General features: G+C 64.5%; 52 protein-coding genes, 1 other RNA gene, 1 pseudogene and 1 riboswitch (1 of these 55 running past the window's edge). Of the genes and pseudogenes, 18 read left to right on the top strand and 36 right to left on the bottom strand.

What is annotated here, in order from left to right; genetic code table 11:
- The 9 genes from mraY to rsmI form a co-directional block, all read right to left on the bottom strand.
- On the bottom strand, nt 1-258 hold the 5' end (the start) of the coding sequence (mraY, locus tag CAG29_RS03835) for a phospho-N-acetylmuramoyl-pentapeptide-transferase (RefSeq protein WP_085584845.1). 825 nt of this gene lie to the left of the window's left edge; 258 of the gene's 1,083 nt are visible here — the first part of the coding sequence; the start codon lies at nt 256-258; its stop codon lies off the left edge, out of view.
- On the bottom strand, nt 258-1,625 hold the full coding sequence (murF, locus tag CAG29_RS03830; protein ID WP_085584843.1) for a UDP-N-acetylmuramoyl-tripeptide--D-alanyl-D-alanine ligase: 1,368 nt from the start codon (nt 1,623-1,625) through the stop codon (nt 258-260). Before murF ends, mraY begins: the two co-directional genes overlap by 1 nt.
- Complete coding sequence (locus tag CAG29_RS03825; protein WP_085584841.1) at nt 1,618-3,081, bottom strand: UDP-N-acetylmuramoyl-L-alanyl-D-glutamate--2,6-diaminopimelate ligase; 1,464 nt, start codon at nt 3,079-3,081, stop codon at nt 1,618-1,620. Before CAG29_RS03825 ends, murF begins: the two co-directional genes overlap by 8 nt.
- On the bottom strand, nt 3,081-4,820 hold the full coding sequence (locus CAG29_RS03820; RefSeq protein ID WP_170929944.1) for a penicillin-binding protein 2: 1,740 nt from the start codon (nt 4,818-4,820) through the stop codon (nt 3,081-3,083). The genes CAG29_RS03825 and CAG29_RS03820 overlap by 1 nt, the downstream gene beginning before the upstream one ends.
- Nucleotides 4,820-5,113 (bottom strand): cell division protein FtsL, encoded by a 294-nt coding sequence (gene ftsL / locus CAG29_RS03815; protein WP_007956777.1) that lies wholly within the window; start codon nt 5,111-5,113, stop codon nt 4,820-4,822. Before ftsL ends, CAG29_RS03820 begins: the two co-directional genes overlap by 1 nt.
- Nucleotides 5,110-6,057 carry a 16S rRNA (cytosine(1402)-N(4))-methyltransferase RsmH gene (rsmH, locus tag CAG29_RS03810; RefSeq protein WP_085693875.1) on the bottom strand — a complete coding sequence of 316 codons (948 nt, stop codon included), beginning with the start codon at nt 6,055-6,057 and terminating at the stop codon, nt 5,110-5,112. Before rsmH ends, ftsL begins: the two co-directional genes overlap by 4 nt.
- A complete protein-coding gene (gene mraZ, locus CAG29_RS03805) occupies nt 6,054-6,509 on the bottom strand; it encodes a division/cell wall cluster transcriptional repressor MraZ (RefSeq protein ID WP_003205355.1) in 456 nt (151 codons plus the stop codon). Before mraZ ends, rsmH begins: the two co-directional genes overlap by 4 nt.
- Before the next feature lie 403 nt (nt 6,510-6,912).
- Nucleotides 6,913-7,266, bottom strand: an RNA gene (gene rnpB, locus CAG29_RS03800) — RNase P RNA component class A.
- Nucleotides 7,267-7,339: 73 nt separating this feature from the next.
- Nucleotides 7,340-8,245: a 16S rRNA (cytidine(1402)-2'-O)-methyltransferase gene (rsmI, locus tag CAG29_RS03795; protein ID WP_085584835.1), complete on the bottom strand. Its 906-nt coding sequence runs from the start codon at nt 8,243-8,245 to the stop codon at nt 7,340-7,342.
- 178 nt (nt 8,246-8,423) lie between these two features.
- Here rsmI and CAG29_RS03790 point away from each other — a divergent pair, with 178 nt between their 5' ends.
- From CAG29_RS03790 to CAG29_RS03775, 4 genes are all read left to right on the top strand, one after another.
- Nucleotides 8,424-10,235, top strand: coding sequence for a penicillin-binding protein activator (locus CAG29_RS03790; RefSeq protein WP_085629406.1), 1,812 nt, complete (start codon nt 8,424-8,426; stop codon nt 10,233-10,235).
- Nucleotides 10,235-10,597: a YraN family protein gene (locus CAG29_RS03785; protein WP_085629404.1), complete on the top strand. Its 363-nt coding sequence runs from the start codon at nt 10,235-10,237 to the stop codon at nt 10,595-10,597. Before CAG29_RS03790 ends, CAG29_RS03785 begins: the two co-directional genes overlap by 1 nt.
- 104 nt (nt 10,598-10,701) lie before the next feature.
- A complete protein-coding gene (locus CAG29_RS03780) occupies nt 10,702-11,295 on the top strand; it encodes a phosphoheptose isomerase (RefSeq protein WP_007928463.1) in 594 nt (197 codons plus the stop codon).
- Entirely contained in the window at nt 11,292-11,870 is a 579-nt protein-coding gene (locus CAG29_RS03775; protein WP_085584828.1) for a BON domain-containing protein, read from the top strand. Before CAG29_RS03780 ends, CAG29_RS03775 begins: the two co-directional genes overlap by 4 nt.
- Nucleotides 11,871-11,951: 81 nt before the next feature.
- On the opposite strand, the gene CAG29_RS03770 is transcribed toward CAG29_RS03775, so the two are convergent.
- From CAG29_RS03770 to rplM, 7 genes are all read right to left on the bottom strand, one after another.
- On the bottom strand, nt 11,952-12,365 hold the full coding sequence (locus CAG29_RS03770; RefSeq protein WP_085693874.1) for a ClpXP protease specificity-enhancing factor: 414 nt from the start codon (nt 12,363-12,365) through the stop codon (nt 11,952-11,954).
- A 16-nt stretch (nt 12,366-12,381) separates the two neighbouring features.
- A complete protein-coding gene (locus tag CAG29_RS03765) occupies nt 12,382-12,999 on the bottom strand; it encodes a glutathione S-transferase N-terminal domain-containing protein (protein ID WP_085584824.1) in 618 nt (205 codons plus the stop codon).
- A 148-nt stretch (nt 13,000-13,147) separates the two neighbouring features.
- Complete coding sequence (locus CAG29_RS03760; RefSeq protein WP_085584822.1) at nt 13,148-13,930, bottom strand: cytochrome c1; 783 nt, start codon at nt 13,928-13,930, stop codon at nt 13,148-13,150.
- Complete coding sequence (locus CAG29_RS03755) at nt 13,930-15,141, bottom strand: cytochrome bc complex cytochrome b subunit (RefSeq protein WP_085584820.1); 1,212 nt, start codon at nt 15,139-15,141, stop codon at nt 13,930-13,932. Before CAG29_RS03755 ends, CAG29_RS03760 begins: the two co-directional genes overlap by 1 nt.
- Nucleotides 15,141-15,734, bottom strand: coding sequence for a ubiquinol-cytochrome c reductase iron-sulfur subunit (gene petA / locus CAG29_RS03750; RefSeq protein WP_085584818.1), 594 nt, complete (start codon nt 15,732-15,734; stop codon nt 15,141-15,143). The genes CAG29_RS03755 and petA overlap by 1 nt, the downstream gene beginning before the upstream one ends.
- A gap of 267 nt (nt 15,735-16,001) precedes the next feature.
- Nucleotides 16,002-16,394: a 30S ribosomal protein S9 gene (rpsI, locus tag CAG29_RS03745; RefSeq protein ID WP_085584816.1), complete on the bottom strand. Its 393-nt coding sequence runs from the start codon at nt 16,392-16,394 to the stop codon at nt 16,002-16,004.
- A gap of 14 nt (nt 16,395-16,408) precedes the next feature.
- Entirely contained in the window at nt 16,409-16,837 is a 429-nt protein-coding gene (rplM, locus tag CAG29_RS03740; RefSeq protein WP_013789889.1) for a 50S ribosomal protein L13, read from the bottom strand.
- A gap of 244 nt (nt 16,838-17,081) precedes the next feature.
- Here rplM and CAG29_RS03735 point away from each other — a divergent pair, with 244 nt between their 5' ends.
- Complete coding sequence (locus CAG29_RS03735) at nt 17,082-18,122, top strand: NADP(H)-dependent aldo-keto reductase (protein WP_085693873.1); 1,041 nt, start codon at nt 17,082-17,084, stop codon at nt 18,120-18,122.
- A 186-nt stretch (nt 18,123-18,308) separates the two neighbouring features.
- Here the strand turns inward: CAG29_RS03735 and CAG29_RS03730 are convergent, their stop codons facing one another.
- Entirely contained in the window at nt 18,309-19,445 is a 1,137-nt protein-coding gene (locus tag CAG29_RS03730) for an acyl-CoA dehydrogenase family protein (protein WP_085584812.1), read from the bottom strand.
- A gap of 247 nt (nt 19,446-19,692) precedes the next feature.
- On the opposite strand from CAG29_RS03730, the gene CAG29_RS03725 reads away from it, so the two are divergent.
- Nucleotides 19,693-20,589, top strand: coding sequence for a GlxA family transcriptional regulator (locus CAG29_RS03725; protein WP_170929945.1), 897 nt, complete (start codon nt 19,693-19,695; stop codon nt 20,587-20,589).
- A gap of 178 nt (nt 20,590-20,767) precedes the next feature.
- Here the strand turns inward: CAG29_RS03725 and zapE are convergent, their stop codons facing one another.
- The 3 genes from zapE to CAG29_RS03710 all read right to left on the bottom strand — a co-directional run bounded on the left by zapE (nt 20,768) and on the right by CAG29_RS03710 (nt 23,962).
- Nucleotides 20,768-21,862: a cell division protein ZapE gene (gene zapE / locus CAG29_RS03720; protein ID WP_085584808.1), complete on the bottom strand. Its 1,095-nt coding sequence runs from the start codon at nt 21,860-21,862 to the stop codon at nt 20,768-20,770.
- 90 nt (nt 21,863-21,952) lie between these two features.
- Nucleotides 21,953-23,308, bottom strand: coding sequence for a tryptophan--tRNA ligase (locus CAG29_RS03715; RefSeq protein WP_085584806.1), 1,356 nt, complete (start codon nt 23,306-23,308; stop codon nt 21,953-21,955).
- A 24-nt stretch (nt 23,309-23,332) separates the two neighbouring features.
- Nucleotides 23,333-23,962 carry an alpha/beta hydrolase gene (locus CAG29_RS03710; RefSeq protein ID WP_085584938.1) on the bottom strand — a complete coding sequence of 210 codons (630 nt, stop codon included), beginning with the start codon at nt 23,960-23,962 and terminating at the stop codon, nt 23,333-23,335.
- Nucleotides 23,963-24,106: 144 nt separating this feature from the next.
- On the opposite strand from CAG29_RS03710, the gene CAG29_RS03705 reads away from it, so the two are divergent.
- Nucleotides 24,107-24,541: a YhcB family protein gene (locus tag CAG29_RS03705; protein WP_085584803.1), complete on the top strand. Its 435-nt coding sequence runs from the start codon at nt 24,107-24,109 to the stop codon at nt 24,539-24,541.
- Nucleotides 24,542-24,695: 154 nt separating this feature from the next.
- Here the strand turns inward: CAG29_RS03705 and CAG29_RS03700 are convergent, their stop codons facing one another.
- Nucleotides 24,696-25,427 (bottom strand): OmpA family protein, encoded by a 732-nt coding sequence (locus CAG29_RS03700; protein WP_085584801.1) that lies wholly within the window; start codon nt 25,425-25,427, stop codon nt 24,696-24,698.
- Nucleotides 25,428-25,540: 113 nt separating this feature from the next.
- Nucleotides 25,541-26,185, bottom strand: a complete 645-nt coding sequence (locus tag CAG29_RS03695) for an MBL fold metallo-hydrolase (protein WP_085584799.1) — start codon at nt 26,183-26,185, stop codon at nt 25,541-25,543.
- 224 nt (nt 26,186-26,409) lie between these two features.
- Between CAG29_RS03695 and CAG29_RS28890 the strand changes: the two genes are divergently transcribed.
- Complete coding sequence (locus CAG29_RS28890; RefSeq protein ID WP_085693872.1) at nt 26,410-30,027, top strand: M10 family metallopeptidase C-terminal domain-containing protein; 3,618 nt, start codon at nt 26,410-26,412, stop codon at nt 30,025-30,027.
- An 80-nt stretch (nt 30,028-30,107) separates the two neighbouring features.
- Here the strand turns inward: CAG29_RS28890 and CAG29_RS03685 are convergent, their stop codons facing one another.
- The 5 genes from CAG29_RS03685 to CAG29_RS03665 form a co-directional block, all read right to left on the bottom strand.
- The gene (locus CAG29_RS03685) at nt 30,108-32,834 is read right to left on the bottom strand and encodes a LuxR C-terminal-related transcriptional regulator (RefSeq protein WP_085693871.1); all 2,727 of its coding nucleotides are present in this window, start codon (nt 32,832-32,834) and stop codon (nt 30,108-30,110) included.
- A gap of 187 nt (nt 32,835-33,021) precedes the next feature.
- Entirely contained in the window at nt 33,022-34,386 is a 1,365-nt protein-coding gene (locus CAG29_RS03680) for a DUF1329 domain-containing protein (RefSeq protein WP_085584793.1), read from the bottom strand.
- 28 nt (nt 34,387-34,414) lie between these two features.
- A complete protein-coding gene (locus tag CAG29_RS03675; protein ID WP_085584791.1) occupies nt 34,415-36,301 on the bottom strand; it encodes a DUF1302 domain-containing protein in 1,887 nt (628 codons plus the stop codon).
- A 339-nt stretch (nt 36,302-36,640) separates the two neighbouring features.
- On the bottom strand, nt 36,641-38,323 hold the full coding sequence (locus CAG29_RS03670; protein ID WP_085584789.1) for a fatty acid--CoA ligase: 1,683 nt from the start codon (nt 38,321-38,323) through the stop codon (nt 36,641-36,643).
- A 145-nt stretch (nt 38,324-38,468) separates the two neighbouring features.
- Nucleotides 38,469-39,653 carry an MFS transporter gene (locus CAG29_RS03665; RefSeq protein WP_085640801.1) on the bottom strand — a complete coding sequence of 395 codons (1,185 nt, stop codon included), beginning with the start codon at nt 39,651-39,653 and terminating at the stop codon, nt 38,469-38,471.
- Nucleotides 39,654-39,737: 84 nt separating this feature from the next.
- Here CAG29_RS03665 and CAG29_RS03660 point away from each other — a divergent pair, with 84 nt between their 5' ends.
- Nucleotides 39,738-40,511 carry a helix-turn-helix domain-containing protein gene (locus tag CAG29_RS03660; RefSeq protein ID WP_085640799.1) on the top strand — a complete coding sequence of 258 codons (774 nt, stop codon included), beginning with the start codon at nt 39,738-39,740 and terminating at the stop codon, nt 40,509-40,511.
- On the opposite strand, the gene CAG29_RS03655 is transcribed toward CAG29_RS03660, so the two are convergent.
- Entirely contained in the window at nt 40,495-41,124 is a 630-nt protein-coding gene (locus CAG29_RS03655) for a LysE family translocator (protein ID WP_085629390.1), read from the bottom strand. The genes CAG29_RS03660 and CAG29_RS03655 overlap by 17 nt on opposite strands.
- A 142-nt stretch (nt 41,125-41,266) precedes the next feature.
- On the opposite strand from CAG29_RS03655, the gene CAG29_RS03650 reads away from it, so the two are divergent.
- The 3 genes from CAG29_RS03650 to CAG29_RS03640 all read left to right on the top strand — a co-directional run bounded on the left by CAG29_RS03650 (nt 41,267) and on the right by CAG29_RS03640 (nt 44,100).
- Nucleotides 41,267-42,232, top strand: a complete 966-nt coding sequence (locus CAG29_RS03650; RefSeq protein WP_085629388.1) for a 2-hydroxyacid dehydrogenase — start codon at nt 41,267-41,269, stop codon at nt 42,230-42,232.
- A gap of 33 nt (nt 42,233-42,265) precedes the next feature.
- The gene (locus CAG29_RS03645) at nt 42,266-43,264 is read left to right on the top strand and encodes a class I SAM-dependent methyltransferase (protein ID WP_085693870.1); all 999 of its coding nucleotides are present in this window, start codon (nt 42,266-42,268) and stop codon (nt 43,262-43,264) included.
- 40 nt (nt 43,265-43,304) lie between these two features.
- Nucleotides 43,305-43,427: riboswitch (yybP-ykoY riboswitch) on the top strand.
- A gap of 88 nt (nt 43,428-43,515) precedes the next feature.
- A complete protein-coding gene (locus CAG29_RS03640; protein WP_085584777.1) occupies nt 43,516-44,100 on the top strand; it encodes a TMEM165/GDT1 family protein in 585 nt (194 codons plus the stop codon).
- Between the two features lie 247 nt (nt 44,101-44,347).
- On the opposite strand, the gene CAG29_RS03635 is transcribed toward CAG29_RS03640, so the two are convergent.
- Nucleotides 44,348-45,166, bottom strand: coding sequence for a M48 family metallopeptidase (locus CAG29_RS03635; protein WP_085584775.1), 819 nt, complete (start codon nt 45,164-45,166; stop codon nt 44,348-44,350).
- A 201-nt stretch (nt 45,167-45,367) separates the two neighbouring features.
- Here CAG29_RS03635 and CAG29_RS28955 point away from each other — a divergent pair.
- Nucleotides 45,368-46,714 (top strand): annotated as a pseudogene (locus CAG29_RS28955) (HAMP domain-containing protein); the annotation flags it as partial.
- Nucleotides 46,715-46,726: 12 nt separating this feature from the next.
- A complete protein-coding gene (locus CAG29_RS28950) occupies nt 46,727-47,569 on the top strand; it encodes a methyl-accepting chemotaxis protein (protein ID WP_371856116.1) in 843 nt (280 codons plus the stop codon).
- 344 nt (nt 47,570-47,913) lie between these two features.
- On the opposite strand, the gene CAG29_RS03625 is transcribed toward CAG29_RS28950, so the two are convergent.
- The 3 genes from CAG29_RS03625 to CAG29_RS03615 are packed head-to-tail and all read right to left on the bottom strand — an operon-like array spanning nt 47,914 to nt 49,026.
- Nucleotides 47,914-48,537 carry an SOS response-associated peptidase gene (locus tag CAG29_RS03625; RefSeq protein WP_085584771.1) on the bottom strand — a complete coding sequence of 208 codons (624 nt, stop codon included), beginning with the start codon at nt 48,535-48,537 and terminating at the stop codon, nt 47,914-47,916.
- Between the two features lie 36 nt (nt 48,538-48,573).
- Nucleotides 48,574-48,834, bottom strand: coding sequence for a putative signal transducing protein (locus CAG29_RS03620; RefSeq protein WP_085584769.1), 261 nt, complete (start codon nt 48,832-48,834; stop codon nt 48,574-48,576).
- Between the two features lie 9 nt (nt 48,835-48,843).
- Nucleotides 48,844-49,026 carry a CPXCG motif-containing cysteine-rich protein gene (locus tag CAG29_RS03615; protein ID WP_085584767.1) on the bottom strand — a complete coding sequence of 61 codons (183 nt, stop codon included), beginning with the start codon at nt 49,024-49,026 and terminating at the stop codon, nt 48,844-48,846.
- 139 nt (nt 49,027-49,165) lie between these two features.
- On the opposite strand from CAG29_RS03615, the gene CAG29_RS03610 reads away from it, so the two are divergent.
- Nucleotides 49,166-50,332 carry a 1-acyl-sn-glycerol-3-phosphate acyltransferase gene (locus CAG29_RS03610; RefSeq protein ID WP_085584765.1) on the top strand — a complete coding sequence of 389 codons (1,167 nt, stop codon included), beginning with the start codon at nt 49,166-49,168 and terminating at the stop codon, nt 50,330-50,332.
- A gap of 76 nt (nt 50,333-50,408) precedes the next feature.
- Here CAG29_RS03610 and CAG29_RS03605 read toward each other — a convergent pair whose 3' ends face one another.
- Nucleotides 50,409-50,687: a hypothetical protein gene (locus CAG29_RS03605; RefSeq protein ID WP_085584763.1), complete on the bottom strand. Its 279-nt coding sequence runs from the start codon at nt 50,685-50,687 to the stop codon at nt 50,409-50,411.
- 194 nt (nt 50,688-50,881) lie between these two features.
- Here CAG29_RS03605 and CAG29_RS03600 point away from each other — a divergent pair, with 194 nt between their 5' ends.
- Nucleotides 50,882-51,088: a hypothetical protein gene (locus CAG29_RS03600; RefSeq protein ID WP_085584935.1), complete on the top strand. Its 207-nt coding sequence runs from the start codon at nt 50,882-50,884 to the stop codon at nt 51,086-51,088.
- Between the two features lie 252 nt (nt 51,089-51,340).
- Here CAG29_RS03600 and CAG29_RS03595 read toward each other — a convergent pair whose 3' ends face one another.
- On the bottom strand, nt 51,341-51,925 hold the full coding sequence (locus tag CAG29_RS03595; RefSeq protein WP_085584761.1) for a YajG family lipoprotein: 585 nt from the start codon (nt 51,923-51,925) through the stop codon (nt 51,341-51,343).
- Nucleotides 51,926-52,115: 190 nt separating this feature from the next.
- Between CAG29_RS03595 and CAG29_RS03590 the strand changes: the two genes are divergently transcribed.
- Together CAG29_RS03590 and mqo are read left to right on the top strand one after the other, a co-directional pair.
- On the top strand, nt 52,116-52,349 hold the full coding sequence (locus CAG29_RS03590; RefSeq protein ID WP_085584759.1) for a hypothetical protein: 234 nt from the start codon (nt 52,116-52,118) through the stop codon (nt 52,347-52,349).
- A gap of 738 nt (nt 52,350-53,087) precedes the next feature.
- Nucleotides 53,088-54,596, top strand: coding sequence for a malate dehydrogenase (quinone) (gene mqo / locus CAG29_RS03585; protein WP_085584757.1), 1,509 nt, complete (start codon nt 53,088-53,090; stop codon nt 54,594-54,596).
- A gap of 70 nt (nt 54,597-54,666) precedes the next feature.
- Here mqo and CAG29_RS03580 read toward each other — a convergent pair whose 3' ends face one another.
- Both CAG29_RS03580 and CAG29_RS03575 read right to left on the bottom strand, forming a co-directional pair.
- The gene (locus CAG29_RS03580; RefSeq protein ID WP_085656723.1) at nt 54,667-54,954 is read right to left on the bottom strand and encodes a PA4642 family protein; all 288 of its coding nucleotides are present in this window, start codon (nt 54,952-54,954) and stop codon (nt 54,667-54,669) included.
- Between the two features lie 63 nt (nt 54,955-55,017).
- Nucleotides 55,018-55,497, bottom strand: a complete 480-nt coding sequence (locus CAG29_RS03575; protein WP_085629380.1) for a hypothetical protein — start codon at nt 55,495-55,497, stop codon at nt 55,018-55,020.
- Nucleotides 55,498-55,670: the final 173 nt, after the last annotated feature.

The following is a 55,670-nucleotide window of genomic DNA, read 5'->3' as shown; positions in this document are numbered from 1 at the left end:
GCTGACGCCGATGGACGACAGGATCAGGGCGCCGCCCATGGTCGGCGTACCCGACTTGGACAGGTGCGATTGCGGGCCGTCGTTGCGCACGGCCTGGCCGATCTGGCGGTTCTGCAGGGTGCGGATCATCCATGGGCCGTAGCACAGCGACAGGACCAGCGCGGTCAGCACACCGAGGATCCCGCGCAGGGTCAGGTACTGGAAGACCGCGAAGCCTTTGTAGAACTGTTGCAGATACTCCGCTAGCAGCAGCAGCATTAATGTTTCTCCAGACTGGAACCGCACAGGGCCGCCACGATGTTTTCCATCGCCGCGCTGCGCGAGCCCTTGATCAAAATGGTGGTGTTTTTGTCCTGTTCGGCGGCCAGGGCCTGGATCAGTTCGGCCTGGGTGCCGAAGTGATGCGCCTGCGCACCGAAAGCGTTCACGGCATGGGCCATCAGCGGGCCGACGGCGTAAAGCGCGGAAACCTTGCCCCGGGCGTACTCGCCCACGTCGCGGTGCCCCTGCTCCGCCCAGTCGCCCAACTCGCCGATGTCCCCGAGCACCAGAACGGTGCGGCCGGAAAAGCCGGCGAGTATATCAACGGCCGCGCACATGGAGGTGGGGTTTGCGTTGTAGGTGTCGTCGATCACGCGTTGGCCGTTCTTGGCCAGTTGCGCGACGGTGCGGCCCTTGACCGGCTGCACTGCGCCGAGCCCGGTGGCGATGCCGAACGGCGACACGCCCAGGGCATGGGCGGCAGCGGCGGCGGCCAGGGCGTTGGCGACGTTGTGGGTGCCGAGCAGGTTCAGCTGCACCCGCTCGGAGCCTGCCGGCCCGTGCAGGGTGAACGCCGGGCAGCCGCGCGCGTCGGTGGCCAGGTCGCTGGCACGGAAATCCGCCTGCGGGTTGTTCAGGGCGAAGGTCAGCACCTTGCGCCCGCCCGCCCGGGCCTTCCAGATGCCGAAAGCCTTGTCGTCGAGGTTCAGCACTGCGGTGCCGTCGGCGGCCAGCCCTTCGATGATTTCGCCCTTGGCCTCGACGATCTTCTCCGGCCCGCCGAACTCGCCGACGTGGGCGGTGCCTGCGTTGTTGAGGATCGCCACATGGGGTTTGGTCAGGCCGACGGTGTAGGCGATCTCACCCAGGCGCGATGCCCCCAGCTCGATCACCGCCGCGCTGTGTTCCGGCGCGAGTTCGAGCAGGGTCAGCGGGACGCCGAGGTCGTTGTTCAGGTTGCCGCGGGTCGCGTGCACCGAGCCACGGGTGCGCAGGATGCCCGCAAGCATCTCCTTGACCGTGGTCTTGCCGCTGGAGCCGGTCACGGCCGCCACCGGATGGGTGAACGCGGCACGGTTGAGCGCACCCAACTGGCCCAGGGCCTGACGGGTGTCCTTGACCAGCAGTTGCGGCAGCGTGCTGTCGGCGATCTCGCGCTCGACCAGCGCCGCGACCGCGCCTTTGGCGGCGACGTCGTTGAGGTAGTCGTGACCGTCGAAACGCGGGCCGGTCAGGGCGATGAACAGCTGGCCGGGCTTGATCGCGCGGCTGTCGATGCTGACGCCGTCGAAGCTCGCGTCGCCGGCGATCAGCCGTGCGTCGAGGGCGTTGGTCAGTTCGCTGAGTTTCAGGGCCTTAAGCATGGGCCACCTCCCACGCGGTCAGGGCATGATCGGCTTCCACCAGATCGGAAAAGGCATGCCGCTGGCCGTTGATTTCCTGATAGTCCTCATGGCCCTTGCCGGCCAGGACGATCACGTCGTCGGCCGAAGCGCCGGCGATCAATTGAGCGATGGCCTGGCCGCGGCCGGCCACGAAGGTGACGTTATCCACAGCCGCGAAACCGGCGCGGATGTCGTCGAAGATCTGCGCCGGGTCTTCCGTGCGCGGGTTGTCGTCGGTGACCAGCACGCGGTCGGCCAGACGCTCCACCACTTCGGCCATCAGCGGACGCTTGCCGCGGTCACGGTCGCCGCCGCAGCCGAACAGGCACAGCAGTTGGCCTTTGACGTGCGGGCGCAACGCGGTCAGAACCTTTTCCAGCGCATCCGGCGTGTGGGCGTAGTCGACCACCACCAGGGGCTGGTTGCCGCCGCCCAGGCGCTGCATGCGTCCGGCCGGGCCTTCAAGCTTCGGCAGCACCTTGAGGATTTCGTCCAGCGGGTAGTCGAGGCCGAGCAACGCGCCGACCGCCGCCAGCACGTTGCTCAGGTTGAAGCGGCCCAGCAGCGTGCTGCGCAGGTGATGTTCGCCCTGGGGCGTGACTAGCGTGGCGCGCACGCCGTGGTCGTCGAACTGCGCTTCGCGGCAATAGAGGTAGGCGCCGCTGTCGAGCAGGCTGTAGGTGATCAGCCGCGACTCGCGCTGTTCGGCGGCCAGTTGCCGGCCGAAGTCGTCGTCGAGGTTGACCACCCGGCATTTCAGGTCGTTCCAGGCGAACAGCCTGGCCTTGGCCGCCGCGTAGGCTTCCATGGTGCCGTGATAGTCGAGATGGTCGCGGGACAGGTTGGTCATCACCGCCACATCGAAGGCCAGCGCCGTGACCCGGCCCTGATCCAGGCCGTGGGACGACACTTCCATGGCCACGGCCTTGGCGCCGGCCTTTTTCAGGTCGCCCAGGGTCGCCTGCATGGCGATCGGGTTCGGCGTGGTGTGCAGGCCGCTCTGCAGCGCGCCGTAGAAACCGGAACCGAGGGTGCCGACGATGCCGCAGTGCTGGCCGAGCAGGTCCAGGGCCTGGGCCACCAGTTGGGTCACGCTGGTCTTGCCGTTGGTGCCGGTCACGCCGATCAGGTTCAGGTGATGGCTGGGCTCGCCGTAGAAGCGCCCGGCGATGTCCGACAGCTGCGCCGCCAGGCCCTTGACCGGAATCAGCGGCACATCGGTGATCGGCAGCACGGTGGCGCCCTGCACTTCATAGGCCACGGCGGCCGCGCCGCGCTCCAGCGCGTCGGCGATGTGGGCACGGCCGTCGAACTTGCCGCCCGGCACCGCGAGGAACAGGTCGCCGGCGCGCACGTTGCGGCTGTCCAGCGCCAGTTCACGGATCAGCAGATCGTGGCCGGCGTGGGGGAATATCTTGTTCAGACTCAGAGACATCAGCCGCGCCCTCCATTGGCTTTCAGCGGAACGGCCGGGGTGGCGTTGGCCTGTTGTGTGGTCGGCAGGTTGTCCGGGGTGACGTTCATCAGGCGCAGGGTGCCGGACATCACGCGGCTGAACACCGGCGCCGACACCAGACCGCCGAAGTAGCCGGCCTTGGTCGGTTCATCGATCACCACGACGATGGCGTAACGCGGATCGCTCATCGGGCCGAAGCCGGCGAACAACGAACGGTAGGAGTTTTCGGCGTAGCCCTTGGTGCCCACCGACGTCTTGCGCGCCGTACCGGACTTGCCGCCCACGTGGTACGCCGGCACCTGAGCACGGAACACGCCGCGCGGGGCCTCGATCACCTGCTGCAGCATGCCTTGCATGGTTTTCGCCACGGCCTCCGGCAGCACCTGGGTGGTCTGCGGGGCCTTGTCGGTCTTGATCAGGGTCAGCGGCGCGAGGCGGCCGTTGTTGGCCAGCGCCGAGAACGCGTGCACCAACTGGATCGCGGTGACGGACACGCCGTAGCCGTAGGACAGCGTCGCCGTTTCGGCCTTGCGCCAGTCCCGGTAGTTCGGCAGGTTGCCGACGCGCTCGCCGGGGAAGCCCAGGCCGGTGTCCTGGCCGAGGCCCAGCTTCTGCGCGAGGCGGAAAATGGTCTCGCCGCCGATGTCGAACGCGACCTTGCTCATGCCGACGTTACTGGAGTTGATCAGGATGCCGGTCATGTCCAGCACCGGGCCTTCGGTCTTGGACACGTCCTTGATGGTGTACTTGCCGATCTGCAGGCTGCCCGGATACACCTCGACGGTGTCGCTCGGTTTCCAGCGCCCGCTCTCGATGGCGGCGCTCATGGAGATGGCCTTCATGGTCGAACCCGGCTCGAACACGTCGATCATCGCCCGGTTGCGCATCATGGCCGGCTGCAGGTAGCGGCGGTTGTTCGGGTTGTAGGTCGGCTGGTTGACCATGGCCAGGATCTCGCCGGTCTTCACGTCCATGATCACCAGGCTGCCGGCCTTGGCGCCGTTCTCGATGATCGCGTTGCGCAGTTCGCGGTTGGCCAGGTACTGCAGGCGCAGGTCAATCGACAACGCCAAGGGCTTGCCGGCCTTGGCGTTCTTGGTGACCTGGACATCCTTGATCAGCCGACCGCGCCGATCCTTGATGACCTGTCGTTTGCCCGGCACCCCGGCGAGCCATTCGTCGTAGGCGAGCTCGACGCCTTCGCGACCGTGGTCGTCGATGTCGGTGAAGCCGACCATGTGCGCGGTGACTTCGCCGGCCGGGTAGAACCGGCGGAACTCTTCGATGCCGTAGACGCCCGGCACTTTCAGGTCGAGCACGGCCTGGCCCTGCTCGGGGGTCAGCCCGCGCACCAGGTAGATGAATTCTTTGTTCGCCTGCGCCTCGAGGCGTTCGGCCAGGGCTTTGGGATCCTGCCCCAGCGCAGCCGCCAATGCCGGCCACTTCTCTTTGGCCAGTTGCATTTCCTTGGCGTTGGCCCACAGGGTGGTCACCGGCGTGCTCACGGCGAGCGGTTCGCCGTTGCGGTCGGTGATCAGGCCACGGTGCGCCGGAATCGGAATGTGACGCACGCTGCGCGCATCGCCCTGACCTTTGAGGAAGTCACGGTCCACCACCTGCAGGTCGATGATGCGCCAGCAGATCGCCGCGACCATGATGCCGAGCAGCCCCACCACCAGGCGGAACCGCCATGGGAAGAGTGCGCCTTCGAGCTTCATCATGGCGCCACCATCTTCACGTCAGCCGCGCCGGGGATGTGCATCTTCAGTTGTTCGGTGGCCAGCACTTCGATGCGGCTGTGGGCAGTCCAGGTGCTCTGCTCCAGGATCAGCCGGCCCCACTCGGCCTGCGCCTTGTCGCGCACGCTCAGCTCGTTGTACAGGGTGTTGAGCAGCTGCCGGTTCCAGTGGGCGCTGTAGGACACGCCGATGGCCGACACGAGCACGCCGATGAACAGCAGCAGCATGAAGAAGCTGCCGCCCGGCAGGGGCTTGGCGAATAGCTTGCTCACCGCAGCTTCTCCGCCACACGCATGACCGCGCTGCGCGAGCGCGGGTTGGCCTTGAGCTCGGCGTCGGAGGCCGTCTGCGCCTTGCCATGGACCTTGATCTTGGGTTCGAACGCCACGTGCCGGACCGGCAGGTTGCGCGGCAGGTTGTCGGCCTCGCCCTTCACCAGCTTGCGCATGAACAGCTTGACGATGCGGTCTTCCAGCGAATGGAAACTGATGACCACCAGACGGCCGCCGACCTCCAGGCACTCGAGCGCGGCTTCAAGGCCTGCCTCCAGGTCGCCCAGTTCGTTGTTGACGTGGATGCGCAGGCCCTGGAACGCGCGGGTCGCCGGGTTCTTGCCCTTTTCCCAGGCCGGGTTGGCGACCTTGAGGACTTCGGCCAGATCGCCGGTGCGTTCGAACGGCGTGACATCGCGGCGCTCGGCCACGGCACGGGCCATGCGACCGGAGAAACGCTCCTCGCCGTATTCCTTGAACACCCGGGCGATCTCTTCGACCGGTGCGGTGTTGACGAACTCCGCCGCACTGATGCCGCGGGACGGATCCATGCGCATGTCCAGCGGACCGTCGTTGAGGAAACTGAACCCGCGCTCCGGGTCGTCTAGTTGCGGCGAAGACACGCCCAGGTCGAGCAGGATGCCGCTGACCTTGCCGGACAGACCGCGCTCGGCCACTTCCGCGCCGAGCTCGGCAAAGCTGCGCTGCACAACGACAAAGCGGCCGTCTTCGGCCGCTAGCGTTTGCCCGGTGGCAATCGCCTGAGGATCCTTGTCGAATCCGAGGAGCCGCCCGTCAGGGCCCAGCTTGCTGAGGATCAGCCGGCTGTGCCCGCCGCGCCCGAACGTGCCATCCAGATAGCAGCCATCAGGACGTACGGCGAGAGCCTCGACGGCTTCGTCAAGCAGTACGGTGATGTGGTTGAAGCCGCTATCAATAGTCACAGGATCAGATCACGCAGTTCGTCGGGCATGGCGCCCGGTTGTTGTATGGCAGCGAGGTCGGCGGCGGAAACCGCGTTCCAGGCATCTTCGTCCCACAGTTGGAACTTGTTCAGTTGGCCCACCAGCATGGCGCGCTTGTCGAGCTTCGCGTATTCGCGCAGACGCGGCGGAACCAGGAAACGGCCGCTGCCGTCGAGTTCGAGGTCGACGGCGTTGCCGATCAGCAAACGTTGCAGGCGACGGTTCTCTTCGCGGAGCGAAGGAAGCGCGCGCAACTTGGTTTCAATAATTTCCCACTCATCGAGCGGGTAGACACACAGACACGGATCAACGGCGTCGATCGTGACGATCAACTGCCCGGAACTACGCGAAACGAGCTCGTCACGGTACCGACTCGGCATGGCGAGACGGCCCTTTGCATCGAGACTGATAGCGTTGGCTCCGCGAAACACGGCTGCGTTTCTCCAATTTTTAGCGTTTTGAGCTCAGAAAACCCACTTCATGCCACTTTCCGCCACTTGCGCACACTATAGGAATGCGCCCACCACACCGTCAAGGCGCGGATTAAAGGAAAACCCTTACAGAACGGAGATTTAGGAGCATAAAAGGAGGCACAACGAGAATCCGGCGGACACCTGCGACCAATAACCTGAAGCAGCACTGAAAGCTGCGCTCGAAAGTTAAAGTGATTTGTTAAGAGTAAGATCTTTTCGGTATTACAAAAGCGCTTCTGCTGTTGATTGAAGCAAGGTGGGAAATGGCTACTACGGCATCGGCCGCTGCCGGATCTCCGGCGCAGGCCTGCTGCTAATAAACAGCCCCGTCGCCTTTAATTCAAGCAGGGAAAGAAAAAAGGTGGAGAGTCGATCTGTAAGCCGGGTTCTGTCTTGAACAGTCATTCGTCTACGATGGCCATCACTGGACACCTTTAGCAACCTACCCGGTCCCAGCGCGGGCCACGCCTTGGGACCCTATTTGGTCTTGCTCCAAGTGGGGTTTACCTAGCCACGAACTGTTGCCAGTCGTGCGGTGCGCTCTTACCGCACCTTTTCACCCTTACCGGCGCCGAAGCGCTTAGGCGGTTGTTTTCTGTGGCACTTTCCGTAGGCTCGCGCCTCCCAGGCGTTACCTGGCACTTCGCCCTATGGAGCCCGGACTTTCCTCCCCCCCCTAATTCTCATAGGGGGCAGCGACTGTCCGATCGACTCTCCGCCGCGCAGGTTAACGGCAGAGCGCCCGAAGAACAAGCGCTAATGGCCATCAGAGCCGTCCGGGCGACAGGTTACGCGCCTTTTTGCCGATCCAGCGCCACCTGGTACAGCACGTTCTTGCGCTCGCCGGTGATTTGCGCCGCCAGGGCCGCCGCACGCTTGAGCGGCATTTCCTCAAGCAGCAGATCGAGGATGCGCAGGGCTTCGGCGCTGACCGCATCGTCCGACTCCGGCGCCGTCCAGCCGGCGACCACCACCACGCACTCGCCGCGCTGCTGGTTGCTGTCCGCCTCGACGAACGCGCGCAGCTCGGCCAGCGGCAAGCCCTTGAGCGTCTCGAAGGTCTTGGTCAGTTCACGGGCCAGCAGCGCCGGACGCTCGGCGCCAAACACCGCTTCCATGTCCTGCAGGCATTCGAGGATGCGGTGCGGCGCCTCATAGAAGATCAGCGTGCGGGGTTCTTCCTTGATGGCCTCCAGGCGCGCCTTGCGCCCCACCGCCTTGGCCGGCAGGAAACCTTCGAAGATGAAGCGGTCGGACGGCAGGCCCGCCGCCGACAGCGCGGCGATCAGCGCACAGGCGCCCGGCACCGGCACCACATTGATCCCGGCGGCCCGGGCCTGGCGCACCAGGTGATAGCCCGGGTCGGAGATCAGCGGCGTCCCGGCATCCGAGATCAGCGCCACGTTGTCGCCCGCCAGCAGGCGGGTGATGAAGCGGCTGCCTTCGTCGCGCTCGTTGTGCTCGTGGCAGGCCGCCAGCGGCGTGTTGATGCCGAAGTGCTGCATCAGACGCTGGGAGTGCCGGGTGTCCTCGGCGGCGATCAGCGCCACCTCGCGCAGGATCTTCAGCGCACGGGCACTGATGTCGTCCAGGTTGCCGATGGGCGTCGCCACCACATAAAGCGAGCCGGCAGCGGAATTCAAAGCACCTGGAGCAGTCAAAGCGCGCACCTCAAGATCGGTAAAAGCCGGCATTGTAGCGCGTCAGGCGACGGGCGACGTGCTTTGGATCGACAGGGCCCGTCGCCGGCCGGCGTGACGCCGCAACATTTGCTGCGGATAAATTAACGGTTTCGTACCGGCGACATCGCGCCCCGGCCAGCGCTTGGGTACAATTCCACGCTAATTTGATCGAGTATTCAGGAACACTTACATGATCGCTTGTCTGCGGCTGCTCACTGCCCTCTGCCTCGCTGCCTTGCTGGCGGCCTGCGCCAGTTCCCCTTCCTCCAGCCTTGGCGAACTTCCACGGACTCCGGACGCCAGCATCGAGCAACTGCTCGAACAGGCCGCCCAGAGCAAATCCCCGGACAAGGCCGCCCTGCTGCGCCTGAGCGCCGCGGACCTGGCCTATCGCCAAGGCAATGCCGGGCAGTCCGCGCAGATCCTGCAGCAAGTGCCGATGGAGCAGCTCAAGCCCGGCCAGCAGGTCTTCGCCGCCACCCTGTCGGCGGAGCTGGCCATGACCCGCAACCAGCCGAAGGCCGCGCTGACCGCCCTGAGCCATCCGAGCCTGCAACGCCTGGGTGAACTTTCCGAGGCGCAGCAAGTGCGCACCGGCACCGTCCACGCCCGCGCCCTGGAGGCCGACGGCCAGACCCTGGCCGCCGCACGCGAGCGCATCTTCATCGCGCCGATGCTCGAAGGCGAAGCCGCCGCCAAGAACCACGAAGCGATCTGGACACTGGTCGCCTCGCTGCCGACCGACCAACTGCAGGCCAACGCCACCGACGACCTCGGCGGCTGGATGAGCCTGGCCCTGGCCGTCAAGACCGCCGGCACCCTGGAGCAGCAACAGGCCGCCATCGACGCCTGGCGTTCGCAGCATCCCAAGCACCCGGCTGCCATCACCCTGCCGCTGCCGCTGACCAAGCTCAAGGAACTGGCCAGCCAGCCCCTGAGCAAGATCGCCCTGCTGCTGCCCCAGGACGGCCCGCTGGCCTCGGTCGGCAAAGCGCTGCGCGACGGCTTCATGGCCGCCCACTACCAGGCCCAGCAGGCCGGCCAGAAGCCACCGGCCATCGAGTTCTACGACAGCTCGCGCCTGACCAATCTCGATGAGTTCTACCGCAAGGCCCAGGCCGACGGCGTGCAACTGGTCGTCGGCCCGCTGGAGAAGCCGCTGGTCAAACAACTGAGCACCCGTCCGCAACTGCCGATCACCACCCTGGCCCTGAACTACAGCGAAGGCGACCAAGGCCCGGCGCAACTGTTCCAGTTCGGCCTGGCCGCTGAAGACGAAGCCCGCGAAGTGTCCCGCCGCGCCCGCGCCGACGGCCTGCACCGCGCAGCGATCATGGTGCCGCGCGGCGAATGGGGCGACCGCGTCCTGCGCGCGTTCAGCCAGGACTGGCAAGCCAACGGCGGCAGCATCGTCGCCACCGAACGCGTCGATCAGCCGGTGCAACTGGCCCAGCAGATCGCCGACATGTTCCAGCTGCGCCAGAGCGAGGCCCGCGCCAAGAGCCTGCAGAACGCCGCCGGCACCAACGTCGCCGCGCAGCCGTCGCGCCGCCAGGACATCGAGTTCATCTTCCTGGCCGCCACCCCGCAGCAGGCCCAGCAGATCAAGCCGACCCTGAACTTCCAGTACGCCGGCGACGTGCCGGTCTACGCCACCTCCCACGTGTTCAGCGCCAGCGGCGACGTGAACCAGTACAACGACATGAACGGCATTCGCTTCTGCGAAACCCCATGGCTGCTGGACGCCAACGACCCGCTGCGCAAGCAGGTGACCGCGCAGTGGCCGCAGGCCGCCGGCAGCCTCGGCCGCCTGTATGCGATGGGCGTCGACGCCTACCGCCTGGCGCCGCGCCTGGGCCAGCTCAAGGCCATGCCGGACAGCCGCATCGAAGGCCAGTCGGGCAGCCTGGGCATGACCCAGAGCCAGCGCGTCGTTCGTCAGCTGCCATGGGCCGAGTTCGTCAGCGGCCAGGTCCAGCGCCTGCCGGACACCCCGCGCTGATGCCCGACAGGTCACGCCAGCAAAGCGGCAAGGATGCCGAGCGCCAAGCGCTCGAGCATCTGCAGCACCAGGGTCTGCGCCTGCTGGCGCAGAACTGGATGTGCAAACGCGGCGAGCTTGATCTGGTCATGCTCGATGGCGATACAGTAGTATTCGTCGAAGTCCGCTACCGGAAGAACACCCAATGGGGCGGCGCACTCGACAGCGTCGATGAGCGCAAACGGCAAAAACTGATTTTCGCCGCGCAGTATTTTCTTCAGCGCGAACCGCGCTGGGCCAATTCTCCCTGCCGCTTCGACGTGGTGGCCATCGACAACCGTCCCGATCAACTGAACTGGCTGCAGAATGCGTTCGACAGTTGACCGCCGACGGCGCCCCGGACATCTTCACCCAACTCTTTTTTGCTCTTTGCTTTGCGGGCAGCACATTCACGTGCCGGACAGCCGCGCCAATTAAGGTCACACAGATGGACATGCAATCCCGAATTCGCCAGCTCTTTCAAGCCAGCATCGACACCAAGCAACAGGCGATGGACGTACTTGCACCGCACATCGAGCAAGCCAGCCAGGTGATGGTCAACGCCCTGCTCAACGAAGGCAAAATGCTGTCTTGCGGCAACGGCGGCTCGGCCGGCGACGCCCAGCACTTCTCTTCGGAACTGCTCAACCGCTTCGAACGCGAGCGCCCGAGCCTGCCGGCCATCGCCCTGACCACCGACAGCTCGACGATCACCTCGATCGCCAACGACTACAGCTACAACGAGGTGTTCTCCAAGCAGATCCGCGCCCTCGGCCAGCCGGGCGACGTGCTGCTGGCGATTTCGACCAGCGGCAACTCGGCGAACATCATTCAGGCGATCCAGGCCGCACATGACCGCGAAATGATTGTCGTAGCATTGACCGGACGCGACGGCGGCGGCATGGCTTCCCTGCTGCTGCCCGAAGACGTCGAGATCCGCGTTCCGGCCAACGTCACCGCACGTATTCAAGAAGTCCACTTGCTGGCGATCCATTGCCTTTGCGATCTGATCGACAGCCAACTGTTCGGGAGTGAAGAATGACCCCTAATCGCCTCGGCCTCCTGGCCCTGACCCTGTGCCTCGGCATCAGCGGCTGCACCTCGGTGGTGAACGCCAGCCGTGAAGCCCCCATCGACGATGACCGCGGCACCCGCACCTTCGGCAGCAAGATCGACGATTCGCTGATCGAGACCAAGGTCGGCGTCAACGTGGCCAAGGCCGACGTCGGCCTGGACAAGGATTCGCACATCGTCGTCACCAGCTTCAACGGCGTGGTGCTGTTGGCCGGCCAGACGCCGCGCGCAGACCTCAAGGCCAAGGCCGAACAGGCAGCCGCCAACGTGCAGCGCGTGAAGACCGTGCACAACGAGCTGCAGGTGATCCAGCCCTCTTCCCTGCTCGCCCGCCAGAACGACGCCTGGCTGACCACCAAGATCAAGACTCAGATGCTCACCGACGCCAACATTCCGGGCTCGCGCATCAAGGTCGTGACCGAGAACGGCATCGTCTACCTGCTGGGGCTGCTGACCAAGCAGGAAGCCGCCCAGGCCACCAACCTGGTTCAGGGTGTTTCCGGCGTGCAGAAGATCGTGAAGCTGTTCGAGTACATCGACTGACGACCGTCAGGCACCAAAGCTCAAAGCCCCCGCTTCTGCGGGGCACAAAAAAAGGCGATCCGGTTGGATCGCCTTTTTTTGTCACTTCACCACTTTCAGGCTTGGCCGGCCGCTCGGGCGCGGCGGTTCGCTGTCCGGCGGCGGCACGTCGTCATCCGGCTCGATGTCCTCTTCGTCATCCATCGGCGACTCGAGGTCGAACACCATGCCCTGGCCGTTTTCCCGGGCATAGATACCGAGGATCGCGCCGATCGGCACGTACAGGCTGTGCGGGACGCCACCGAAGCGGCCTTCGAAGGTCACGACGTCGTTGTCCATGTGCAGATGGCGAACGGCATTGGGCGAAATGTTCAGCACGATCTGCCCGTCGCTGGAGAAGCCCTGCGGCACCTGCACCGCCGGGTATTCGGCATTGACCAGCATGTGCGGGGTGCAGTCGTTGTCCACAATCCACTCGTAGAGCGCGCGGACCAGATAAGGTCGACTGGAATTCATAGCGGCTCCTTAAGCCTTAGCGCATGTCGCGTTCGACGCCAGACAGACTCGCCTGGAAAGCCTCACGCGCAAACTGGCGCTCCATGTAATCAAGCAACGGCTTGGCCGGCCGCGGCAGTTCGATGCCCATGACCGGCAAACGCCAGAGTATGGGCAATAGGCAGCAGTCCACCAGACTTTGTTCCTCACTGAGGAAGAACGGCTTGTCGGCGAACAGCGGCGACACGCCTGTCAGGCTTTCGCGCAGCTCCTTGCGCGCCACCACGCGGGCCGCCTCCTTGGAGCGCGGATCCAGGATCAGATCCACCTGACCGCACCAGTCGCGCTGGATGCGGTGCATCAGCAGACGGCTGTTGGCACGCGCCACCGGATAGACCGGCATCAACGGCGGGTGCGGGTAACGCTCATCCAGGTACTCCATCACCACAGTCGACTCCCACAACGCCAGGTCGCGGTCGACCAGAGTGGGCAGGCTGCCGTAAGGGTTTACCTCAATCAGTTTAGGCGGCTGGCGGCCAGCCTCCACGTAAATGATTTCGGCGCTGACACCCTTCTCGGCAAGCACGATGCGCACTCGGTGGGAATAGTGGTCGGCGGGGTCGGAGTAACAGGCCAACCGATTGGTCACGCCCATGGCGATCCTCCTCGCTTGTTGAATTGATCGGAACCGGAAAAGCACGCGCGCCCAGAGGGCGCCTCCCGCAAAGCCTGGCCAACCAGACCTTGCGTCACCGGAGGCGCCCCTGGGCGCGCGCGATCGACAGCAATGGTTTGAAGCGTTATCAGTGCACGTCTTTCCAGTATTCACGCTTGAGCAGGTAGGCGAACACAAAGAAGAACGCCAGGTACAGCAAGACGTAGGTACCGATGCGCTGATGCTGCAGCTTGACCGGGTTAGCCGAGTAAGCCAGGAAGGTTACCAGATTCTTCACCTTCTCATCGAACTGCTCTTCGTTCAGCGTGCCGGTCTTCGGCACGATGGTCAGCTGGTCGCAGGCTTCGTGGGTCAACGGCGTGCCGGTCAACGGGTCGTATTGCTTCTTGCCGTCGTCGACGATCTGCACCTGTTTGCAGCCCACGACCTGGCGACCTTGCAGGCCGACCAGCACGTTAGGCATGCCGACGTTCGGGAAGACCTTGTTGTTCACGCCCCAAGGACGCGCCGGGTCTTCGTAGAACGACTTCAGGTAACCGTAGAGCCAGTCGGTGCCGCGGACACGGGCCACCAGGGTCAGGTCCGGCGGCGCTGCGCCGAACCAGGTCTTGGCGTCGGCCGGCTGCATGCCGATGCTCATGTGGTCGCCGATCTTGGCGCCGGTGAACACCAGCTTCTCCAGCATCAGTTCGTGAGGGATGCCCAAGTCATCCGCCACACGCTCGTAACGCTGGAACTTGGCGCTGTGGCAGCCCATGCAATAGTTGGCGAAGGTGCGCGCGCCGTCCTGAAGGGCCGCTTTGTCGGAGACGTCGATGTCGACCTTTTCCAGCTCGGGGCCACCGTGTTCGGCCGCGAAGGACAGCACAGGCAATGCAGCAAGAATCAGAGCAACAAATAACTTTTTCATCAGCCAGTCACCCTTTCCGGAACCGGTTTGGTCTTCTCGAGCCTGGTGTAGAACGGCATCAGAATGAAGTAGGCGAAATACAGGAAGGTGCAGACCTGCGACAGCAACGTGCGGCCCGGCGTCGGCGCCAGAACCCCCAGGATGCCGAGGATCACGAAGGCGATGCAGAACACCACCAGCCAGATCTTGCTCAGCCAGCCTTTATAGCGCATCGACTTGACCGGGCTGCGGTCGAGCCACGGCAGGACGAACAGCACCGCGATGGCCGCGCCCATGGCGATGACGCCGAAGAGCTTGTCGGGAACCGCCCGCAGGATCGCGTAGAACGGCGTGAAGTACCAGACCGGGGCGATGTGCTCAGGCGTCTTGAACGGGTTGGCCTGCTCGAAGTTCGGTTTTTCGAGGAAGTAGCCGCCCATTTCCGGGAAGAAGAACACGATGAAGCAGAAGATGAACAGGAACACGACCACACCGACGATGTCCTTCACGGTGTAGTACGGGTGGAAGGCGATGCCGTCCAGCGGTACGCCGTTCTCGTCCTTGTGCTTCTTGATGTCCACGCCGTCCGGGTTGTTCGAGCCGACTTCGTGCAGCGCCAGGATGTGCAGCACCACCAGACCGAGGATGACGATCGGCAGGGCCACCACGTGCAGCGCGAAGAAGCGGTTCAGGGTGATGCCGGAGATCAGGTAGTCACCGCGGATCCATTGGGTCAGGTCGTTGCCGATGACCGGAATCGCACCGAACAGCGAGATGATCACCTGGGCGCCCCAGTAGGACATCTGGCCCCACGGCAGCAGGTAGCCCATGAAGGCCTCGGCCATCAGCGCCAGGTAGATCAGCATGCCGAACACCCACACCAGTTCGCGCGGCTTCTGGTACGAACCGTAGAGCAGGCCACGGAACATGTGCAGATAGACCACGATGAAGAACGCCGAAGCGCCGGTGGAGTGGAGCAGACGCAGGATCGAGCCGTACTCGACGTCGCGCATGATGTATTCGACGGAGGCGAACGCCTCTTCCGCCGACGGGGTGTAGCTCATGGTCAGCCAGACGCCGGTGACGATCTGGTTGACCAGCACGAGCAGCGCCAGGGAGCCGAAGAAGTAGAAGAAGTTGAAGTTTTTCGGAGCGTAATACTTGCTGAGATGGTCTTCCCACATCTTGGTGGCGGGGAAGCGCGCATCCACCCAATCCATGAACTTGCTCATCACGCGTTCTCCTTGTCGACGCCGATGACGATGACGTCGTCAGACTCATAGGAATGCGGGGGCACTGGCAGGTTCAAAGGCGCAGGTTGCGACTTGTAGACGCGGCCAGCCAGATCGTAGTGGGAACCGTGGCAAGGGCAGAAATAGCCGCCTACCCAGTCCTTGCCCAGATCCGCGGGCGCCACTTCGGGACGGAAGGTCGGGGAGCAACCCAAGTGCGTGCAGATACCGATCAGCAGCAGGATTTCCGGCTTGATCGACCGCACTTCCGGGTCGACATAAGTGGGTTGCGTGGAGTTTTTGGAGGTCGGATCGGAGAGCTGGCCCTCGATCTTCTTGAGATTCCCCAGGATTTCCTCGGTACGGCGGACAATGAACACCGGCTGGCCGCGCCACTCAGCAATCATCTGCTGGCCTGGCTCGATCTTGCTGACATTCACTTTCACCGGTGCACCGGCAGCTTTCGCCTTGGCACTGGGAAACCATGACCCCACGAACGGGACCGCAGCCCCCACCGCCCCTGCAGCACCCACCACGGATGTGGCTGCAACCAGGAAGCGACGCCGGCCTGCATTCACGCCGTCATTGCTCATTCAGTCCTCTCCCATCAGCTTTGTGGCCTGTTAAATCAGGCATCTACTAAATAAAACTATGTACTTATAAAAATTTTGCCGAATGGTAATGAAAACCCCCAATTCTGACAAGGTAATTACCCGGAGGGCTGGCCCTCAAGCCTTGTAGTATAGGGGGTCTACGGATGTGGCAAGTTGTCACAGCGCAATTCTTCAACAAATCGCAGGCATAAAAAAACGCCCGGTTCCATGAGGAAGCGGGCGTTCTTTTTGAACGTGGAAGCGGAATTAACGCTTCGAGTACTGCGGACGCTTACGCGCTTTACGCAGACCGACTTTCTTACGTTCAACTTCACGGGCGTCACGAGTGACGTAACCGGCTTTGCGCAGGGCGCTGCGCAGAGACTCGTCGTAGTCCATCAGGGCGCGGGTGATGCCGTGGCGGATTGCGCCAGCTTGACCACTCACACCACCGCCGATCACGGTGACGTACACGTCGAACTTCTCGACGGTTTCGGTCAGCTCCAGCGGCTGACGAACTACCATGCGGGCAGTTTCGCGGCCGAAGAAGGTGTCCAGCGAACGGTTGTTGATGGAGATGTTACCAGTGCCCGGACGCAGGAAAACGCGTGCGGTTGCGGTCTTGCGACGGCCAGTGCCGTAGTTTTGAGTCGCCGACATAATGAACTATTCCGTTAAATCTTCAGTTCTTGGGGCTGCTGAGCAGTATGAGGGTGAGCAGCGCCCGCATAGACTTTCAGCTTACGGTACATGTCGCGACCCAGCGGGTTCTTAGGCAGCATGCCTTTTACCGCGGTCTCGATCACGCGCTCAGGGGCCTTGGCGATCAGCTTTTCAAAGTTGATCGACTTGATGCCGCCCGGGAAACCGGAGTGGGAGTAGTACATTTTGTCGCTGGTTTTGGCGCCAGTCACACGAACCTGCTCGGCGTTGATCACGACGATGTAGTCGCCGGTGTCAACGTGAGGGGTGTACTCAGGCTTGTGCTTGCCACGCAGGCGGCTCGCGATTTCGGTGGCCAGACGACCCAGGGTCTGACCAGCAGCGTCGACGACAAACCAGTCGCGCTTTACTGTTTCCGGTTTAGCAGTAAAAGTTTTCATTCTTTATAGCCTCAGGGGCCGCCCGTAAATAAGACGGCGGATCTTACTGAATAGTGCGTACTTTGACAAGTCAAAGGCAGCCGGATACAGACGCTTTCGGGGGCTCGGGTCGGCGCGTCCGTTCAACGGCAAGATTCTTCGGCGGCGGCGCATCACTTCCACTGCAGAAAGAGGTGGGCAATTATCCAGATTGCGAAAAAAAATTCAACCTGCTTTTATGGCTCCTTTGCCCAAGGAGCACCCGATGGACTATCGCCAGCTAGGCCGCACCGACCTGAACGTGAGCGCAATCTGCCTCGGCACCATGACCTGGGGCGAGCAGAACACCGAAGCCGAAGCCTTCGCCCAGATCGAACGGGCCAAGTGCGCCGGGATCAATTTCATCGACACCGCCCAGATGTACCCGGTGCCGCCCAAGGCCGACACCTACGCCACCACCGAGCGCTACATCGGCAATTACTTCAAGACGCGCGGCGACCGCGCCGATTGGATCCTGGCGAGCAAGATCGCCGGCCCCGGCAACACCATCGACTACATCCGCGACAAGAACCTGCGCCACAACCGCCGGCACATCACCGAGGCGGTGAACGCCAGCCTCGAACGCCTGCAGACCGACTACATCGACCTCTACCAGCTGCACTGGCCGGAGCGCAGCACCAACTTCTTCGGCCAGCTCGGCTACAAGCACAAGACCGAAGCCAACCTCACGCCGCTGGAAGACACCCTGGAGGCGCTCGACGAACAGGTGCGCGCCGGCAAGATCCGCCACATCGGCCTGTCCAACGAAACCCCGTGGGGCACCATGCGTTTCCTGGCCCTGGCCGAAGCCCGGGGCTGGCCGCGCGCCGTGTCGATCCAGAACCCCTACAACCTGCTCAACCGCAGCTTCGAGGTGGGCCTGGCGGAAGTCGCCATCCGCGAACAGTGCGGCCTGCTGGCCTATTCGCCGCTGGCGTTCGGCTTCCTGTCGGGCAAGTACGAAGGCGGCGCACGCCCGCCGAAGGGCCGCCTGAGCCTCTACAGCCGCTTCAGCCGCTATTTCAACCCGCAATCGGAAGCGGCCTGCAGCCGCTACGTGGCCCTGGCCCGCGAGCACGGGCTGGATCCGGCGCAGATGGCCCTTGCCTTCGTCAATCAGCAGCCGTTCGTCACCAGCAACATCATCGGCGCCACGACGCTGGAGCAACTGGACAGCAACATCGCCAGCTTCGACCTGAAGCTGTCCGACGAAGTGCTGGAAGGGATCGAGGCAATCCACAAGGACCATCCGAACCCGGCGCCTTGACCGGCAGATGAACCGCCATCGCGGGCAAGCCCGCTCCCACAGGGAACTGCATTCCAATGCGGGAGCAACTGCCTTGTCCTGAACTGGCGCCATCGCCAGCAGGCTGGCTCCCACAGTGTTGCGGGCAACACCGACCACTGTGGGAGCGGGCTTGCCCGCGATGACGATCCGGCAGTCGCCTTACATTCAAAGCGAACGCGCAATGATCTCCTTCATGATTTCGTTGGTGCCGGCATAGATCCGCTGCACCCGCGCGTCCGCCCATGCCCGGGCCACCGGGTATTCCCACATGAAGCCGTAACCGCCATGCAGTTGCACGCACTCGTCGAGCACCTTGCATTGCAGGTCCGTGCCCCAGTACTTGGCCATCGCCGCCGTCGGCACGTCGAGCTTGCCCTGCAGGTGCAGTTCCAGGCAGCGGTCGACGAACACCCGGCCGATCTGGATCTCGGTGGCCATCTCGGCCAGCTTGAAGCGGGTGTTCTGAAAGTCGGCGATCGACTTGCCGAACGCCTTGCGGTCACGGGTGTAGTCCAGCGTCCATTGCAGCGCCGCCTCGGCCGACGCCAGCCCGCCGATGGCCACCGTCAGGCGTTCCTGCGGCAACTCCTGCATCAGGTAGGCGAACCCGGCGCCCGCCTGCCCCAGCAGGTTTTCCTTCGGCACGCGCACGTCCTGGAAGAACAGTTCGGAGGTGTCCTGGGCCTTCATGCCGACCTTCTCCAGGCGCTTGCCCTTGTCGAAGCCCGGCGTGCCGGCCTCCACCAGAAACAGGCTGGTGCCCTTGGCCCCGGCCTTCGGGTCGGTCTTGGCGACGACGATCACCAGATCCGCGAGATAGCCGTTGGTGATGAAGGTCTTCGAGCCGTTGATCACGTACTCGTCGCCGTCCAGCACCGCGGTGGTCTTGACCCCTTGCAGGTCGGAACCCGCCCCCGGCTCGGTCATGGCGATGGCGCTGACCATTTCGCCGGAGACCAGCTTCGGCAGGTATTTCTGCTTCAGCGCCTCGCTGCCGTAATGCAGGATGTAGGGCGCGACGATGTCCGAATGCAACGAGAACCCGATGCCGGTCAGCCCCAGCCGACCGACCTCTTCGATCACCACCGCACTGTAGAGGAAGTCCGCCCCCAGCCCGCCGTACGCCTCCGGCAGGTGCGAGCACAGCATCCCCGCCTCCCCCGCCTTGTTCCACAGATTGCGGTCGATGTAGCCTTGCTTCTCCCACTGTCCATGGAACGGCACGGCCTCTTTCTGGAGGAACGTACGCACGCTGTCGCGGAACAGTTCGTGCTCGGGACTGAACAGGGTTCTGGGGATCATGCGGCACCTTTTTCTTTATTGTTGAAAGGATCGAGCCTTCAGAGACTAAGCCCCGCTCCCGATACAGGACACTGGACACATCCGACAAAAAATAAGACGATCCAGCCGTCTGATGACCACTTTCCCTTATAAAAACAAAAGTTGAATTATGTCTAAGCAAGTCTCCACGCCCTTGCGGCGCGTCAGCATCCTGGCGATCGACCGGGTTTTCGCCTCCACCCTCATGCAAGCCAAGGACTTCTTCCACCTGGCCAGCCTGCGCTACGGCAAACAACTGGGCCACGGCCTGACGCCGGCGTTCGAAACCCGCCTGGTCAGCCCCGACGGCAAACCGGTGAACAGCTTCAGCGACGTGATCATGCCGGTGGACGGCGGCCTGGAGAACACCGACGTCATCATCCTCCCGGCGTTCTGGGACGACTTCGAGACCCTGTGCAAACGCTACCCGCAGGTGCTGCCGTGGCTGCGCGAACAGCACGCCCGCGGCGCGGTGCTCTGCGGCGAGGCGACCGGGGTGTTCTGGCTGGCGGAGGCCGGTTTGCTCAACGGCAAGGAAGCGACCACCTACTGGCGTTTCTTCAACGCGTTCGCCGAGCGGTTCCCGCAGGTCTACCTCAACCAGGACAAGCACCTGACCGACGCCGACAACCTGTACTGCGCCGGCGGCACCACCTCGGCCTGCGACCTCTACATCTACCTGATCGAGCGCTTCTGCGGCGCCAACGTGGCGCAGGCCGTGGCCCGGGACATCCTCTATGAAGTGCAGCGCAGCTACTCGCCGGGCCGCATCGGCTTCGGCGGCCAGAAGCTGCACCAGGACGTGATCATCCTGCAGATCCAGCACTGGCTCGAAGAGCATTTCGCCGACAAGTTCCGCTTCGAGGACGTGGCCCGCGAGCATGGCATGAGCATCCGCAACTTCATGCGCCGCTTTCAGACCGCCACCGGCGACAAGCCCCTGCATTACCTGCAGCGGCTGCGCATCGAGACCGCCAAGGGGCTGCTGTCCGGCAGCCGCAAGAGCATCAAGACCATCAGCTACGAAGTCGGCTACGACGACGCGAGTTTCTTCGCAAGGTTGTTCCGCCAGCATACCGAGCTGTCGCCGAACCAATACCGGCAGCAGTTCCAGCAGGCGGCCTGACCTCGCAGGTCAGCACAACATGTGGGAGCGGGCTTGCCCGCGAAGAGGGAGTGTCAGCGAAGAAACCATCGACTGACACGACGCCTTCGCGGGCAAGCCCGCTCCCACAGGGTACGCGGTGACTTCGAATACAAAAAAGGGCCTGCGATTGCAGGCCCTTTTCATGTTCCGGATCGCGTTACGGCTTGTGCGCCCGCGCGAGGAATTCGTGCGACTGCATCTCCAGCAGACGGCTCAGCGTGCGCTGGAACTCGAACGTCAGGCGCCCGCCGGTGTACAGGTCCTTCAGCTCCACCTCGGCGGAGATGATCAGCTTGACGTTGCGGTCGTAGAACTCGTCGACCATGTTGATGAAGCGGCGGGCGATGTCGTCGGTGGTGACGCTCATCTGCTCCACGCCGCTGAGCAGCACGGCATGGAAGATCTTGCCCAGTTCGATGTAGTCGTTCTGGCTGCGCGGGCCGTCGCACAGTTCGCGGAAGTCGAACCAGGCCACGTCGTCGCAGGTGCGCAGCGCACGGATTTCGCGGTTTTCGATGATCAGCACATCGTTTTCCACCGCGGCGGTGCATTCCGGGGTCAGCGCACGGAAGCTCTTGCGCAGGCTTTCGTGGGCGGCCTCGTCCAGCGGGTAGTGGAACAGTTCCGCCTGTTCGAGGTGGCGCAGGCGGTAGTCGACGCCGCTGTCGACGTTGACGATCTCGGTGTTCTGCTTGATCAGCGCGATGGCCGGCAGGAAGCGCGCGCGCTGCAGGCCGTCCTTGTACAGGCCGTCCGGCACGATGTTCGAGGTGGCGACCAGGGACACGCCGTTCTTGAACAGCTCTTCCATCAGGGTGCCGAGGATCATGGCGTCGGTGATGTCGGAGACGAAGAACTCATCGAAGCAGATCACCCGCGATTCGGCGGCGAAGCGCTTGGCGATGATGGTCAGCGGGTTCTTCTCGCCGCCCAGGGTCTTCATCTCTTCGTGCACGCGCTTCATGAAGCGGTGGAAGTGAGTGCGGGTCTTTTCCTTGAACGGCAGCGCCTCGAAGAAGGTGTCCACCAGGTACGTCTTGCCGCGGCCCACGCCGCCCCAGAAGTACAGCCCCTTGACCGGTGCCTGATCCTTCTTGCCGAACAGTTTGCCCAGCAGGCCCGGCTTGTTCTGCTCGGCGGCGATCAGATCGTCGTACAGCCGCTGCAGATGACGCACGGCGGTTTCCTGGGCGGCGTCATGGAAAAAGTCCGGACGTTTCAGATCAGCTTGATATCGTTCTAGGGGCGTCATAATTCGTTAGCAAGGCAACAAAAACGGGCCGACACTGTAGCGACGGCCCCGGGGAATGGCAATCGGCCCTTGGTCGGGCCGAACCGTTGTTTATTCCTGAACCGGCGTCAGCGCGATCCGCAGCGCCTCGACCGCCGCATCCCGCGCAGCGGCGTCGGCGAACGCCGGGCTGTCGCCGACGCACTCACCTTCCAGCCACACGCTGAACGCCAGGCCTTCGCTGCGCACATCCAGCGCCTGACCCGATTGCAGTTGCTTGGTCACCTGGCCCGCCGCCTTGCCGTCGGCGAAATTGCGCGACAGCAGCAGTTGCTCGCCGTCCGCTGCCAGCAGACGGAAGCGGAAGCTGCCGTCGTCCTCGCGAAAACTGACGAACCGTGCGGCTTTGGCGGCTTTCTTCTTGGTGGTCGCGGCCGCTTGCGCCTGATTGACGAACGAACGCAGGCCGACGGCCTCGCGCAGTTCGTTGAGGAACGGCGTGGCCACCGCACGGGCCTTTTTCGCGCCGTGCTGCAGGATGTCTTCCAGGTCCGCCGGACGCTCGATCAACTGGTGATAGCGCTCGCGGGACTCGCCCAACTGGCCGTCGAGCAACTGGAACAGGCGGCTCTTCGCCTCACCCCAGCCCAACCCCTGCAGCAGGTCGCTGCGGAACTCGTCGGCCTGCGCCGGGGTGGCGAACGCCTGGAACAGGGTGAACAGGTGCGAGTTGTCCGGATCCTTCGCCTCGCCCGGCGCCCGGGAGTCGGTGACGATCCGCGAGATCGCATCCTTCATGTCCTTGGCGCTGGAGAACAGCGGGATGGTGTTGTCGTAGCTCTTGGACATCTTGCGGCCGTCGAGGCCCGGCAGCGTGGCGACGCTTTCCTCGATCTGCGCCTCGGGCAGGGTGAAGAACTCCTTGCCCTGGCCGAACAGGTGGTTGAAGCGCTGGCCGATGTCACGGGCCATTTCGACGTGCTGGATCTGGTCGCGGCCGACCGGCACCTTGTGCGCGTTGAACATCAGGATGTCGGCGGCCATCAGCACCGGATAGCTGTACAGCCCCATGGTGACGCCGGCGTCCGGGTCTTCGCCGGCCTCGACGTTCTTGTCCACCGAGGCCTTGTAGGCGTGGGCGCGGTTGAGCAGGCCCTTGGCGGCGACGCAGGTCAGCAGCCAGGTCAGCTCGGGGATTTCCGGGATGTCGGACTGGCGATAGAACGTCACGCGGTCCACATCCAGGCCGCCGGCCAGCCAGGTCGCGGCGATCTCCAGGCGCGAACGCTGGATGCGCAGCGGGTCGTCGCACTTGATCAGGGCGTGATAGTCGGCCAGGAAGTAGAACGAATCGGCGTTCGTGTCACGGCTGGCGACGATCGCCGGGCGGATGGCGCCGGCATAGTTGCCCAGGTGCGGCGTGCCGGTGGTGGTGATGCCGGTGAGGATGCGGGTACGGTTCGTCATGGGTAATCGCTTGTCAGACTGCAATCAATTCGAGAGACGCGGCAGGATCAGATCCTTGAGATCGGTCAGCTTGCCATGAAAAAAGTGTCCGCATTCTGCCACTTTCAGCAGCTCATGGGGGCGCTGGAGTTTGCCGGACCATTCGTAGACCAGCTGCGGATCGATCACTTCGTCGGTTTCCGGCTGAATCACCGTCAGTTCGCCTTGATGCGGCAGCAGATCCTGCTCGCCCAGGCGCATCACCGCCGGCGCGACCATGAACAAGTGCTTGAGCGTCACGCCCTGGGCCTCAAGGCGCCCGCCGAGGCTGGCCGCCACGAACCCGCCGAAGGAAAAGCCGAACAGGGTCAGCGGCAGCTCCGGGTGCTTTTCCCGCAGCCAGGCGGCAGCGGCCCAGGCGTCGTCGACCTCGCCGCTGCCCATGTCGTGGCTGCCTTCGCTGGCGCCGACGCCACGGTAGTTGAAGCGCAGGGTGATCAGGCCGGCGTCGCGCGCGGTGCGCTGCAGGGTCGAGACGACCTTGTTGAGCATCGTGCCGCCCTGCACCGGGTTCGGGTGGCAGATCAGCGCGATGCCGCGCGGCTGTTCGTTGTCCAGGTACAGGGCTTCAAGTTGACCGACAGGGCCGGCAATCGCTACAGGGGTTTCACGCATCAGCAAGGAAGGAACTCCGTGACCTCGGATCGGGTCGACTCGTCTAGCAAATTGTCTGTGCCGATCTATTGCGAGTGAATCGCGGTATACAGCGCAGGTTCGAGCCGTTAACGTAAAGCAAAGCCGTTTATAGAGGAAGGACTCGTGGAACACTCGCTCTTAGTTTGGTTGTTGCCGACTCTTGCCCTGGTTGTGGGTGTAGCCATCGGTTTCCTGATCGCTCGCGTTGCGCCGAACGCCGCGCCGAGCCGCACGCAGCGTCAGCTGGATGACATCCAGGAACGTTTCGACAGTTATCAGAACGAAGTGGTGACCCACTTCAACAGCACCGCGAACCTGGTCAAGAAGCTGACCCAAAGCTACCAGGAAGTGCAGGATCACCTGGCCGAAGGCGCCAACCGCCTGGCCCTGGACGAACAGACCCGCCAACGCCTGCTGGCTTCGCTGCACGCCGAAGCGAGCCAGGCGCCACGGGAACGCCTGACCCCGCCACGGGACCAGGAGCCGCCGCGGGACTACGCGCCGAAGGCGCCGAACTCGCCGGGCATGCTCGACGAGCATTACGGCCTGAAGAAGTAAGCGGCCTCCGCTCCAAGCGAAAAGCCCCCGGACATGCGAGTGTCCGGGGGCTTTTTTGTGTCCGGCGTCTTCGGTGTCGGTCACGACCCCATCGCCGGCCACACAAAAAAATGCCCGATCACCAGGATCGGGCATTTTTCATTCGGCCGTCGGGTTACGGATACTGCTGAACCGTGCCCGGCTGCTGCTGACCCCCGTACTGCTGACCCGGAATCGCCTTCAGGTTGACCTCGACCCGGCGGTTCTGCGCCCGGCCGTTGACGTCGCCGTTGCTGGCGATCGGGTTGTCCGGGCCGGCGCCCCGGGCCGACAGGTTGGCGCCGCTGACGCCTTGCGACGTCAGGTAGGTCGCCACGCTCTGCGCACGGCGCTGGGACAGGTCCATGTTGTGCTGGCGGCTGCCGGTGCTGTCGGTGTAGCCGACGATCTCGATCTGGTTCTGGTTGAACTCCTTCAGGGAGCTGGCCAGGTTGTTGAGCGGCTGATAGAAGCTGGAGGCGATGTTCGCCGAATCGGTGGCGAAGGTGATGTTGCCCGGCATGATCAGCTTGATCTGATCGCCCTGGCGCTGCACCTCGACGCCGGTGTTGGCCATGCTGGCGCGCAGTTTCTTCTCTTGCTGGTCGGCGTAGTAGCCGTAACCGGCCGCCGAGGCGCCGACCACGGCGGCGCCGATCAGGGCACCCTTGCCGCGGTTGTTGTGGTCGATCGCCGCACCGGCCAGGGCGCCGGCCAGGGCACCGAGGCCGCCGTACTTGGCGGTCTTGCTCATGCCCTGGGAGCCGCCGTCGGCCTGGCCCTGGTTGTCGTACGGGTTGGGCGAGGCGCAGCCGGACAAAACGGCCACGGCGGTGGCGACAATGATCAAACGACGGGTGGTGAACATGGAGTGCTCCTACATTTGCATTCTGTTGTGCAGCGGCCATTGGCAAAAGACCCGTGCGGGCGTTGGATCATGGCAATGGGCAAAAATTCCGCCGTGCACTCATGACAAAATGTTTAGGCGCGCACGAAGGGGTTTTCACGCATCTCGTCGCCCAGCCGGGTGTCCGGGCCATGTCCCGCCACCACGGTGGCGTCTTCGTCCAGGGTGTACAGCCGCTGCTTGATCGATCGCACGATGGTCGCCTGATCGCCGCCCCACAAGTCCGTGCGTCCCACTCCGCGACGGAACAGCGTGTCGCCGGCAATCAACAGCTTAGCCTCGGAAAACCAGAAGCTCATGGAACCTGGCGTATGCCCCGGAGTGTGCAGCGCGACGCCGCAGCCGCAGGCCAGCTCTTCGTCGTCCTCGAGCCAGCGGTCCGGCGACGGCACCGGGGTGTACGGCACGCCGAACATCTGGCATTGCATCTCCAGGTTGTCCCACAGGAACTGGTCGTCCTTGTGCAGGTGCAGGGTGGCGCCGGTCTTTTCCTTCATCTGGCCGGACGCCAGGAAGTGATCGAGATGGGCATGGGTGTGGATGATGCTGACCACCTTCAGCCCCAAGGCGTCGAGGCGCGCCATGATCCGGTCCGGATTGCCGCCGGGGTCGACGACGATGGCCTTTTTCGTGATCGGATCGCCGATGATCGTGCAGTTGCATTGCAGCGGGCCGACAGGAAAGGTTTCGCGGATGAGTTGGGGCTTGATGGCGGTCATGGGAAGTCCTGTGTGTTCGTGGGCCTGCCGGGCGCGACGCACGGTCGGCAATGGCGCTCAGGATTCTACGCCACCAGCCGATAGAGAACCTCCGGTCAGATTTTTGGCGCCATGAATAAAAAAATAGTGGCCAATTGATGCCAGTCGCCCGGTTTCTAATGCAAAATTGCACTTTGTAGCGGCCACATTTTCAGGAAGGGCCGCAGCCTACTCAGGAAATCCGCATGCCCCGCCCTACTGGTTACACCGATGCTACGTTCGCCTCGCTGACTGGCGTCAAACCCGTCGACAGTCTCATTTCCGGCTACAAATGGGAAAGCACCAAGTGGTGGTCGCCAACAGCCGTAACCAGTCTGACGTACAGTTTCATTGTGCCGGGCACTTCCGTCTTCGCCCCCAACTACAGCCCCGACAACGAGCCCAAGGCCGCCTATGCGCTGACCGACGCGCAAAAGACGGCGGTGACCGCGGCGCTGGGCGCCTGGTCCGCCGTGGCCAACATCACGTTCCAATTGACGGGCGAATCGTCGACAAGCGTGGGCGACCTGCGCTTCGGCGGCTACACGCTGCTGGACAGCGGCTCCGCAGCTTGGGCCTACACGCCGTACGAAACCCCCAACGCCGGCGACGTCTGGATCGGCCCGAACACCAATGAGCCATCGCCCGACAAAGGCACCTACGATTTCATGACGTTCGTCCATGAGATCGGCCATGCGATCGGCCTCAAGCATTCGTTCGCCCCGTCGGTTTACAACAGCATCACGCTTGATCCGCAGCTCGATGACGCGGGCTTCACGATCATGAGCTACAACAACAACTATTCCTATCTGCCGACCACCCCCATGGTGCTCGACATTCTGGCGATCCAGAGCCTGTACGGCGCCAATACCCAATGGGCGACCGGCAACAACGTCTACTCCTGGGCACCGACGCAGTCCGTGTTCGAAACCATCTGGGACGCCGGCGGCATCGACACGATCGATGCCAGCAACCAATTGGCGGCCGTCAGCATCAACCTCAACGAAGGCCAGTACAGCAAGATCGGCAAGGCCTTCACCGATCAGGCGGGCAACACCTTCAACCAAGGGCTGGCCATTGCCTTCGGCGCGAAGATCGAAAACGCCACCGGCTCGGCATTCAACGACACCCTGACCGGCAATGCCCTGGACAACACCCTCAACGGCGGCGCCGGCGCGGACATCATGGAAGGCGGCGCCGGCAACGACAGCTATGTCGTCGACAACGTCGGCGATGTGGTCATCGAGCAGGGCCCTTCGGCCAGCGACGTCGATTCGGTGTACTCCTACATCGACTACACCCTGGGCGCCAACCTGGAGAACCTCAACCTGGTCGGCGGCGCCCTCAACGCCACCGGCAACTCGCTGAACAACATCCTCCGGGGCACCGACGGCAACAACGTGCTGGACGGCGGCGCCGGCGCCGACCTGATGATCGGCGGCCTGGGCAACGACATTTACATCGTCGACAACGTCGGCGACGTGGTCAGCGAGACCAGCACCCTGGCCAGCGAGATCGACACCGTCCGCGCATCCGTAAGCTACGCCCTCAGCGCCAACGTGGAAAACCTCACCATGACCGGCGCCGGCAACATCTACGGCATCGGCAACGCGCTGAACAACGTCATCATCGGCAACGACGGCGACAACCAACTGGTCGGCGGCGCGGGCCTGGACACCCTGATCGGCGGCAAGGGCAACGACGCCTACGGCATCGACCAGGTCGGCGAGCTCGCCCTGGTCCAGGAACTGGCCAACGAAGGCACCGACCGCCTGGAGATCTCGTTCAACGCGACCGCCCAGAGCACCATCGACCTGAACCAGAGCAACCTGCAGAATTTCGAAGACGTCGCCATCATCGGCGCCGGCGACTTCTCCCTCTTCGGCAACGCCCAGAACAACACCCTGATCGGCAACGCCGGCAACAACACCCTCAACGGCGGCGCCGGCGCGGACACCCTGATCGGCGGCGCCGGCAGCGACAGCTACGTCATCGACAACGTCGGCGACGTGATCATCGAGCAGGGCCCGTCGGCCACCGACGTCGACTCGGTGTACTCCTACATCGACTACACCCTGGGCGCCAACCTCGAGAACCTCAACCTGGTCGGCGGCGCCCTCAACGCCACCGGCAACGCCCTGAACAACGTCCTGCGGGGCAACGACAACGACAACCGCCTGATCGGCGGCGCCGGCCTGGACATCATGATCGGCGGCAAGGGCAACGACACCTACGGCCTCGACCAGGCCGGCGAGCTCGCCCTCGTCCAGGAACTGGCCAACGAAGGCACCGACCGCCTGGAGATCTCGTACAGCGCGACCGCCCAGAGCAGCACCGTCGACCTGGGCCTGGCCAACCTGCAGAACGTCGAGGACGTCACCCTCCTCGGCGCCGGCGACTTCACCGTCTACGGCAACGCCCTGAGCAACACCCTGATCGGCAACAGCGGCAACAACACCCTCAACGGCGGCGCCGGCGCGGACACCCTGATCGGCGGCGCCGGCAGCGACAGCTACGTCATCGACAACGTCGGCGACGTGATCATCGAGCAGGGCCCGTCGGCCAGCGACGTCGATTCGGTGTACTCCTACATCGACTACACCCTGGGCGCCAACCTCGAGAATCTCAACCTGGTCGGCAGCGCCCTCAACGCCACCGGCAACTCGCTGAACAACACCCTCAGGGGCACCGACGGCAACAACGTGCTGGACGGCGGCGCCGGCGCCGACATCATGATCGGCGGACTGGGCAACGACACCTACATCGTCGACAACGTCGGCGACGTGGTCAGCGAGACCAGCACCCTGGCCAGCGAGATCGACACCGTCCGCGCCTCCGTGAACTACACCCTCAGCGCCAACGTCGAGAACCTCACCCTGACCGGCACCGGCAACATCTACGGCATCGGCAACGAGCTGAACAACGTCATCATCGGCAACGACGGCGACAACCAGCTGGTCGGCGGCGCGGGCCTGGACACCCTGATCGGCGGCAAGGGCAACGACGCCTACGGTATCGACCAGGTCGGCGAGCTCGCCCTGGTCCAGGAACTGGCCAACGAAGGCACCGACCGCCTGGAGATCTCGTTCAACGCGAGCGCCCAGAGCACCATCGACCTGGGCCTGGCCAACCTGCAGAACGTCGAAGACGTCGCGCTCGTCGGCGCCGGCGACTTCAGCGTCTACGGCAACGCCCTGAACAACACCCTGATCGGCAACAGCGGCAACAACACCCTCAACGGCGGCGCCGGCGCGGACACCCTGATCGGCGGCGCCGGCAGCGACAGCTACGTCATCGACAATGTCGGCGACGTGATCATCGAGCAGGGCCCCTCGGCCACCGACGTCGATTCGGTGTACTCCTACATCGACTACACCCTGGGCGCCAACCTGGAGAACCTCAACCTGGTCGGCGCCGCCGTCAAGGCCACCGGCAACTCGCTGAACAACGTTCTGCGGGGCAACGCCGGCAACAACGTGCTGGACGGCGGTGCAGGCGCAGACACCCTGTTCGGCGATGCCGGGGCGGACACGTTCGTGTTCCGTGCCGTCAATGAAATGGGGATCGGCGCCAACCGCGACGTGATCAGCGACTTCAGCAGCCTGCAAGGCGACAAGATCGACCTGACCCAGTTCGATGCCAACCTGCTGCAGAGCGGCATGAACGGCTTCACGTTCATCGGCGCCAACGCCTTCACCGGCGCCGGTCAGCTGCGCTTCGTCGATCACGTGCTGTCGGGCAACGTCAGCGGCAACGCCGGCGCCGATTTCGAGATCATGCTGGTCGGCGTCAACAGCTTCAGCGCCAACGATCTGGTGTCCTGATCGCCTCGCGGCTGTGACTGAACGAAAAACGCCCCGACCGGTTCGGGGCGTTTTTCATTGGGGGGACTGCGCTGGACCGCTCAGGCCAGCACACCCAACGCCTTGGCCCGCGCCACGGCCTGGGTGCGCCGCTCCACGCCCAGCTTGCTGTTGATGTGGCTGGCATGGGTCTTGACCGTGTGCAGCGAAATGAACAGCTGTTCGCTGATTTCCTGGTTCGAGCAACCTTGGGCGATCAGCCGCAGCACCGCCAACTCGCGGGAACTCAACAGCTCGGCCGCCGGAGCCTCCAACGCCGCACGCGCAGGGGCCGGCGGGAACAGCTCCAGCAATTGCCGGCCCAGCGGGCTTCCGGTCAGTTGGCTGCGCAACCAGTCCGGGTGCTCGTCGAACAGTTGTCCGAACGGCTGCAGCACACCGCCGGCGGCCGCTTCGAGGGCCTGGCTCAAGGCCTTGCGCGCTTCAGGCTCCCGCCCGCCGCCCAGCAGCACGGCGACCTTCTGCGTCAACGCCATCACGCTGAGCAGCTGCCGCCCGGTTTGCTGGCCGTTTTCCAGCAACACGTTCAGCCGGCCTTCGGCGAGCATCGGCTGCCCTTGAATCACATCCAGCAAGGCCTGCTGCAATTCGACATGCAACGGCAACTGCGGATGGAACTCCGGCGGCGCCGCGGCGCGTTCGCCTGTGTAGGTCTGCCCCAGGCGCGCCAGCCAGGCCTCGGCCAGGTCGGTGCGCCCCTGCGCCAGCCACAGTTCGCATTTGACCAGGGTGATCATCGCCAGGTAATAGATCGGCGGAACGTCCCAGATGTGCATCAGCCGCTCGGCTTCGGCCAACTCGGCGAAGGCCTTGGCGAATTCGCCGCCGCTGCCCTCCAGCCGGGCGATCACACAGTGGCCGATCAGCACGCTGATGTCGCGGCAGGCCCGCGCCTCGCTCAGGCCGGCCTGCAGCCGTACCCGCGCCGCCCGGGGTTGCAGGCGCATGGCCAACAGAAAACCTTCGTACAGCGTCAGCCGGGCCCGCACGGCGTACAGGCGCTGCGTCGACAGCCCGCGCAGGCGCTCAAGCCCCTGGTGCACTTCATCGAGCGCCCGCAGGATTTCCCCCCGGGCCTGCAGCACCCGCGCCCGGTCATAGTGGGTCAGGGCCTCGAACAACGGATTGCCGACCCGCTGCGCCAGCTCCAGGGACTCGCGGTTCAGGCGCCGGGCCTGCCAGAGGTCGCCGTCGGCGATCGCCAGGTTGGACAGGGTCGAGAGGCACATCAGCCGTTGCCCGTAGCGCTTTTCAGGAAGGCTCTCCAACGCTTCGCTGCAGTATTGGCGTGTCAGCTCGCGCCGGCCGCGGCCCCGGGCGATGATCCCGCTCAACGCCAGCCATTGCGCCAGCATGGATTTCTGGGCGGTGGCCGACGGTGCCGGCAGGAAGCGGCTGAGGTGGCTGGCCAGTTCCTCGGCGGCATCGAGCTGGCAAGCCAGGCCCAAGGCCCAGCTGTACAGCACGATCAACCGCGGCGTGCTGATCAGCAGGCTGTCGGGCAGGTCCATCTTCCAGCGCAGCAGCATGCCGACGTTCTGCTCGGCCAGCAGTTGCTCCTCGGACAGGTTCTGCACCAGGTTCGCCGCCACGTCCAGGTGCCCGGCGCGCAGGGCCTGCTCCACCGCCTCGTCCAAGAGGCCCTGGGCGTTGAACCAGCGGCAGGCGCGCAGGTGCAAGGTGGCCGGCGGCACCATGGCATGGGCGGCAGGCCGGCTGCGCAACAGGTCGGAAAACAGGTGATGGTAACGGTACCAGTGGCCGTGCTCATCCAGCGGCACCAGGAACACCTGATGCGCCAGCAGGTAGCGCAGGATCTCGGCGCTGTCGTGGGCTTCGCGCACGGCATCGCACAGCTCGCTGCAGAAGCGCTCCTGCGGCGCGGTGTCGAAGAGGAAAGCCTGCACGTCCGCCGGCAGGCAGTCGATCACCTCCTCCAGCAGGTAGTCGCGGATCAGCCCTTCCCCGCCGTTCAAGGCCTGCGGCAGCGCCGCTTCGTTGCCGGCCCCGGCCGCCGCCAGCAGCCAGAAACGCAAGCCGGCGACCCACCCTTCGCTGCGCTGGATCAGGTTCTCCACCGCCTCGCCGCGCAAGGCGCTGCTGTGGCGGTCGAGCAAGGCCAGCGCCTCGTCGCGGGTCAGGCGCAGGTCCTGCTCGTTGAGTTCCAGCAGTTGCCGCGACAGGCGCAGGCGCGCCAGGTGCCAGTCCGGCCGCTGGCGGCTGGTGACCATGACCAGCAGGCCGTCGGGCAAATGGTTGAGGAAAAATTGCAGGCAACGGTCGAGCACCGGCCCCTGGGCAAGGTGGTAATCGTCGAGCACCAGCAGCAGCGGCGCCGAAGGATCGAGCTGCAGCGCCAGTTCGTCGAGCAGGCCGTCCAGCCACTCTTCGAAGGCGAACGGCTGATGACGCTGACGCATTTTCAGCAGCCCCAGCGCCCGGCTGCCCAACTGCGGGAAAAAGTCCTGCAGGCCTTCAAGCAGGCGTTCGAGGAAACGCCCCGGATCGCTGTCCCGCGGGCTCAGGCCCAGCCACAGGCTCTGCCAGTGCGCCGGCAGGCTCTGGCAGAACTCCACCGCCAGCGAACTCTTGCCGAAACCGGCCGGGGCGCTGACCAGCAACAGCCGCCCGCCGAGGCCGGCGCGCAGGCGCTCGCACAGGCGCGGGCGCAATACATGGCCGTCAGGCAGCGGCGGACGGAAGAAACGGCCGTCCAGTGCCGCGACGGCAACGCTTGCGGGATCCGGTAGCGGGGACAGATCAGTCATGGCCGGCTCTTGTTCGAATGGCTGTTGGCGGCGTGGCAGATGTCCGCAGACTAGCCGTAAACGAAGAGGGATTGAAGGCGGTTGCTACAAATGGCTACAAAAAGGCTACGGAAAAAGCCACAGGCAAAAAAAACGCCCCGAACCGGTCGGGGCGTTTCCACGAGGATGCGGCCTCGTTTGCAGCGGTTTAGCGGATGCCGTCCTGACGCAGCGCGTTCGGCGTGAAGTCGGCGGTGGTGGCGGTGAAGCCGAAGTCATACGCCGACTTCTCTTCGTTCTTCATGCCCAGCGCCAAGTAGCGGCCGGACTGCAGGTCGTAGAGGGTCTCCAGGGTGTACCACGGTACCTGGACGTTGTAGTAGTTCTGCGAATGGGCTTCGGCCACGCGCCACAGCTGGTTGCGGCCGTCGTAGTGGTCGATCACCGCCGCCTGCCAGGTGTCTTCGTCGATGAAGAAGTCACGTTTGGCGTAGATGTGGCGCTGGCCTTCCTTCAGGGTCGCGACCACATGCCAGACGCGGCGCAGCTCGTAGCGGGCCAGGTCCTGGTTGATGTGGCCGGCCTTGATGATGTCGGCGTACTTGAGCTTCGGATCGTCGAGCTTGTAGCTGTCGGAGGCGATGTACATCTCTTTCTTGCCTTCGAGCTTCCAGTCGTAGCGGTCCGGCGCACCGTTGTACATGTCCAGGTTGTCGGAGGTGCGCAGACCGTCCGCCGCGGTGCCCGGGCCGTCATAGGACACCTGCGGCGCCCGGCGCACGCGGCGCTGGCCGGCGTTGTAGACCCACGCCGAACGTGGTTCCTTCACCTGGTCGAGGGTCTCGTGCACCAGCAGCACGCCACCGGCCAGACGCGCCGGCGCGGTCACTTTCTGCTTGAAGTAGAACAGGATGTTGCCCGGGTTGGCCGGATCGTAGTCCTTCATCTTGTCGCGGAACACGAACTGGTCCTGGAAGTACACCAGGCTGAACGAGCCGTTGGCCTGCGGCGTGGCCTGGGTCACCAGACGGGTCACGCTGCCGCCGCGGTAGCGGGTGATGTGGTTCCAGATGACTTCCACGCCGCTCTTCGGAATCGGGAACGGCACGGCGGTGTCGAAGTTCTCCAGGCCGTTGCCGCCGGACACCAGGTTGGTGCTGGTGGCGTTCTTCTTGATCGCGGCGAACACGGCGTCCGGCACGGTGGCGCCGCGGTGGGACGGGTAGACCGGCATCTTGAAGGTGTCCGGGTAGCGCTTGAACATCGCGTACTGGCCCGGCGCGAGCTTGTCCTTGTACTGCTCGACGTTCTGCGCGGTGATGGTGAACAGCGGCTTCTCGCTGGCGTACGGGTCGGACAGGAACCCCTTGCTGTCGACGGTGCCGGCGTTCTTCGGCATCGGCTTCCAGGCCGGGATCGAACCGTCGGCGTTGCCGGCCATTTCGGCGCCCATCGGGGTCAGGCTCTTGCCCAGCTTGTCCGCTTCGGCGGCGGGCACCGCCGCCATGACGCCGGTCGCCAGCAGCGACAGGCCCAGAACACCGGCGTGGAACAGACTCTTTGTTATTTTCATAAATTCGTTCGTCCTGAAGATGCAGTGCTTAGAAGTTCACGCCGAAGCTGAGGGCCACGAAGTCGCGGTCATCCACGGTGGTGTACTTGCCGTCGAAGAAGTTGGTGTAGGCCAGGCTCGCGGTGTAGGTGTTCTGGTACTCGGCGTCGAGGCCCAGGCTGATGGCCTTGCGGCCTTCCTCGAAGTTGCCGCCAGGGCCTGGCGAGTAGCCGCTCACGTCGTGGGACCAGGCCACGTTCGGCTTGAGGTTCACGCCGGCGAACACGTCGTTGTATTCCCAGATCGCCCGGCCGCGGTAGCCCCACGAGGTCGAGGTGGTGAAGCCCTCGTTGGTGCAGTTGCGGCTGCGGTTGTTGGTCGGGGTGCCGGGGCCTGCGCCGTTGATGGTGCTGGTGTTGAGCGCCACGCAGGTGTCCACCGGACCTGTGAACGGCAGTTCGCCCGGGCCGTAGACCGGATCGCGGCCGTAGCGCACGTCCGAGGTGCTTTCCAGGCCGCCGACGTGGGTCACGCCCACTTCGCCCACCAGGGTCAGGCGGCTGGCGCCCATCACCTGATCGAAGAAGTGCGTCAGGGTGGTCTGGAACTGGGTGATTTCCTTGCGGCGGTAGCCGTGCAGGTCCTGGCCCGGAACGCCGTTGAGCAGCGAAGCGTTGGTCAGGGCGCCGCCCAGCGGCCGCACGCCGGCGAACAGGATGTCGGTGGAGTTCAGCTGCACCGGCGCGTTCGGCCGGTAGCTGATCTCGCCGCTCCACGCCGTGCCGGTGGGCAGGGTGGTGGAGAAGCTCAGCCCGTAGAGGCGGATGTCCTCAGGGTATTCGACGAAGTACTGCGAGTTGCCCGCCACCAGCAGCGGCCCGAGCGCGGCGAACGGCCCCGGCAGCCCGCGCGCGGTGTTGTACACCGACTGCGGCGCGCCGGTGGCGCTGAAGATCGGCGCACGGCTGTGGTAGTTCATGAAGTAGGCGCCGAATTCGGTGTCCAGCGGCTCGAACATGTACTTCAGGGACGCGCCCCACTGGCCGCCGTCACGGGCGTCCCGGTCGCCGCCGCGGCGCACCAGCACGCCTTCCTCGTTGACGTCGACGCCGTTGGCCGCCAATGGCCCCAGGGCGATGGCCGGGATCTGCGAACGCTTGTTCAGCACGCGCAGGTTGTTGTCGCAGCCGTCGGCGATGATGTCCGGCTGGGAGAAGAAGGTGCCGCAGTTGTCGACGACGGTCTGGTCCCATTCGATCTGGTAGAAGGCATCGGCCGACAGGTTGTCGGTCAGACTCTGGGACACGTAGAACATGTTGACCGGGATCAGGCCTTCCTTGATCTCGGCGCCCGGACGGCGGAACGCGGAGACGTCGATCGGGTTGATCGAGTTGATGCCGCCGCCGATGAAGGTGCTTTCGCCCCAGCTCACCACCTGCTTGCCCAGGCGCACGGAGCCCGGCTGATCGGCGATCGAGTAGTTGTGGTAGACGAAGGCGTCGAGGATCTGGCCGCCGGCGGACTTGGCGCCTTCCTTGCGGTTGTTGTCGCTGATGTCCTTGAACTCGCGGCTTTCGTCCTTGAGCTCGAAGTCGTACCAGTACTTGCCCCGGACGAACACCCCGGTGTCGCCGTATTTCAGCTCCAGGTCATGGATGCCCTTGAAGATCTTGGAGAAGGTCTCGCCGCTCTTGAAGTTGGCGTGGCCGTCGTCGGAGGTCTGGGAGAGGCCGTGGCCGCCGTTGTTGACGCCGATGAGGTTCTTGTTCGGCTGCTGGGTCGACCAGCTGGCCCCGATCGACAGGGAGGAGTCGAACTGGCCTTCGATTTCACCGACGTTGAAGCTGACGCCGAATGCAGGCCCGGCGAGCGTGGAGGCGAGACTGACGGCCAGAGGCAGTTTAGCCCGGCGCCAGAACTGGTTAGCTGAATTCATCGACGCTACTCCATGTGCATTATTGTTATGGCAGTGAGTACTTTTAAAAACGCCTGAAGGACCGGACGCCAGGGCTGCCCGAATTCGCTTCAAATTGCATCGCCCCAAATGTGTGCGCGTGTGCCCCGTTCTTAAAAATCCTTGAGCGGACTATAGCCAGCAGGGGGTATCGCTTGATCCCTCTAAAGTGTGATTTGCAGCTGCCGGCCACTCTGGAACAGTCCTTTCGCCAGGCCGACCCATGTCGGCACGGCAAGGATGGCTGAAAATTCGGATTTCACAAGCCAAGCGCTTGCTTGGGGGTGTCTGGCGCGCCGTTTGCGGCGCGCCAGGGGACGCTCAGAGCGTGGAGAGGAAGGCGCTGTTGTTGGTCTGCCACTCGGTGATGTCGAGGCGGATGCGCTTCTTGTCGAGCTTGCCGACGCTGGTCTTGGGAATTTCGGTAACAAGGGCGATCTGGCTCGGGATCGCCCATTTGCTCAGGTGCCCCAGCTCGACGAACGGCTTGAGGTGTTCCTTGAGCTCCCGCGCCCCGATCTCATGCCCCTCGCGGACCACCAGCAGGGCAAACGGCCGCTCGCCCCACTGCGGATCGGGAATGCCCACCACCGCTACTTCGCGTACCGCGACGTGACGGCTGATCAGGTCTTCGAGGTCCAGCGAGGAGATCCATTCGCCGCCGGTCTTGATCACGTCCTTGATGCGGTCGCGGATGTCGATCACGCCCATGCCGTCCAGCGTCGCGACGTCACCGGTGTGCAGCCAGCCGCCGGCCCACAGCTCGGCGCCCTTCTGCGGCTCGTTGAAGTAGCCCTCGGTCAGCCACGGCGCACGCAGCACCAGCTCGCCCTGGGTCTCGCCGTCCGCCGGGAGGAAGTTGCCTTCGGCGTCGACGATGGCCGCCTCCACCAGCGGCCCCGGCACCCCGGCCTTGATCCGGTAGGTGGTGCGCTCGTCTTCGCTGCCGGCCATCAGTTCGTCGTTCAGGTGCGCGCAGGACACCAGCGGCCCGGTCTCCGACATGCCGTAGGCGGCGGTCAGCTGAATGCCGCGGGCCTTGGCGGTCTCATACAGGGAACGGTTGAGCGCGCTGCCGCCGATGACGATTTTCCAGCCGCCGAAATCGGTGCCCTGGGCGCCCTTGGCGTTGAGCACCATCTGCAGGATGGTCGGCACGCAGTGGGAGAAGGTGACCTTTTCCTTGCGCCACAGCTCGACCAGGAACTCCGGATCGTAGCGCCCCGGATAGACCTGCTTGAGCCCGAGCATGGTCGCCACGTACGGCAGGCCCCAGGCATGCACGTGGAACATCGGCGTGATCGGCATGTACACGTCGTTGGTGCCCAGCAGCCGCACGCTGTCGATGGCGCCCATGATGGTCGACACGCCCATGGTGTGCAGCACCAGTTGCCGGTGGGTGAAGTACACGCCCTTCGGGTTGCCGGTGGTGCCGGTGGTGTAGAAGGTGGTGGCCACCGAGTTCTCGTCGAAATCCTGGAAGTCGTAGCGCGGGCTGGCGGCGGCCAGCAGTTGCTCGTACTCGCCGACAAGGTTGGGCAGGTCGGCGGTCTTCTCCGGCAGATCCGTCAGCAGCAGGGTCTTCTCCACCGTGGTCAGGTGCGGCGCGATGGCCCGGTACAGGCCGGTGAACTCACTGTTGACCAGCACGAAGCGGTCCTCGGCGTGGTTCATCGTGTAGAGGATCTGCTCCGGCGACAGGCGCACGTTGATGGTGTGGATCACCGCGCCGATCATCGGGATGGCGAACATGCATTCCAGGTAGCGATGGCTGTCCCAGTCCATCACCGCCACGGTGTCGCCGGCCTTCACGCCCGCCGCCGTCAGCACGTTGGCCAGCCGCGCGACCCGTTCGATCAGGGTCGGGTAGCTGTAGCGCAGCTGGTCGCGGTAGACAATCTCGCGGGTCTTCTCGTAACGGGCGCCGGACATCAGCAGCCGTTTGATCAGCAGCGGGTACTGGTACGCCCCTTCGGCGGGCGGGATGACGCGGGTCTGCAACATAGGAATCCCTTTTCTGACGGCACGGTGTTGGCATTAGAGCTCTACTCTAGAACTGTTGCGTGACAGTCAAATCAGCCAAAGGAATGATTTGCAGAGCGGCGCAAATGCTAGCTTTGCGCCAGCATTTGCGATGGTTCGAACCGGCTCAAGCCATTTGTCCGACAGCCTCTTCCGAAGGCGTGCGTGGGAAAACCGCTGCGGCAAGGAAGGTCAAGGCGCCAAAACCGGCGAGAATCAAGTAAAGGCCCGCGAAGCCATGGCGCGGTTCGACATAGGCGATCAGCGGGATCGCCGTCGCGCTGGCGCCGAACGACAGGCAGTAGCGCAAAGCGAACACCCGGGCCTGCCAGTGCGGCGCGACGAAGTTGGCCACCATCGAATCGTTCACCGTGACCTGACCGAACACCACGAACATGAACGCCGCACCGACGGCGATCACCGCCCAACCATCGACCCAGGCCAAGGCCAGCAACAACGGTGCCTGGCACAGGGTCAACACCACGAACGGCCATTTCAGGCTGATCCGGTGCAGCACCCGACCGATGCTCAACTGCGCCACCGCGCCGAAGGCGTAGGCCAGGCTGACCACCACCCCGAGGGTCTGCGGCGAGGCGGCCCATTCATGCAAGCGCTCCTGGAACAGCTTCGGGTAGGTCATGGTGGTGGCGTTGAACACCACCCCGCCGGTGGCCGTGGCCAGCGCCAGCACGCCGAACACCATCGCCATGGAGATGCGCTGGCCCCCGGCACTCTTGAGCGCAGCGTGGGCACGCACCGGAATCGGTTCGTCACGCACATGGAGGGCAAACCCGATGCCCAGGGCGATGGCCACCGCACCTGGCACCAGGAACGCCGCACGCCAGCCGAACTGCGCCACCAGCAACCCGGTGACCAGCGCCGAGAACGCCACCCCCAGGTTGCCCCACATGCCGTTGATGCCGATCTCGCGACCGCGGTTCTGCGCATAGGCCACCAGCATCGCCGTGCCCACCGGGTGGTAGATCGCGGCGAAGACACCGGTCAGGGTCAGGCCTGCCACCAGCATCGCGGGGCTTGCGCTCAGGCCGGTGAACATCGCCGAGGCGCCGATGCCGAAAAAGAACACCAGCATCATGTGGCGCCGGCTCCAGCGGTCACCGAGCCACCCGGCCGGCAGCGAGCAGGCGCCGAAGGCGATGAAGCCGCCCAGCGACAGGCCGATCAGCGCGGCGTAGTCGAGCCCGAAGGCTTGGGTCATGCCGAGCACGGCGGCGGGGAAGATCAGCATGAACATGTGATCGATCACATGGGCTGCGTTGATGTAGCGGATGACGGTGGCGGATCGGTTCATGGCGGCACGCTTGATGTTGTTGTGAGCGGCTATGCTAAGTTGGCGAAAAAGCGCAGACCTGACAATCAAGTCATCGAACCAGACATGTTAATCAGCCATTTCGAACACGGCCCGGTGAGCGCCTACCCCCGGGACTACCTGGACGGCGCCCACCAGCCCTTGCACCTGCACCGCGAGGCGCAGTTGCTGTATGCGGTGCGCGGGGTGATGCGGGTGGTCACGGCCCAAGGCGCCTGGGTGCTGCCGCCGACCCGTGCGGTGTGGATCCCGCCCGAGGTCGCGCACGAGATCTTCATGTCCGGCGACGTGCAGATGCGTTCGCTGTTCATCGCCCCGGAGCTGTCGCCGGCCAGCCTCCAGCAGTGCTGTGTGCTGGCGGTCACGCCGTTGCTGCGCGAACTGATCCTGCGCGCCGTGCAGGGCCCGCCCCACGCGGACAATCCGCTGATCCAGCAACTGATGCTGCAGGAGCTCGCCGGCCTGGAGAACCTGCCGCTGCACATTCCGATGCCCGCCGACCGGCGCCTGCAAGGCATCTGCCTGGCGCTGCTGCAGACCCCCGACCACCCCAACACCCTGGAGGACTGGGCGCAGCAGGCCGGGGCCAGTTCACGGACGCTGGCGCGCCTGTTCCAGCAGCAGCTGAAGATGAGTTTCAACGCCTGGCGCCAGCAACTGCGCCTGATGGAAGCCCTGCCCCGCCTGCTCGCCGGGGACAGCGTGCAGCGCGTGGCGCAGGACCTGGGTTACGGCAGCGCGCGGGCGTTCAGCGCGATGTTCCGCCGTTTGCTCGGGGACAATCCCCGGGAGTACCTCAACGCCCTCAACCAGCTCGGGTCGATCAGTGCATCTCGGTGAAGGCCAGCTTCACGCCGATGGCGATCAGCACCGCGCCCATGGTGCGGTCGAACCAGTGGCCCATGCGGGCGAAACCGGCGCGCACACGCTGCTGGCTGAACAGCAGGGCCACCAGGCAGAACCAGGTCGCGGTGGCCGCCGCCAGGTAGAGGCCGTAGCCGGCCTGCACCGCCAGCGGCGTGTGCGGGTTGATCACCACGGTGAACAGCGACAGGAAAAACAGCGTGGCCTTGGGGTTCAGCCCGTTGGTCACGAAGCCTGAGGTGAACGCGCCGCGGGCGGTGCGCTCGCCGGCCTCCTTGTGCAGATCATCGGTGACGGCCGGCGCCGGTTGCGCGCGCAAGGCCTTGTAGCCGATGTACAGCAGGTACGCGGCGGCGGCCCATTTCAGGGCGTTGAACAGCACGATCGACTGCGACACGATCAGGCCGATGCCCAGCAGCGAGTAACCCACGTGCAGGAAAATCGCCGTGCCCACGCCCAGCGCCGTCCAGGTGCCGGCGCGCCGGCCGTGGGTCACGCTCTCGCGCACCACCACGGCGAAATCCGGGCCGGGGCTGGCCACGGCCAGCAGGTGGATCAGTGCAACGGTCAAGAACTCGGTCCAGTACATGGGGACTCCTTTGGGTCGAATCGGGCGGATCCGCAGAGCAGAGCCCCCAGCGGGGCGGGCTTCAGCCGTTGCGTATCAATTTGTTTCATCTGGTAGGCTCGGCAGATTACGCCTTCCGTTCACCGCACAAAAGGTACAGTTGATGACGAACGCCCGCCGCGCCGTATTCCTCGATCACCCTTCCCTGGACCTGGGCGATCTCGACCTGAACCCTTTGCGCGAGTGCTTCAGCGACCTGCAACTGTTCGCCCAGACCCTGCCGGAGCAGGTCGCCGAACGCCTGCACGGCGCCACCGTGGCGATCACCAACAAGATCGTCATCGACGCGGCCGCCATGGCGGCCAACCCCGACCTGAAGCTGATCCTGATCACCGCCACCGGCACCAACAACGTCGACCTGGCCGCCGCAAAGGCCCGCGGCATCACCGTGTGCAACTGCCAGGCCTACGGCACGCCGTCGGTGGCGCAGCACACGATCATGCTGCTGCTCAACCTCGCCACCCGTTTGGGTGACTACCGAAAAGCCGTCGGCGAAGGCCGCTGGCAACAGGCCAAACAGTTCTGCCTGCTGGACTACCCGATCGTCGAGCTGGAAGGCAAGACCCTGGGCCTGCTCGGGCACGGCGAACTGGGCGGCGCGGTGGCCCGCCTGGCCGAAGCGTTCGGCATGCGCGTGCTGTCGGGGCAGATTCCGGGACGGCCGCCGCGGCCGGACCGCGTGCCGCTGGCTGAACTGCTGCCCCAGGTCGACGCCCTCACCCTGCACTGCCCGCTCAACGAACACACCCGCCACTTCATCGGTGCCCGGGAACTGGCGTCGATGAAACCCGGCGCGTTCGTGGTCAACACCGCCCGCGGCGGCCTGATCGACGAGCAGGCGCTGGCCGACGCCCTGCGCAGCGGCCACCTCGGCGGCGCCGCCACCGACGTGCTGAGCACCGAGCCGCCGGTCAACGGCAACCCGCTGCTGGCCGCCGACATTCCGCGCCTGATCGTCACCCCGCACAACGCCTGGGGCAGCCGCGAGGCGCGGCAGCGCATCGTCGGGCAACTGACCGAAAACGCCCACGCGTTCTTCAGCGGTGAGGCGCTGCGGGTCGTCAATTGATAGACTGCGGCACTTTTTTACCAAGGAGCAGTTATGGATCCGCGCAGTGAAGTACTGCTTCGTCAGGCCGAGTTATTCCAAGGGTCGGTGCTGCTGGCCGGGTTGCCCGCCGACGATCTGCTCGGGCGCCTGCCCGACGCGTTCGGCTGGTGCTGGCATGCCGGCGATCAGGCCATGCTGGAGGCGCGCTTCGCCGGGCGCAGCCACTTCGGCGTGAACGTCCCCGAGCGCGGGTTCGACAGCGCGGTGGTGTTCCTGCCCAAGGCCAAGGACCTGACCGACTACCTGCTCAACGCCGTGGCCGCGCGCCTGGCCGGGCGCGAGGTGTACCTGGTGGGGGAGAAACGCGGCGGCATCGAAGGCGCAGCCAAGCAGCTCAATCCGTTCGGCAAGCCGCGCAAGCTCGACAGCGCCCGCCATTGCCAGCTCTGGCAGGTGACGGTGGCCGACGCGCCGGCGGCCAAACCGCTGGAAAGCCTGGCCCAGACCTATGAACTGCCGCTGGCCGAAGGGCCGCTCAAGGTGATCAGCCTGCCGGGCGTGTTCAGCCACGGCCGGCTGGACCGCGGCAGCGCCCTGCTGCTGGAGCACCTGGACAAACTGCCCGGCGGCCATCTGCTGGACTTCGGCTGCGGTGCCGGCGTGCTGGGGGCTGCGGTCAAGCGTCGCTACCCGGACACCCAGGTGACCTTGCTGGACGTCGACGCCTTCGCCGCCGCCAGCAGCCGTCTGACCCTGGCGGCCAACGGTCTGGAAGGCGACGTGCTGACCGGCGACGGCATCGATGCCGCCCCGCTGGGCTTGAACGCGATCCTGACCAATCCGCCGTTCCACACCGGGGTGCACACCGACTACCAGGCAACGGAAAACCTGCTGCGAAAAGCAGCCCAACATCTGAAAAATGGTGGCGAACTGCGGTTGGTGGCCAATAGTTTCCTCAAGTACCAACCGTTGATCGAGGAGCATCTGGGCGCCTGTTCGGTGAGGGCCGAAGGCCAGGGGTTCCGGATCTACAGCGCCAAGCGCGGCTGAAAATTTGTACTTGCCCAATCGGATTTGCCTAGGCAGAATCCGCTCCGTCCTAGGGGAGTAGTCTCCCACGAGCGCCTAGCTCGTCCGGCATACGTCAACACACTTGATCCGCAGATCATGGCGTATGCGACCCCAGCGTCCGCACCAGACGGACCGCAGGGTTTGACAAGACCTATGACACGCACACCTTACCCGGGGCGGGAAGGCTGTACGTGTCATAGCCGTGTCGACCCGCCCCTTAGGAAATCCTGATGCTGGACTCGCTGCTCGTTCCCACCGCCATCGTTGCCCTCGCCGAAATCGGCGACAAGACGCAACTGCTCGCGCTCATTCTCGCCGCACGCTTTCGCAAACCCTGGCCGATCATCGCCGGCATCGTCGCCGCGACCCTGGCCAACCATGCGGCCGCCGGTGCGGTCGGCGCCTGGTTCGGCAGTTTCTTCTCCGACTCCGTCCTGCACTGGATCCTCGCGGCCAGCTTCGCCGCCACGGCCCTGTGGACCCTGGTGCCGGACAAGATGGACGACGACGAGGCCAGCACGGCCCGCAAGTTCGGGCCGTTCCTGACCACGCTGATCGCGTTCTTCCTGGCGGAAATCGGTGACAAGACCCAGATCGCCACGGTGATGCTGGCGGCGCAGTACCCGGAGCTGTGGCTGGTGATCATCGGCACCACCGCAGGCATGCTGATCGCCAACGTGCCGGTGGTGCTGGCGGGGAATTTCGCGGCGGAGAAACTGCCGCTGACGCTGATCCGTCGCCTGGCGGCTTCGGCCTTCATGATTCTGGCGATCGTCGCGGTGTACAAGGCGATGCAGAGCAGCGGCTGGGTCTGACGCGGCAAGCCTGCGAAGTCGCGTTATCGTTCATCGCGGGCAAGCCCGCTCCCACAGGATTCTGCGGTGACCACAGCCCCAGCATTCACCCGAGATCCCTTGTGGGAGCCAGCCTGCTGGCGATGGCGTCAGTCCGGGCACCACAGGACCAAGACAAGACAGGTGCCCCCCACGGGAATCTGCGCTGAACCGTCCTTGTGGGAGCGGGCTTGCCCGCGAAGGGGCCACCAGCCGCGCAGGGTGTCCATCAGGACTTCGGCGCTTTCTCGTACAACGGCATCACCTTCGGAATCGCCGCCTGCAACGAGGCGATCCGGCTGGACGAGGCCGGGTGCGTGCTCATGAACTCCGGCGGTGCGCCTTCCGAGGCCTTGCTCATCTTGTTCCACAGGGTGATCGCGGCGTTCGGGTTGTAGCCGGCCCGGGCGGCGAGTTCGAGGCCGATCAGGTCGGCTTCGTTTTCGTTGGCGCGGCTGTTGGGCAGGGTCATGCCGTAGTTGGCCACCGTGTCGGCGAGGGCCAGGCTGTCCTGACCCAGGCCGAGCAGCGCACCGGCCCCCTGCTTGGCCATTTCGATGCCGTAGGCCTTGGACATCGCCTCACGGCCGTGCTCGCGCAAGGCGTGGGCGATCTCATGGCCCATGACCGCGGCGATCTCGTCGTCGGTCAGCTTCAGGCTGTCGATCAGCCCGGTGTAGAAAATGATCTTGCCGCCGGGGCCGCAGTTGGCGTTGAGCTCATCGCTCTTGATCAGGTTGACCTCCCACTTCCACTGCGCAGCGTCCGGACGGAAGTTCGGCGCCTGCGCAATCAGCCGGTTCGCGATGGCCTGAACGCGTTTCGCGTCGTTGCTGGTCTTGTCCAGCACGCCCTTGCCGGACGCCTCGCCCACCGTCTTCTGATAGGACTGGGCATACATCTGGTCGACTTCCTGCGAGGACAGCATGCTGAACATGTACTGCTTGCGTTCCACACCCACGGCGCCGCCGCTGGTGGTGTTGACCGACTGGCAACCGGCCAGCGACAGCGCTGCGCCCAGCGCACCTGCAACCCAAATCTTGTTCATTCAAAAGCTCCCTGGAAACCTGCGCGTATCCTAGGCGGGTAACGGTAGCCGCGCCAGATCCAACAGACGTGTTGCACGTACTTTCAGAAAGCCTCCGCGCCCCTGTAGGAAAAAATTCATACCCGCCGCAATGCCTTCCGCCACTGCGTCGCGCACCGATCCATTTGCGACATCCTTCTTTTATTCCGGCGCAATCCGCTCATGGCTCCGTGCCCGCTGCCGATACATCAGCGCAGACGTCTTCCTGCGTGCGGAGCTCCCATGAAATTCAAGTCGATCCAGTTTTCCGTGGCGGCCCTGGCCGGCGCCATCGTTCTCAGCGTGGTGGCCGCGCTGGTGCTGTATGCGCTGTTCTCCGGCGCCCGGACGCAAGACATGGTGCAGGAACGCACCCAGGCCCAGTTCGAGCAGGTCATTGAACAGCGTCTGACGTCTCTGGCGCAGACCCAGGTCAGCCAGATCCAGCGCGAGCTCGAAGCGCCGCTGCTGATCGCCGGCGGGCTGGTGCGGGTCAACGCCCTGCTCGGCACGCCGGGCGCCGACGGCCAGCCCCGGCTGACCGTCAGCCGCGAGCAGTTGATCAGCCTGATCAAGGAAAACGTCGAGAAGAACCCGAAAATCCTCGGCACCTACATCGGCTGGGAAAAGAACGCCCTGGACCACAACGACGCCGCCTACGTCGGCACCCAGGTGGTGGGCATCGACGCCACCAACGGGCGCTTCCTGCCGTGGTGGTTCCGCAATGACGACGGCACCCTGGGCCTGGACAAACTGGTGGATGTGGACGACCAGAAAGTCCTGTCCACCGGCGTGCGCGCCAGCGAGTACTACCTGTGCTCGAAGGAAACCAAGAAGTCCTGCGTGATCGACCCGGCGCCGTACAAGGTCGGCGACAAGGTCGTGATGCTCGCCTCGTTCATCGAGCCGATCATGCTCAACGGCGCGTTCCAGGGCATCGTCGGCGCCGACCTGTCGGTGAACTTCATCCAGGAGATGCTCCTGGCCGCCAACCAGAAACTGTACGCCGGCGCCGGGCAGATGGCCCTGATCGGCGGCAACGGCCGGATCGTGGCCTACACCAAGGATCCGAGCAAGTTCGGCGAGAAGGTCAGCGACATCCTCAACAGCCAGCAGATCGCCAACATGGCCAATCTCAAGCGCGGCGAAGTCACCTACACCGTCAGCAAGGAACAAGGGCGGATCGAGCTGTACCTGCCGTTCGGCATCGGCCAGACCGACGCGCGCTGGACCTTGATGCTGCAATTGCCGCTGAACGCGGTGATGGCCGACCTGCAGAAACTCCAGGGCGACCTCGACGCCCAGCGCAAATCCGACACTTTCGGCATGGCCATGGTCGGCCTGATCATCGCCGGCCTCGGCCTGCTGGTGATCTGGCTGGTGGGCCACGGCATCGCCCGTCCGCTCAAGCAGATGGTGACCATGCTCGACGACATCGCCCAGGGCGAAGGCGACCTGACCCGCCGCCTGAGCAGCGACCGCAGCGATGAGCTGGGCTCGATCGCCAAAGGCTTCAACACGTTCCTGGCCAAGTTGCAGGCGATGATCACCCAGGTGGTGACGTCGGTGCAGAGCGTCAGCGATTCGTCCGAGCACACCGCCGACATCGCCATCCGCACCAACATCGGCGTGCAGAAGCAGATGGCCGAGATCGACCAGGTGGCCACCGCCGTGCAGGAGATGACCGCCACCGCCCAGGACGTGGCGCGCAACGCGACCCAAGCCGCGCAGGCGGCCAGCCATGCCGACCAGGCTGCGAGCCAAGGCATGCAGATCGTCAGCGACACGTCGAAGTCGATCGGCGTGCTGGCCGTGGAGATCGGCAAGGCCGTGGAAGTGGTGCAGGCACTGGCCAAGGACAGCGAGAACATCAACGCGATCCTCATCGCCATCCGTGCCATCGCCGAACAGACCAACCTGCTGGCCCTGAACGCGGCCATCGAAGCGGCCCGCGCCGGCGAGCAGGGCCGCGGTTTCGCGGTGGTGGCCGACGAGGTGCGCAACCTGGCGCAGAAGACCCAGCAGGCCACCGAAGAAATCCAGAGCATGATCCAGCAGTTGCAGCAGGGCACCCGCGAAGTGGTGCGGGTCATGGAGGACAGCCAGAGCCGCACCGACGAAAGCGTGCAGCACGCGGCCAAGGCCGCCGAAGCGCTGGAGACCATCACCCAGGCGGTGTCGGTGATCAACGACATGAACACCCAGATCGCCAGCGCCGCCGAGGAACAGAGCGCGGTGGCCGACGACATCAACCGCAACGTGATCAACATCGGCCAGGTGGCCAACGAAGTCGCGGGCGGCGCCGACGAATCGAGTTCGGCCAGCGCCGACCTGACCAAACTTGCGGAGCAGCAGCGCCGGCTGATCAATCAGTTCAAGGTCTGACCGGCGGGAAGGCCCTGCGGGCCTTATCGCGAGCAGGCTCGCTCCCACAGGGGGACGGTGGTGAAAAACTGTGGGAGGCAGCCTGACGCATAGATGCCGAATGGGCCGGCCTCATCGCGGGCAAGCCCGCTCCCACAGGGTTTTGCAGTGACCGCAGTTCTGCCTGGCCACCAGATCCTTGCTGGCGATGGCGGTGGATCAGGCACAGGTGATGTCGGATGAGCCGACCTCATCGCTTGCAGGCTCGCTCCCGCAGGGTTCGGTGAGAACCGCGGATTCCGCAGGCACCCGCGATCCCCTGTGGGAGCCAGCCTGCTGGCGATGGTGGAGGTTCGGGTTCCGCGTCAGGCCGGGGTCAGGCACTCCGGGCCGTTGAGCTTGGGATCGTTGACCAGGTTGGCCAGCACCCGCTCGCGCAGCGCCACGGGCTCGCCGGCCAGCAGCGCGTGCAAGGCATGCAGCGGCGTTTGCGGATCCAGCCATGCCGCCTGCCCCGCTTCATCCAGGATCAGCGGCCGGCGCTGGCTCATGGCCGGCTGGGTGATGACCGCCGTGCTCAGCCACACCTGCTCCTGCACCGGGTAGGCCTCCCAGATCGCCGCGAAGAACAGCGAAGCGCCCTCCCCCGGCGTCAGCCAGTACGGCCGCTTGCGCGCGCTGCCGCGCCATTCGTAGAAACCGTTGGCCGGCAGCAGGCAACGGCGCTGGCGCAGGGCCTCGCGGAACATCGGTTGCTCGGCGACGGTCTCGGCCCGGGCATGGGCCGGGGTGCGGGACAGGTCGGTCAGCCACGGCGGCGTCAGGCCCCAGCGGGCACGGGCCAGCGTGCGCTGACCGTCGGCTTCGGCGCGCAGCATCAGCACCGAATCGTTGGGGGAAATGTTCCACTGCGCCTGCTGATCGGCCGGGAAACCGGGCAGGGCCGCAAAATCACGGTTCCAGCGGAACAGGGCATAACGTCCACACATGGGGCAACACGGCTCGCAAATAAATCGAACGCCAGCCTAACAGACCAGCGTACCGGGGTAGCTGTCCGGTTCATCGCCGGGCAGCGGCAGCGCGGCATTGTACGCCCGGATCAGTTCGCTGGCGTACTCGGCCTGATCATTGTCGACCGACAGCCCGAGCAGGCCGAAGACCGGCAGCTCGCCCGCCCCGCCGAGCAGGTCGCGACCCACCAGGTGCGCCTCGATGCCCTCGCTTTCGAGCATGCCCTTGAGCATCTCGCCTTCCATCAGGTTTTCCGGCTCGTAGATCCGCTGCATGCGCGCCCCTCAGTCGTTTTCGCCGTACACGTCGAGCAACCACTCCTCGCCGTGCACCTGCAACACGAACCGGATCGGCTTGCAGCACACCTGGCAGTCTTCGATGTATTCCTGGTCGCCGCCGGACAGGTCCACGGTGGTCTCGACCTCTTCCCCGCAGTACGGGCAATCATAACTTGCGGCTTCCAGCATCGCGGTCTTCCGAGTGACTTGTGCGTATAATCGCCGGTCTGTTTGCAGGGCCTTTTTTGTCTGGCTACCTTTTCAGACCGTGCCCCGTTGGTTTTCGATCAACACCTTTACTTACCCTAGCCGTTTCCAACAAGAGAGCATGATGGGCGAATTCGATGCCATCCGACCTTACGACGACAGCGAAGTACCTGCGGTACTGGCGCGGCTGCTCGGCGACAAGGCGTTTCTAGATATCCTCACCCACTTCCGCTTCCCGCGTTTCGCCGGTGCCTTGGGCTGGATGCTCAAGCCCCTCATCGCCCATCGGCTGCGCCGTGAGTTCGCCGGCGTGACCTCGGTGGCCACCCTGCAGGACAAGGTCGAGTTCTACGTCGACCACACCATCGAGCGGGCCACCGACGGCGTGACCTACACCGGCGTCGAGCAGTTCAAGTCCGGCAGCGCCTACCTGTTCATCGCCAACCACCGCGACATCGTGATGGACCCGGCCTTCGTCAACTACGCCGTGTACCACGCCGGCCTGCCGACCCCGCGCATCGCGATCGGCGACAACCTGCTGCAAAAGCCCTTCGTCAGCGACCTGATGCGCCTGAACAAGAGCTTCATCGTGCACCGTTCGATCACCGGGCGCCGGGAAAAGATGGCGGCGTACCAGCTGTTGTCGGCGTACATCAACCATTCGATCCGCAACGATTGCGCCTCGATCTGGATCGCCCAGGCCGAGGGCCGGGCCAAGGACGGCGACGACCGCACCGAGTCGGCCATCCTCAAGATGTTCCACATGAGCCGCAAGGACGAGCCGTTCGGCGAGGTCATCCAGTCGCTGAACCTGACCCCGGTGTCGATCAGCTACGAATACGACCCGTGCGACCAGGCCAAGGCCCGCGAGCTGTACATCCGCGCCACCACCGGCACCTACAGCAAGGCGCCGGGCGAAGACGACGTGAGCATCGCCAAGGGCATCACCGGCTACAAGGGCCGGGTGCACGTGAACTTCGCCGCGCCGATCACGGCGTTCTACGAAGACACCAAGCAACTGGCGGTGGAGATGGACCGGCAGATCCTCGGCGGCTACCGCCTGTTCCCGGTGCATTACCTGGCGTACGCGCAGTGGGCGGACGCCGATCCGCAGCTGCAGGTGCCCAAGGCCGCCGATGTGTTCGGCGTCGATGAGCTGGCCAAGGCGCGGGAAGAGTGGCAGCGCCGGCTGGACGCCTGCCCCGAGGAGCACCGTCCGTACCTGGTGCTGCAATATGCGACGCCGGTGCGCAATCAGTACCGGGTCAAGGCGGGGTTGCCGCTGTAGGCAGACACAGCAACGGCGCCCTCGGGCGCCGTTCTTCGTGATGGGGCGGGTTCACCCCACGGGGCCTGCACGGCCTTCAGACGCGGGTGCTGATCCAGGACACCAGCAGCGCAAGGCCCAGGCAAGCGAAGCCGAAACGGTAGAAGAACCGGTTCATGCGCAGGGTCGCCCAGTCGAGCACCGGCTCCTGGTCCGGCTGGATCCGGCGCTGGGCGGCGATGTTCGCCAGCGCGCGCTGCTCACGGCGGCGGGTCGCGTGCAGCAGCCAGCTGCCCGGGAAGGCGAACGCCAGCGCCAGCAGGTTGATCAACTTGGCGGGATGGGCGGTGAACAACGTCATCAAGTGCAGCGACATCTTTGAGCCTCGAACTGAACCGGTATGGCGAACGCCAGACCGACGACCGCGGCGCGGATTCTAGCGCAACCCTCCCCTGCGTCCCCACCCTTTGCGACAAACAACGGCGCAATCGACCGATGGTTGCCCTGTGTCACGACTTCGTCATTTGCATCGGCCACCATGCGCGCCTCGAAACCGACACGGAACGCAGCATGCTTCACGCCGAAAACCAGGACCGCCTCTACCTCATCACCCCGACCGACGAACAGCAGGCCCTCGTCGGCAGCCTGGCGTTCAACGTGCAGGACCGCCGCTGGCTGGTGTATTGCGCCCTCGGCGGCCATCAGCACGCCGATCTGCCGGAAACCGACCTGCTGACGGGCGTCAGCGTGCTGGACTTCTACTCCCAGGCCGCCTGACGCCCGGCCGCCGTCGAAGCCATCGCCAGCAGGCTGGCTCCCATAACGACCGCGTCGTGCACGCAACCTGCGACTGCCTCCGAACCTGTGGGAGCCAGCCTGCTGGCGATAACGGACTGACATTCAATACGCATGCCGCCTGACACACCCTCATCACGAACAGGCTCCCTGGAGGGGGCAGCGTCCGGCGGCGGACATGAAAAAGCCCGGGGCCATCGCTGGCGCCGGGCTTTTGCGCATCAGGCGAACCGCTTACTCGGCGAGGATCTGGCCGATGCTCGGATCCTTGAACAGACGGGTCAAGGCGTCGCTCAGCACGTCGCTGACCAGTTTGGTGTTGGTTTCCTGGTTCGGCGCCATGCCGAAGCGCTGATCCAGCGAGGCGCCGTAGCGGCCGCTGTAGCGGCGGTTGCCGCTCTGCACGTCGGAGCGGAAGGTCGCGCCGATGGTGGCCTCGGTCACGTACATGCCTTCCTTCGGCGACTGGTACTTGAGCTCGGTCAGGGTCACGGTCAGCTGCGGCGCGTTCATGGCGCCGTTGGACGGGGTGAAGCCCAGCAGACGCACGGCCGCCTCGGCCTGGGCCTGCAGCTTGGGCAGGATCTGTTCGCGCTGCACGGTGATGGCGCTGGTCTCAGGGTACAGGCCCCCGCGGGTGCCCAGGGTCGGCGACGGACGGCCGTCCACCACGCGCACCACCACCGGCTGGCCGCGGCCGACCGGTGCCAGTTGGCTGGTCAGCTTCGGTTCCGGGCTCAGCTGTTGCGGGCTGTGGGCGCAGCCGGCCAGGGTCAAACCGGTCACTGTGATCAAACCGAACAACAGGCGTTGCAACATGCTCTTCTCTCCAGAATCAGGCACAGACAGGCCGGCAGTATAGCGGTGGGCCACTGCGGCTCACCAGCACGGAATCTCAGACAGGCCCGGCCCTGGGCGGTTCCTGTCACAGATTGTTCACCGCCCCTACACGATGACGTCATGGCCTGGCGGCAACCTTCGCAGCACGTACTCCAAAAGGTATTTCGCCATGCGCCATCTGATCTCGCTCTTCGCGCCGCGCCCCCTGCACCGCAGCTTCGCCCTGCTCGACCGCAACGGCCATTGCCAGGCGTTCAAGCAATGCAGCCTGCAACCGATGGGCGAAGGCTGGGTGGAAATCGAGGAAATTCGCCTCAACTGGCTGCACAAGCCGCTGCCGGCCAGCGCCCGCGTCGAAGCGTCGCGGCCGCGCGCACGGGCGCAAGCGGTTTTCGGCATCTGACCGGATGCCTAATAAAAGTCATCAAACACGAGCAAATCCCCGCATTTCTTCGATACAATCTCCCCCCGATTATAAGGTCGTCTCCTGATCGGGCCCCGCAACAGCGTCAATGCCCAGGCATTGGCATCCGAAACCGCCCACAGAGAGCCGCCCACACAGATCGAGTGAAGCCGGCGCGCTTGCTGTTTCCCAGGCAAAAACCCGCTTTTCGCGAATCTGCAGAGCTGTCATGACGCTCGGTCACTGAGTTGTTTGCCCGTGTTGCCCGCCCCGTGTTCACCGGCGGCCATCCATCCGGGCACGGTGCCCGGCCGGGGCAGCCCTTTTTGAGGTTCACGTCTTCAAAAGAGCGTGAAAAAAACGGGTTTTCACAACTTCACAAGAGTGTGGCGAGCAAATGAATAGTTTTGCGTCTGAACATGCACCATTAGCGTCTACAACAGCCCAACGACACAGGACCGCGTACGCCTCGAACACCGGAGCCTGATGCCTGTCCGCTACGGATTTGGTTGCACGAACGGATGACTCGACCATAAGTCGAATTGCCAGCCGCGCGCCGAAATGAGTTCATGGAGCTCATGAGGCCGGGCCGTCTGCATCCGTCGAAGTTGCGAAAAATTGCGAAGATTCGGACATGGCGATCCTGGCCATGGGTTACCTGGGGCGCCACTGACCTGCCCCGGAACACCTGGCAGCCATGCCGACAATTTGGTGCTGCAGATTTTGGAGACGCGTTAAATGGCGCATAACGAAGCAGTCGACGTAGTTCTGGTAGGGGCCGGCATCATGAGCGCCACCCTTGCGGTGCTGCTCAAGGAGCTCGACCCGGCGATCAAGCTGGAAGTCGTCGAGCTGATGGATTCCGGAGCCGCGGAGAGTTCCAACCCGTGGAACAACGCGGGCACCGGCCACGCCGGCCTGTGCGAGCTGAACTACACGCCGCAGGCTGCCGACGGCACCGTCGACATCAAGAAGGCCGTGCACATCAACACCCAGTTCGAGGTGTCGAAGCAGTTCTGGTCCTACCTGACCCGCAAGGGCACGTTCGGCTCGTGCAAATCGTTCATCAGCCCGGTGCCGCACCTGAGCTATGTCGAAGGCGACAAAGGCGTGTCGTTCCTCAAGGAACGCTTCAAGGTGCTGAGCAAGCACCACGCGTTCGCCGATATGGAATACACCGAAGACAAGGCCAAGATGGCCGAGTGGATGCCGCTGATGATGCCGGGCCGCCCGGCCGATCAGGTGCTGGCCGCCACCCGCGTGCTCAATGGCACCGACGTCAACTTCGGCGCCCTCACCAATCAGTTGCTCAAGCACCTGACCAGCGCACCCGATGCCCAGGTCAAGTACTGCAAGCGCGTGACCGGCCTCAAGCGCAACGGCAACGGCTGGACCGTCAGCATCAAGGACGTCAACAGCGGCAACAGCCGTGAAGTCGACGCCAAGTTCGTGTTCCTCGGCGCCGGCGGCGCGGCCCTGCCGCTGCTGCAGGCTTCGGGCATCGAAGAGAGCAAAGGCTTCGGCGGCTTCCCGATCAGCGGCCAGTGGCTGCGCTGCGACAACCCGGAAGTGGTCAAGCACCACCAGGCCAAGGTCTACAGCCAGGCCGCCGTGGGTTCGCCGCCGATGTCCGTGCCGCACCTGGACACCCGCGTGGTCGACGGCAAGAAATCCCTGCTGTTCGGGCCGTACGCCGGCTTCACCACCAAGTTCCTCAAGCACGGTTCGTTCATGGACCTGCCGATGTCGGTGCGCGCCGGCAACATCGGCCCGATGCTGGCCGTGGCGAAGAACAACATGGACCTGACCAAGTACCTGGTCAGCGAAGTGATGCAGTCGATGGAGCAGCGCCTGGAGTCCCTGCGCCGCTTCTACCCGCAGGCGAAAGCCGAGGACTGGCGCCTGGAAGTGGCCGGCCAGCGGGTGCAGATCATCAAGAAAGACCCGAAAAAGGGCGGCATCCTGCAGTTCGGCACCGAACTGGTGGCGGCGAAGGACGGTTCTCTGGCCGCCCTGCTCGGCGCTTCGCCAGGCGCCTCCGTGACCGTGTCGATCATGCTCGAGCTGATCGAGAAATGCTTCCCGGGCAAGGCCAAGGGCGAGTGGGCCGCCAAACTGGCGGAAATCTTCCCGGCCCGTGAAAAGGCGCTGGAAACCGATGCTGCGCTGTACCGCAAGATCAACACGCAGAACAACATCGCCCTGGAGCTGGTCGAGGAAAGCAGCGAGACCCCAAGCTTCGCTTGATCGCGCCCCATGAAAAACGCCCCGCACTCAGTGAGTGCGGGGCGTTTTTTTATGCCTGTGGCGAGGGCGGTCAGCCGCGGGCCTTCTCGATCAGCTCGATGTACTCCGGCGCGTTGCGCTGATCGCGGATCAGCTCGACGAAGGTCTTGCCCTGCTCGTCCTTGCCGTCCAGATCCAGGCCGGCGGCCAGGAAAAACGTCAGGAAGCGCTCGAAGTCGTCGATGCGCAGACCGCGATAGGCCTTGATCAGTTTGTGCAGCGACGGCGAGGTGGCATCGGCCGGCTCGAAGTCCAGGAACAGTTTGATCTGCTCATCGCCGATCTCGTCACCAATCACTTGCTTCTTATCTTTACGCATTGCCGACTCCAGCTCGCGGACATTTCACGGGGCGGGCAGTTTACCCCCGCGCAGGCTCGGCGCTCAACGCGACCGCACGGACCCGGTGTGCAAATCGGCCCAGATGTGGCCGTTGGCGTAACTGAGGAACTGGACATACACCGTGTCGTTGCGCAGCAGATCGATCACCACCCGGTACTGGGCCAGCGGGTAGAACAGCGTGAGGGTCTTGGCCTTGTCGTCATACGCCGGTTTCTTCAGGCTTTTGCTTTCGCCGTCGAAATTGACCAGCACCTGCGTGACCGTCGCGCCCTTGTTCAAGGACTTGCCCTTGAGGCGGATCATCAGCGACGAGGTGACCGGGATCGGCTGCTGGTTGGACTGACGCTGGGCCCCCACCACCACCGAATAGTCGGTGACCTGCAGCAATTGCTGCTGCTCGGGTTCGGCGTCGCGCAGGGTCAGGTCGTCCGGCGGCAAGAACTGGCTGTGCAGGGGCGCGGCGGCCAGGGGCAGGCTGAGGGTCAGGAACAAGGCGGCGCAACTGCGGATCAAGAGGCTCATGACAGGCTCCGGGGGCGGGGCCGAGCACTCTAGCATGGGCTTGCGGGGGGATCAGCAGGTGCCTTCACTGACGCCATCGCCAGCAGGCTGGCTTGTATGCTGGTACTTGAAGGGAGGAGGAGGGACTAGGCTGGATTCTGACTGTTGACGCAGTACAGACCGTGGGAGATTTC

The sequence above is a fragment of the Pseudomonas sp. B7(2017) genome, assembly GCF_002112745.1.
Taxonomy (GTDB): Bacteria; Pseudomonadota; Gammaproteobacteria; order Pseudomonadales; family Pseudomonadaceae; genus Aquipseudomonas; species Aquipseudomonas ekonensis.
Note: the sequence above shows the minus strand (reverse complement) of the source record. Positions and strands in the feature narration are given on the sequence as shown.

Excerpts from the sequence above, each read along its gene's own strand:
- murF (WP_085584843.1), bottom strand. The coding sequence starts at position 1,625 with ATGCTTAAGGCCCTGAAACTCAGCGAACTGACCAACGCCCTCGACGCA.
- CAG29_RS03825 (WP_085584841.1), bottom strand. The coding sequence starts at position 3,081 with ATGTCTCTGAGTCTGAACAAGATATTCCCCCACGCCGGCCACGATCTG.
- CAG29_RS03820 (WP_170929944.1), bottom strand. The coding sequence starts at position 4,820 with ATGAAGCTCGAAGGCGCACTCTTCCCATGGCGGTTCCGCCTGGTGGTG.
- rsmI (WP_085584835.1), bottom strand. The coding sequence starts at position 8,245 with ATGCCGGCTTTTACCGATCTTGAGGTGCGCGCTTTGACTGCTCCAGGT.
- CAG29_RS03790 (WP_085629406.1), top strand. The coding sequence starts at position 8,424 with ATGATCGCTTGTCTGCGGCTGCTCACTGCCCTCTGCCTCGCTGCCTTG.
- CAG29_RS03785 (WP_085629404.1), top strand. The coding sequence starts at position 10,235 with ATGCCCGACAGGTCACGCCAGCAAAGCGGCAAGGATGCCGAGCGCCAA.
- CAG29_RS03780 (WP_007928463.1), top strand. The coding sequence starts at position 10,702 with ATGGACATGCAATCCCGAATTCGCCAGCTCTTTCAAGCCAGCATCGAC.
- CAG29_RS03775 (WP_085584828.1), top strand. The coding sequence starts at position 11,292 with ATGACCCCTAATCGCCTCGGCCTCCTGGCCCTGACCCTGTGCCTCGGC.
- CAG29_RS03770 (WP_085693874.1), bottom strand. The coding sequence starts at position 12,365 with ATGAATTCCAGTCGACCTTATCTGGTCCGCGCGCTCTACGAGTGGATT.
- CAG29_RS03765 (WP_085584824.1), bottom strand. The coding sequence starts at position 12,999 with ATGGGCGTGACCAATCGGTTGGCCTGTTACTCCGACCCCGCCGACCAC.
- CAG29_RS03760 (WP_085584822.1), bottom strand. The coding sequence starts at position 13,930 with ATGAAAAAGTTATTTGTTGCTCTGATTCTTGCTGCATTGCCTGTGCTG.
- CAG29_RS03755 (WP_085584820.1), bottom strand. The coding sequence starts at position 15,141 with ATGAGCAAGTTCATGGATTGGGTGGATGCGCGCTTCCCCGCCACCAAG.
- petA (WP_085584818.1), bottom strand. The coding sequence starts at position 15,734 with ATGAGCAATGACGGCGTGAATGCAGGCCGGCGTCGCTTCCTGGTTGCA.
- rpsI (WP_085584816.1), bottom strand. The coding sequence starts at position 16,394 with ATGTCGGCGACTCAAAACTACGGCACTGGCCGTCGCAAGACCGCAACC.
- rplM (WP_013789889.1), bottom strand. The coding sequence starts at position 16,837 with ATGAAAACTTTTACTGCTAAACCGGAAACAGTAAAGCGCGACTGGTTT.
- CAG29_RS03735 (WP_085693873.1), top strand. The coding sequence starts at position 17,082 with ATGGACTATCGCCAGCTAGGCCGCACCGACCTGAACGTGAGCGCAATC.
- CAG29_RS03730 (WP_085584812.1), bottom strand. The coding sequence starts at position 19,445 with ATGATCCCCAGAACCCTGTTCAGTCCCGAGCACGAACTGTTCCGCGAC.
- zapE (WP_085584808.1), bottom strand. The coding sequence starts at position 21,862 with ATGACGCCCCTAGAACGATATCAAGCTGATCTGAAACGTCCGGACTTT.
- CAG29_RS03715 (WP_085584806.1), bottom strand. The coding sequence starts at position 23,308 with ATGACGAACCGTACCCGCATCCTCACCGGCATCACCACCACCGGCACG.
- CAG29_RS03710 (WP_085584938.1), bottom strand. The coding sequence starts at position 23,962 with ATGCGTGAAACCCCTGTAGCGATTGCCGGCCCTGTCGGTCAACTTGAA.
- CAG29_RS03700 (WP_085584801.1), bottom strand. The coding sequence starts at position 25,427 with ATGTTCACCACCCGTCGTTTGATCATTGTCGCCACCGCCGTGGCCGTT.
- CAG29_RS03695 (WP_085584799.1), bottom strand. The coding sequence starts at position 26,185 with ATGACCGCCATCAAGCCCCAACTCATCCGCGAAACCTTTCCTGTCGGC.
- CAG29_RS28890 (WP_085693872.1), top strand. The coding sequence starts at position 26,410 with ATGCCCCGCCCTACTGGTTACACCGATGCTACGTTCGCCTCGCTGACT.
- CAG29_RS03685 (WP_085693871.1), bottom strand. The coding sequence starts at position 32,834 with ATGACTGATCTGTCCCCGCTACCGGATCCCGCAAGCGTTGCCGTCGCG.
- CAG29_RS03680 (WP_085584793.1), bottom strand. The coding sequence starts at position 34,386 with ATGAAAATAACAAAGAGTCTGTTCCACGCCGGTGTTCTGGGCCTGTCG.
- CAG29_RS03675 (WP_085584791.1), bottom strand. The coding sequence starts at position 36,301 with ATGAATTCAGCTAACCAGTTCTGGCGCCGGGCTAAACTGCCTCTGGCC.
- CAG29_RS03670 (WP_085584789.1), bottom strand. The coding sequence starts at position 38,323 with ATGTTGCAGACCCGCGTCATCCCGCCCGCCGAAGGGGCGTACCAGTAC.
- CAG29_RS03665 (WP_085640801.1), bottom strand. The coding sequence starts at position 39,653 with ATGAACCGATCCGCCACCGTCATCCGCTACATCAACGCAGCCCATGTG.
- CAG29_RS03660 (WP_085640799.1), top strand. The coding sequence starts at position 39,738 with ATGTTAATCAGCCATTTCGAACACGGCCCGGTGAGCGCCTACCCCCGG.
- CAG29_RS03655 (WP_085629390.1), bottom strand. The coding sequence starts at position 41,124 with ATGTACTGGACCGAGTTCTTGACCGTTGCACTGATCCACCTGCTGGCC.
- CAG29_RS03650 (WP_085629388.1), top strand. The coding sequence starts at position 41,267 with ATGACGAACGCCCGCCGCGCCGTATTCCTCGATCACCCTTCCCTGGAC.
- CAG29_RS03645 (WP_085693870.1), top strand. The coding sequence starts at position 42,266 with ATGGATCCGCGCAGTGAAGTACTGCTTCGTCAGGCCGAGTTATTCCAA.
- CAG29_RS03640 (WP_085584777.1), top strand. The coding sequence starts at position 43,516 with ATGCTGGACTCGCTGCTCGTTCCCACCGCCATCGTTGCCCTCGCCGAA.
- CAG29_RS03635 (WP_085584775.1), bottom strand. The coding sequence starts at position 45,166 with ATGAACAAGATTTGGGTTGCAGGTGCGCTGGGCGCAGCGCTGTCGCTG.
- CAG29_RS28950 (WP_371856116.1), top strand. The coding sequence starts at position 46,727 with ATGATCACCCAGGTGGTGACGTCGGTGCAGAGCGTCAGCGATTCGTCC.
- CAG29_RS03625 (WP_085584771.1), bottom strand. The coding sequence starts at position 48,537 with ATGTGTGGACGTTATGCCCTGTTCCGCTGGAACCGTGATTTTGCGGCC.
- CAG29_RS03620 (WP_085584769.1), bottom strand. The coding sequence starts at position 48,834 with ATGCAGCGGATCTACGAGCCGGAAAACCTGATGGAAGGCGAGATGCTC.
- CAG29_RS03615 (WP_085584767.1), bottom strand. The coding sequence starts at position 49,026 with ATGCTGGAAGCCGCAAGTTATGATTGCCCGTACTGCGGGGAAGAGGTC.
- CAG29_RS03610 (WP_085584765.1), top strand. The coding sequence starts at position 49,166 with ATGATGGGCGAATTCGATGCCATCCGACCTTACGACGACAGCGAAGTA.
- CAG29_RS03605 (WP_085584763.1), bottom strand. The coding sequence starts at position 50,687 with ATGTCGCTGCACTTGATGACGTTGTTCACCGCCCATCCCGCCAAGTTG.
- CAG29_RS03600 (WP_085584935.1), top strand. The coding sequence starts at position 50,882 with ATGCTTCACGCCGAAAACCAGGACCGCCTCTACCTCATCACCCCGACC.
- CAG29_RS03595 (WP_085584761.1), bottom strand. The coding sequence starts at position 51,925 with ATGTTGCAACGCCTGTTGTTCGGTTTGATCACAGTGACCGGTTTGACC.
- CAG29_RS03590 (WP_085584759.1), top strand. The coding sequence starts at position 52,116 with ATGCGCCATCTGATCTCGCTCTTCGCGCCGCGCCCCCTGCACCGCAGC.
- mqo (WP_085584757.1), top strand. The coding sequence starts at position 53,088 with ATGGCGCATAACGAAGCAGTCGACGTAGTTCTGGTAGGGGCCGGCATC.
- CAG29_RS03580 (WP_085656723.1), bottom strand. The coding sequence starts at position 54,954 with ATGCGTAAAGATAAGAAGCAAGTGATTGGTGACGAGATCGGCGATGAG.
- CAG29_RS03575 (WP_085629380.1), bottom strand. The coding sequence starts at position 55,497 with ATGAGCCTCTTGATCCGCAGTTGCGCCGCCTTGTTCCTGACCCTCAGC.